Genomic DNA, 45762 nt, shown 5'->3' with positions numbered 1-45762 from the left:
GACCTGGCTACACACCTACAATCACCACCGCGGCCACACCGCACTCGGCGGACACCCACCAGCAGCCCGCGTGCCTAACCTCTCAGGTCAGTACAGCTAGGCGCGCCGCAACGCCAGGACCGGAATGGTGCGGAAGCCGGCGGCCTTCTCCTCGTATTCGGCGAAACCGGGATAGCGGCGGGCCTGCTCGCCGTAGATGCGGTCACGCTCCGCGCCGGTCACCTCCGTGACGGTGACAGGGTAGGACTCGGTACCCCGCTCCACTGTGGCCTCCCCGGCCGCGGTCAGGTTGTGGTACCAGTCCGGGTTCGTGGGCGCACCCGCCTTGCTGGCGAACACGTAGACCAGGCCGTCGGGGTCCTGCTCATCGGCCAGGTACATCATCGGAGTCACCGATTCCCGGCCCGTGCGCCGACCGCGGTGGTGCACCAGGGCCATCGGGGCGCCCTCGAAGAAGCCGCCGACCCGGCCCTCGTTGGCCCGGAATTCCGCGATGATCCGGTCGTTCCAGTCGTCTGCCATACCCGGCATTATGCAGCCGACCACCGACCGGTTCCGTACTCCCGGCCGCGCGGCGGGTCATCGCCGGGGCGGCTGCGCACTTCAGGTTTTCGTCCTCGTCACCGGAGGCACAGCGGCGTGATGTCGGAGCGGCCCCCGGTGGTGGGGGAGCTCAAATACATGCACGGCGTCTGCCCCGCCGTGGTGATGGCGGCCTTCACCTGGTCCCAGGTCGGCGCGTCGAGTGCGGCCGAGCGCGCCAGTACGAAGCCCGACAGGCGGCTCGGATCGGTCACCAGCGCCCACGAGTAGTCGGGGGCCAGCGCGGTGACGATGTAGTTCGTCGGGCCGTCGAGCGAGTCCTGATTCGGCACTCCGGGGAAGCTGACGTGCAGTTGTGCGCCGGTCACCGGGTCGTTCACCTTCGCGGTGCCGCGGATCTCGTTGCGACCTCCCGCCCAGTTCGTACAGGAATTGTGGACGGCGACATTGCCCTGCGGGTCGAGCGTGTACTGCGCGCGGGTGTCGCGCGCGCAATCGAGATTGAACGGCTGCGGCACCGCGGCGAGCTGGTTCCAGTCGCCGAGGTAACGGTTCAGATCCAGCGCCGGGACCGGGGCGGGGCCGGGCGGTAGCGGCGGCTGGGCCGCCGCGCCACCGGCGGCGAGGGCGCCGAAGGTCATCAGGGCGGCCACGAGGCCGACGGTGCGGCGAACTGCGCGATGTGCTGTCACGAAAACTCCTCGCGTTCGGCGGTGTACGCCCACTCTAACCCATATAGATGCATAATCGATGCATACTCAGTCGGCGCAGGAGGATTGATGGTAGCTAGGGGGTTCGCCCGATTCATGGGAGCGGCCACGGCGTGTTACGGACTGGCCGTGGCGGTCCGCCCGGCGGTGCTGCTGGGCCCGTGCGGCTGGGACGACGAGGACCCCGCCCGCCGCGCGCTGGCGCGGACGACCGCGTGCCGGGATATCGCCTCGGGCCTGGGCATGGCCCTCGCCCCGACCCCGGCCGCCCTGCGGGTGGCCACGGGTTGCCGGGTGCTCGCCGATCTGTCCGATGCCGGGGTCCTCGCGGCCGCGCTGCGCGACCGGCCGCAACGGACCAAGGCCGTCGCGGTGGCCGCCGGCTGGGGCCTGCTGTGCGGCGCGGCGGGCCTGGCCGCGACGAGAACGCGGTGAACGTCGCCGCGCGGCCCCGGCGCCCACACCGAAGTCCCGGGCCCACCGGCGACGGCGAATCGGGACAGGCAGAATAAGACGATGCCCGACGGTTCCGCCTCTGCCTCCGACGCGGCCGGTTACACCGTCCGCGCGGTCGCCGAGCGGCTCGGTATCCCGACCGCCACCCTGCGCAGCTGGAACCGTCGCTACGAGATCGGCCCCACCGGCCACCGGCCGGGTACCCACCGGCTGTACACCGAAGCCGATATCGCCCAGCTCGATCGGATGCTGGAACTCGTCCGCGGGGGCGCCACCCCCGCCGGCGCCGCCGCCTCGGTGCGCGCACCGGTCGTCGCGCCCGGCGACCTGTCCTCGCTGCTGACCGCGGCCTTCGCTCTCGACTACCGGTCGGTGACAGCGCAACTGGCCGCTGCCCTACGGACCTACGGTGTGGTCGACACCTGGGAACGACTGTGCCGCCCCGCTTTCGCCGAGATCGTCGCCCGCCAGCTGGGCGGCGAGGGCTGCATCGATGTCGAACATCTGCTGTCGTGGTGCATCACCTCGGCGCTGCATCGCAACAATCCGCCGGACCGGCTGCGCCCGCGACCCATCGTGCTCGCCTGCACCGGCGGCGAATCCCACTCACTCCCCCTCGAGGTACTGCGGGCCGCCCTTGCCGAATCCGATGTCGGGGCGCAGATGCTCGGGGCCGATGTGCCCACCGCCGCCCTGGCCGACACCCTGGCCAGGCTGGACCGGCCCGCCGAGCTGGTGCTGTGGTCACAGCACGAGTCGACCGCGCTGACCTCCAGCGTGCGCGCCGGCACCGACGCCGGCGCGCGGGTCTTCGTCGGTGGACCGGGCTGGGACTCGGTCATCCTGCCGGCGGCGGTCGAACGCCTGGCGAGCCTTCCGGAGGCGGTCCGGCGACTCGGCTGAATCCGGTCCCGCCCGCTCGTACACCACACCCATCCGGCATCCCGGCCACGGCGAACCACCTCGCGGCCGCGTGGCCCGAGGGTCCGTGTACCGGCGCCCGGGTCGCCATAGACCACGAAACGATGCATACTCGATGCAGAGAAGCGGCCGGTGGTCGCCGAGCGGAGGAGTGTGATGGTCGATCAGGGCAAACCGGACCGGTCCGGGCGCCGGGTCGCGGTGGTGGGCAGCGGAGTGGCAGGCCTCACGGCCGCCTGGGTGCTGTCCGGCTCGGCGCGGGTGACTCTCTACGAAGCCGACCCGCGGCTCGGCGGACACGCCGACACCCATACGGTCCGCACGGCCACGGGCCACGAGATCGGGGTGGACACCGGGTTCATCGTGCACAACAACCGGACCTACCCGACTCTGCTGCGACTGTTCGCCGACCTGGGGATCCGGACCCAGGAGACCGATATGAGCATGTCGGTCCGCTGCGACGGCTGCGGTCTCGAATACGCGGGCGCCCGTGGCCCCGGCGGATTGTTCCCCCGTCCCGGGACACTCGTCCGGGGGCGCTATCTGCGGTTGCTCGCCGAGGTGCCGCGCTTCCACCGGCTGGCCCGCGCCGAACTCGCCGCCACGCCCGAGGACGAACTCACCCTGGGCGCATTCGCCCGCCGCGGCGGGTTCTCCGGCTATTTCGTCAGCCACTTCCTGACACCGCTGGTCTCGGCGGTCTGGTCGTGCGATCCGGCGACCGCGTTGCGCTACCCCGCCCGCTATCTGTTCACTTTTCTCGAACACCACGGCATGCTCACGGTGTTCGGCTCCCCGACCTGGCGCACGGTCCGCGGCGGATCGGCCACCTATGTCCGGGCGGTCGCCGAACGCCTCGACTCGGTGCGCACCGCCACACCGGTGCGCACCGTGGACCGGTCGGCCGACGGTGTGGCGATCCGCGACGACGGCGACCAGGTCGAGGTCTTCGACGCGGCGGTCATCGCGACCCACCCCGGCCAGGCACTACGGATGCTGGCTCGGCCCACCGCCACCGAGCGCACCGTCCTGTCCGCCATGCCCTATTCGGTGAACCGCACGGTGCTGCACACCGACACCACTGTGCTCCCCACCGCGCGCCGGGCGCGCGCCTCGTGGAACTACCGGCTGCCCGCCTGCGACGCCACCCCCGACCGGGTCCTGGTGAGCTACGACCTCACCCGCCTGCACCGGCTCGGCGATTCCGGCGAACCCCGGTTCGTGGTCACCCTCGGCGACGAGGACCGTATCGACCCCGCCGCGGTAGTGGACCGGATGGTCTACGAGCATCCGCGGTACACCCCCGAATCCGTGGCCGCCCAGGGACGACTCGGCGAGATCGGCGACGACCGGATCGCGTTCGCCGGTGCGTACCACGGCTGGGGCTTCCACGAGGACGGGGCGCTGTCGGGTCTGCGCGCCGCCGAACGCCTGGGCGCCCGCTGGCCCGGCCGAGCGCTCCGTCCGGTGTCGGCGTCATGACCGCCCGGCTCGTCCACACCACCATCGAGCATGTCCGCCGGACGCCGATACACCACCGGTTCCGCTACCGCAGCTACAGCTGGCTGGTCGATCTCGACGATCTCCCGCGGCTGCCCCGCCCGCTGCGGCCGCTGGCCCGGCTGAGTTCCCGCGATCACCTCGGCGATCCGGAGCGGAGCCTGCGGGCCAATATCGACGACTACCTGGCCGCACACGGCATCACGCTGCCGGGCGGCCGGGTCCTCATGCTCACCAACGCGCGCGTCCTCGGTTTCGTGTTCAATCCGCTCACGCTGTACTGGTGCCGCGACCGCGCCGGAACACCGGTGTGCGTGGTGGCCGAGGTGCACAACACCTATCGCCAGCGGCACCGCTACCTCCTGCGGACCGACGCGAGCGGACGCGCCGACACCACCAAGCAGTTCTATGTCTCGCCGTTCGACGAGGTCTCGGGCGAGTACCGGATGCGGCTGCCCGAACCCGGGGAGCGGCTGTGCCTGTCCATCACCCTGCACCGCGACCGTCCGGTGCTCACCGCGTCGATGACCGGCGACTGCCGCCCCGCGACCACCCGCACCGTCCTCGCCGCCGCGCTGACCATGCCGCTGGCCCCGCTCGCTGTCGCGGCCCGGATCCGGGTGCAGGGCATCCGCCTCTGGCTGCGCGGACTTCCCGTTGTTCCCCGCCCCGTCTCGCCGCTCCAGGAGCTTTCCCGGTGACCACCGATCTCTCGACCCCGACCCCACCGCCCGCCCTGCGCCGGCCCCGGATCGACCGGGCGCCGGTGGGCTCGCGCGCCGCCGTCGCCGCCGCCGTCGCCGGGCACCTCTTCCGCCGCGCGGTCCGGCGGTTGCCGCTGCGGGTCCGATACCCGGACGGGACCGTACTCGGGCTGCGCCCGGACGACCATACTGCGCCCACACTCGTCCTGCACCGGCCCGGCGACTTCGCCGCCCGCCTCGGTACCGGCGGACTGATCGGGTTCGGCGAATCGTATATGGCCGGTGACTGGTCGGCGCCCGATCCGGCGGCCGTCCTCACCGTGCTCGCCACGAACATCGAGCGCCTCGTCCCGCCGGCCCTGCAGACACTGCGCGGACTCTATGTCGCGAAACATCCCGGCACGGAACGCAACACCCAGACCAACAGCCGCGTCAACATCGCGCACCACTACGACCTGTCCAACGAGTTCTTCGCGCTCTTCCTGGACGAGACCATGACCTATTCGAGCGCGCTCTTCCCGGCGACCACACCCGCCCCGCAGTGGGCCGACCTGGCCGGCGCCCAGTACCGCAAGATCGACCGGATCCTCGACGCGGCGCGGGTCGGCCCCGGGACGCGGTTGCTCGAGATCGGCACCGGCTGGGGTGCGCTGGCCGTCCGGGCCGCCGCCCGGGGTGCCCGGGTGCGCTCGGTGACGCTCTCGGCCGAGCAGCGTGAGCTGGCACTGGCCCGGATCGCCGCCGCGGGCGTGGCCGACCGTGTCCAGGTCGACCTCATCGACTATCGCCGGGTCGACGGTGAATACGACGCCGTGGTCTCCGTCGAGATGATCGAAGCTGTCGGATGCGAATATCTCGATATCTATTTTCGATGCATCGAGAAACTGCTCGCCCCCGGTGGCCGCGCGGCTCTGCAGGCGATCACGATGGCCGACCATCGCATGCGCGCCACCCGCCACACCTATACCTGGATCCAGAAGTACATCTTCCCCGGCGGGTTCGTGCCCTCCGACCGGTTGATCGCCGACACCGTCGCCACCGGCACCGGGCTGCGGGTCACCGAGCGATTCTCGATGGGTGAGCACTACGCGCACACGCTGCGACTGTGGCACGAGCGTTTCGATGGGTATACCGACGAGACGAGCACGCTCGGCTTCGACCCTGTGTTCCAGCGCATGTGGCGGTTCTATCTGGCCTATGCCGGCGCGGGCTTTCGCAGCGGCTATCTGGATGTCGAGCAGTTCGTGCTGACGAGACAAGGCGAGGTGTGATCCGATGATCCGTACAGTCGACGCTCTACTCGACCGGGCGATAGTGCCCGGCTACACCCGCCTCGGCTATCACCTGCGCAGGGTCTCCTGGACCCGTGACGATCCCCACGCCGACGCCCTGCACGGGAAAACCGCCCTGGTCACCGGCGCGAACTCGGGAATCGGGAAATCGATCGCCACCCGACTCGCCGGTCTGGGCGCGCGCACCGTGCTCGCGGTCCGGGACCGCGGCCGCGGCGAGCGGGCCCGCCGGGAGATCCTCGATGCCGTCCCCGCGGCGCAGGTGGAACTCGCGCTGTGCGATATCGCCGAACCCGGCAGCGTCGAGGCCTGCGCCCGGGCCCTGGGCGAACGGCACGAAGCGGTGGACGTGCTCGTGCACAACGCCGGCGTACTGCCCGGCGACCGCACCGAGAACTCCGCCGGGCACGAGCTGACCCTGGCCACCCATGTGCTCGGCCCACTGCGGCTGACCGACCGGCTCTCCCCGCTGCTCGCGGCCGCCGGCGACGCCCGCATCATCTTCGTGGCCTCCGGCGGGATGTACACGCAGCCGCTGCCGGTCCGGGATCCGGAATACCGCAGCGGTGAATACCGCGGCGCCACCGCCTATGCCCGCACCAAGCGGATGCAGGTGGCATTCGGGCCACTACTGGACGGACGTCTCGCCGACCACGGGGTCAGTGTGCACAGTATGCATCCGGGCTGGGTCGCCACCCCCGGGATCACCGCCGCCCTTCCCCGGTTCAGTTCCGCGCTGCGGCCGGCGATGCGCACCGCCGCCGAGGGCGCCGATACCGCGGTCTGGCTGGCCACGACCACCCCGGCGCCGCTGTCGGGCCATTTCTGGCACGACCGGCGTATCCGCGGGGAACACTATCTGCGCCACACCCGGTATTCGGAGATCCACCTGCTGTCACTGTGGGAATACTGCCTCGACGCGGCGGAGGTGCCGTTGCACCCGCGCTGACCTCCGACCCGGCGCCACGGATCGGCCGGCGATCTGTATCCGATGACCGATGAATTCCGCTCGCCCACGTCGTCGTCACAGTGAACCCGCGTGGATCTCGTTGCGAGAAGGAGTCTTCCGATGCCGGATACCGACCACGACCCGGCCGCCCCGCGGCGGCTGACGCAGCATCCGACTGTCCAGCGGATGGCCGGCCGGGAGCGCGCGCCGCTTCCCGAACAAGACACCGCAGCACACGCCAATGGTTTCCGGACGAGGTGAACGATCTGCTCGACCAGATCGGACCGCGCCCGCGGGGCAGCGCCGGTGGGTCGGCGTAGACCAGGTACACGAACCGCCGCCGTTCGCAGGCCCGGCCGGTCTGCCACCGGCATTGGACGCGGTCGTCGCCCGCACGGCGCCGAGCGGTACGGCCCGTCGTCGCCCGTGACCTGACCAGCGGCCCGCCGGTCGGCGCCACCGTCTCACCCACCAGAGGCCCCGGGGCCCGCGCGCCGCACCGGCCCGCAACGGCGGACGTTTCCGGGAGGGGTGCTGGTGCTCGCCTCGGGCGAACTGGCGCCGACGGCCGGAATCGGAATCTGGACACCGACCCACGCCGGTGGCGGCACGGTCAGGGGCCCGGTGCCGGTACGGAACAGCCCGGCCCGTGCTGGGGAACAGGCCGGCCTGACATGGCTTCATGACCTGGCTCTGATGCCCGCCACAGTAGCCATCCCCCGCCGAGGACCATACCGACCGCGATGCCGAGTTCGGCGTATGCCCCGTCACGATCTGCCGCCTACTGCTCGTCGGCGCCTTTGGAGCCGACGGCCAACCCGTTGTGCATTTCGACGCACCTGTCGCCATGCGACATCTGTCTTCCGTCACAGGACGCGTCCGATGTGGTCAACACGGGAAGCACCACAAAGGCGAGTAGAAAAATCCCCCCTGCCACCAGCCCGATTCCGGCGAAGACGTCGCGGGTCCTCGAGTAGCTCGGCCGGGCTGCGGTATCCGTGGATCCTGCGGGGCCGGTGATCGAGTTCGCAGGCGATGGCATCGAGGTCGGCTCAACGGATAGGAGAGTTGCAGCCGGTCCGGGTACCTGCGGTGCGCTCTGTCCTCAGGACGTGCATGGCTACGCTGCGGGGCGAGACATCAGGAACTCGACAGTGACCTGGCCGGCCGTGAAGTCCACGACCGCCATCCGATGCGGGGCCCCGAGCCCACCGAAGGCTCCCTCGCCATCGATGGGCACTCGGGTGGTCGTCGTCCACAGCAATCCCCACAAACCAGCAGCCTCTATCTCGACGCAGTCGGGTCCCACCGATTTCAACCGCACCTCGGTCCCCCGCACCAGGGCGGTCGGTCGGTCCACCTGGCGGCTGAACCACACCGTGCACGGGCTGTCGATGCCTGCGCATGAGACGTGCGCACCCGCGCCGTCACGGTTGGTGGTGTCCTTGATGAACCAGAAGCACAATAAAGCAATCATCGCCCCGGCAGCCGACACCGCGGGGGCCCACCCCGATTTCATTGCCCCATCATAGGTTCCACCCGCGCCGACAGCCGGACAAAGGGCTGGGCTCATCCCGGTAGATGGTTCTGCGCGAGATCCGATCACCGCATCAGATCGCGCCGGCCACGGTGAAGCAACTCCCGCGCCCGTGCCGGCAATATTCCCGGGCCGCTACTCGCCCGCCATCCTCGCCGGGGTCCGTGCACGACGGCCCGCAACAGTCTCCTGGCCGCACCACACCGGACGCGACATCGTCGATCAGTGGTGGGCGACGCCCCGCTGTCACCGGGCCACACCGGTGAGCGGGGCCCACCCGCACCGGCCCGGTGCGTCCGGCCCGGCATAGGGTGTCGGCATGCCCGACACGCGCACCAGCTACGTCACCGACGCGGCCGAGATCTACCGCCGGTCGTTCGCGATCATCCGAGCCGAAGCCGAGCTGGACCGTTTCCCGGCCGATATCGCGCAGGTCGTCGTGCGGATGATCCACGGCTGCGGCCAGGTAGACCTGGCCGGCGACGTGCTGTTCACCCCGGCGGTGGTGGCCGCGGCGCGGACCGCGCTGCGGGCCGGCGCGCCGATTCTCTGCGATGCGAACATGGTCGCCTCGGGGGTCACCCGCACCCGGTTGCCCGCGGACAACGAGGTGCTGTGCCTGCTGCGGGACCCCCGGGTGCCGGACCTGGCGGCCGGACTCGGGACCACCCGGTCGGCGGCGGCGCTGGAGCTGTGGCGGGAGCGGCTCGACGGCGCGGTAGTGGCCATCGGCAATGCGCCGACCGCGCTGTTCCACCTGCTGGACATGGTCGCCGCGGGCGCACCGAAACCGGCCGCCGTACTCGGTATCCCGGTGGGTTTCGTCGGCGCGGCCGAATCGAAGGACGCGCTCGCCGCGAGCACGGGCCTGGAGTATCTGACGGTGCGCGGGCGGCGCGGTGGAAGCGCCATCACCGCGTCCGCCCTGAACGCGATTGCGAGCGAAGTGGAATGACGGTGGCTACGGGAAAGTTGTGGGGGGTCGGGCTGGGTCCGGGCGATCCGGAACTGGTGACGGTGAAGGCGGCCCGGGTGATCGCCGAGGCCGATGTGATCGCCTTCCACAGTGCCCGGCACGGCCGCAGCATCTCGCGCGGGATCGCCGAGCCCTATATGCGGCCGGGCCAGCTCGAGGAACACCTGATCTACCCGGTCACCACCGAGACCACCGACCACCCCGGCGGGTACCAGGGGGCGATCGACGAGTTCTACGCCGCGGCGGCCGACCGGCTGGCCGCGCATCTGGCCGCCGGCCGGTCGGTGGCGCTGCTGGCCGCCGGCGACCCGCTGTTCTACAGCTCCTATATGCATATGCACCGGCGCCTGGCCGACCGGTTCGAGGCGGAGATCATCCCCGGGATCACGTCGGTGAGCGCCGCGTCGGCGGCCCTGGCCACGCCGCTGGTCGAAGGCGAGCAGGTACTGACGGTGCTGCCCGCGACCCTGCCCGCCGACGAACTGACCCGCCGCCTCGCCGACAGCGAGGCCGCCGCGATCATGAAACTCGGCCGCACCTACCCGGCCGTCCGCAAAGCTCTCGCCGACTCCGGCCGTCTCGACCGCGCCTACTACGTGGAACGGGCCAGCACCGGACGTGAACGAGTGCTCCCGGCCGGAGAAGTGGACGACGCCCAGGTCCCCTACTTCGCGATCACCATCGTCCCGGGCCCCGAACCGACCACCCCGCTCCCCGCCCGCCGGGAGCCGGCGGCCGCCGAGCCGGTGACCCGGACGGCGAGCGCCCCGGTGGCCGAGAGCGCCGCGCCCGCCGACCCACCGAACGCCGGGGAGGTCGTGGTCGTGGGCCTGGGCCCGGGGGATACGCGATGGACCACCCCGGAGGTCTCCGCCGCGCTCGCCGCCGCCACCGACCTCGTCGGCTACACCACCTATATCGACCGTGTCCCCGCTCGGCCCGGCCAGCGGCGGCACAGCAGCGACAACCGGGTGGAATCCGAACGCGCCACCATGGCCCTGGATCTCGCCCGCCGTGGCGCCCGGGTGGCGGTGGTCTCCTCGGGCGATCCAGGGGTTTTCGCGATGGCCGCGGCCGTCCTGGAAGAATCCGCGGACCCGCAGTGGGCCGGGGTGGCGGTGCGGGTCCTGCCCGGAATGACGGCGGCGAACGCGGTGGCCAGCCGCGTCGGCGCCCCGCTCGGGCACGACTACGCCACGATCTCCCTGTCCGACCGGCTCAAACCGTGGGACGTGGTGGCCCGGCGGCTGGCGGCGGTGGCCGCGGCCGATATGGCCGTCGCCGTCTACAACCCCGCCTCGAGCAAACGCACCTGGCAGGTGGGCGCGATGAAGGACATCCTGCTCGCGCACCGCGCGCCGGACACCCCGGTGGTCCTCGGCCGCGATGTGGGCGGCCCGGGTGAATCGGTGCGGGTGGTGACGCTGGGTGAACTGGAACCGGCCGAGGTCGATATGCGGACCCTGCTGATCATCGGCGCCTCCACCACCGCGGTCGTCGACGGCGTCGGAGCGCCGCGCGTCTACACCGCGCGGCGCTACCACGCCTGAGCCCACCCCATCCGATAGCATTCCACTATGGAATAACACCGGTGGAAGGACAATGGGTGAACGGCAAACAGAAGCGGCCGCTGAACTCCACGGCCGCCTCACTTCTGGGTTTTTTGCACGAGGGGCCGATGTCGGGCTGGGATCTGGTGACGCTGGCCCAGGACCGCATCGGCGATTTCTGGACCATCACACAGAGCCAGGTCTATCGGGAACTCGCCACCATGGACTCGGCGGGCCTGGTCGCCAAGGGGGAAACCGGGGCCCGCGACCGCACTCCGTACCGCATCACCGAGGCCGGCCGCGCCGAATTCGCCGAGTGGATCGCGCGCGACCCCGGCCCGGAGACCATCCGGTTCCCGCTGCTGCTCACCCTGCATTTCGGTGGTCATCTCGAACCGGCCCATCTGGCCTCGATCATCGACAACGCCCGCAAGGTGCACCAGGAACGACTGGACCGCTACCGGGCCGAGGAATCGGGCCCGGATCTGTCCCCGCACACCCGGGCGACGCTGGAATTCGGGATCGGTTACGAGCACGCGGTCCTGGATTGGTTCGACCGGCTGCCCGAACTCCTCGGTTCGGCGACGCGGGGATGACCCACCGCTGTCGATGATCCGCGGCGGGGCATGCCCCGGGGTCGCTGATCGATCAGCGGGTCGGCCCTCCGCCGGAGTCCTCGCCGGACCGGGCGGACAGCACGCCTCGCGCTTCCTCGACGCTGGTCACCACCCGGATGCCCAGCGGCACCGGCGGACGGTCCACCACCACCACCGGAAGTCCGGCAGTGCGCGCGGCCGTGAGCTTCGCGGCGGTCGCCGCACCTCCGCTGTCCTTGGTGACCACCACCTCGATTCGGTGCCGGGCCAGCAGATCCGATTCTTCGGCGACCGTGAACGGCCCCCGGGCCAACAGGATTTCGTGCCGAGGCGGGAGTGCGCCCGTGGGCGGATCGATGGCGCGGATCAGGTACCAGGGCCGGGTGTGGCCGGCGAAGGCCGCCACCCCCTGACGGCCGATGGTGAGCAGGATCCGGTCACCCGCTCCGGCGGCGGTGTCCGCGGCGGTGGCCAGATCGGGTACCCGGTACCAGCGGTCGCCGGGGCCGGCGGTCCAGCCCGGACGGCTCAATCGGATCATGGGCAGTCCGAGTCGCGCGGTGGCCAGCGCGGCATTGGCGGTGATCGACGCGGCGAAGGGATGGGTGGCGTCGACGACGAGCTGGATCCGGTGGTCCGCCAGCCATTCCCGCAGCCCGTCCACTCCGCCGAATCCGCCGATCCGCACCTCGCCCTCGGGCCGGATCGGCTCGGAAACCCGACCGGCGAGCGAGGACACGATCTCGTGTTCCCGCTCGCCGGTGAGCAGCCGGGCGAGTTCCCGGGCTTCCCCGGTACCGCCCAGCAGCAGAATTCTCAGGGCTGGCCGCTGAAGTAGGCGATGGCCGAATCCAGCAGCGGCGCGCCGCCGGCGACCGCGAGACCGATGCCCGCGCCGATGATGGCGCCCGGGATCACACCGACACCGAGGAACAGGAAGCCGATGGCCGCGCCGATGGCCGCGCCCACGGCCGCCCCCAGTGAGGCCGCCTGCAGCTCGCTCATGAACCACTGCTGGGCCCCGATGAACTGCGCCTGCGCCGGCGCGCCCGCGACCGGAGTGGCCCGCGGGGTCAGCGTCAACCGGCTGTTGCCCTCGTCGATCGTGGCAGCGACCGCGACCACCTGGCCGTTGGTGGCCTGGGTGAGCGGGATACTGGTCAGGCGCTCACCCGCGGCATTGCTCAGCACCACCGCGTCGTTCGCGGCGTCCAGGCTGAACGCACCGCCGGATACCGTGGTGACCAGCGACTTTCCGGCCTCGGCCAACGCCAGTGTGTAGTCGACACCGCGGTCGTGACCGGTGACCTCCGGAACCGCGTTCTGCTGCTGCTCGACAGCGGGCGCCGTCGGAGCGGGCGCCGCGTAGCCCGTGCCCGCGGCGATACCGGTGGCCGCCGCCGCCATGATCGCGGTCGCGGCGAACTTCTTGTATTTCACTATCGATCTCCCCGTCGCGCGCGAATCCGCGTGACCCGCGCTAGGAACCCCCGTGACCTTACTCCCGATGCCCGATTCGTCCATTCGTGTTGTCACATACAGGAAGTCCCGTCGGCCCGGCCCTTCACCACCGACCACTGGGTCACCGGTAGTTGGGGCCGCCACGTGGTGAAACGCCCGAGCGGCTCCCCGCGGTAGACCTGGAAGCGGCGCAGGTCGCCGCCGTGCGCCGCGGACCAGTCCAGTAGCAGCGCCTCCGATTCCGCGGTGACCGCGTTCGCCACCAGCCGGCCCCCGGCGGGCAATCGGGACCAGGAGTGCTCGAACAGCGCGGGCGTGGTGAGCCCGCCGCCGAGGAAGATCGCGTCGGGAGCGCCGGTCACCGCGTCCCCGGCGAGTTCGGCCACCGCCTCGCCGCGCACCTCGATACCGGGTACGCCCAGTGCGGCGGCATTGGCGGCGATCTGCGCCCGGCGCCGGTCCAGCACCTCGAAGGTGACCGCCCGGCAGGCGGGATCGGTGCGGCACCATTCGATGGCGATACTGCCCGAACCGCCGCCGATATCCCACAGCGTCTCTCCCGGCCCGGGGGCGAGCGCCGCCAGGGTGAGCGCCCGGATCTCGGTTTTGGTGAGCTGCCCGTCCCCGCGGTAGGCACTGTCGGGCAGGCCGGGCAGCCGGGTGAGGCGGGTGCGCCCGGGTTCGCCCGCGGCGGTGACGGCCACGATGTTGAGAGGGTCGCCCGCGGGCTCCCGCCAGGTGGCGGCGATCCCGGACACCAGGCGTTCGGCGGGCCCACCCAACTGCTCCAGTACGGTCAGCGCGGAGGGGCCGAACCCGTTGTCTCGCAACAACTCTGCGACCCGGCCCGGTGTCCCGGCATCGGCGCTGAGCACGAGCAGCCGCCGTCCGTCGGCCAATTCGGGCAGCAGCCGCTCCAGCGGCCGGCCGACCGCGCTGACGATCCCCACCTCGGCCACCGGCCAGCCCAGCCGGGCACACGCCAGCGCGGCCGCCGAGGGTTGCGGGAACACCCGCAGCGCGCCGGGCCCGAGCAGCCGGGCCAGGGTGACACCGATCCCGTAGAACATGGGGTCACCGCTGGCGAGGACCCCGAGGCGGGCATCACGGTATTCGGCCAGCAGCCCGGGTAGCGCGGGGACCAGCGGCGACGGCCACGGTTCCCGCCGCGCGGTCACCTCGGCGGGCAGCAGGGCCAGCTGCCGGTCCGAACCGAACAGCACCGCGCAATCGCGCAGCACCTGCCGGGACCGGTCGGGCAGGCCCGCCCAGCCGTCGGCGCCGATACCCACCACCGGAATCGGAGGCCCCGCCCAGGAGAGCGCGGGGTCGGCGGTCACCGGGGCAGCCGCCGCCAGACGGCCTGCGGCAGCAGGCGCATCCCGAAGAACACCGGGCGCAGGATCCCCGGAATCCAGACCCGCGCCGAGCGGCGGCCCAGCGCCGTCACCACCGCGGCGGCCACCTGGTCCGGCGTGCTGGAGAACGGGGCCGGGGTCATCCCCTCGGTCATCTTGCCCACCACGAAGCCCGGCCGGGCCAGCAGCAGGTGGACCCCGCTCCCGTGCAGCGCGTCGGCCAGACCGGAGGCGAAACCGTCCAATCCGGCTTTGGCCGACCCGTAGACATAGTTGGCGCGCCGCACCCGGACCCCGGCCACCGAACTGAACACCACCAGCCGGCCACTGCCCCGGGACCGCATCTCGTTGGCCAGGATGGTCAGCACGCTGATCTGGGCGGTGTAGTCGGTGTGCACCACCGCCAGCGCGTGGGCGGGGTCGGCCTCGGCGCGGGACTGGTCGCCCAGCACACCGAAGGCCAGTACCGCGACCCCGATCGGCCCGTAGTCGGCGGCGATCTTGCCGAGCAGGGCGGGATGGCTCGCGGTGTCGTCGGCATCGAACTCCACCGGATGCACCGCGGTCGCGCCGGCGGCGGTGAGCGCCGCGGTCTCGGCGTCCAGATCCTCACAGCGCCGCGCGGCCAGTACCACCGCCCGCCCGGGCGCGAGCCGCAGTGCCACCTGCAGACCGATCTCACTGCGTCCACCCAGCACCAGTACCGTGCCCGGGTCGATTCCTCGTGTTCGACGCACAACCATGCGCTCAGTCTGTCATCCGCACACGGCGGTGTGCGGAACCGGGAGACGTGCCGGGCGCGCGCGGCGACCCGCTACGGTCGATCCATGACGCTGCGTACTGCCGAATTGTCCCCGGCGGCCGTCGAGTTCCTCACCGAACGGCATCTGGCGACCCTCACGACCCTGCGGGCCGACGGCACCCCGCACATGGTGCCGGTGGGTTTCACCTGGGACCCCGACGCCGGGCTGGCCCGGATCATCACCGACGGTGCCTCGGTGAAGGCCCGGAACGTGCGGCGATCGGGTTACGCCGCCGTCGGCCAGGTGGACGGTGCGCGCTGGCTGACCCTGGAGGGCCCGGCGGTCGTCCTCGACGATCCGGCCGCGGTCCGGGAAGCCGAACGGCGTTACGCCGAGCGCTACCGGGTGCCGCGGGAGAACCCGACCCGGGTGGTGCTGGCCATCGAGGTCCAGCGGGTGCTGTGCGGGGTCCGCCTGCGCGAGACCTGACACCGGACCGGCTAGCTATCGGCCGGGAGGACCGTCAGTCCGTGTGGACGCTCGTTCACCGCGACGCAGCCGTCCTCGGTGACGACCACGATGTCCTCGATCCGGGCGCCCCATTCGCCCGGGAAGTAGATCCCGGGTTCGATACTGAACGCCATACCCGGCCGCAGTTCCAGGTCGTTGCCCGCGACGATATAGGGCTCCTCGTGCACCGACAGGCCGATACCGTGGCCGGTCCGGTGGACGAACGCGGGGCCGAAGCCGGCGGCTTCCAGCGGTTCGCGGGCGGCCGCGTCCACGGCTTCGGCGCGGACACCGGGCCGTACGGCGGCCACCGCGGCAGCCTGGGCGCGTTCCAGTTCGGCGCAGCGGGCCGCGATCTCCGGATCGGGTTCGCCGAGCACATAGGTCCGGGTGGAGTCGGAGTAGTAACCGGGATCCACCGGACCGCCGATATCGATCACCACCACGTCCCCGGCCTCGATGCGACGCTCCGACACCTCGTGGTGCGGATTGGCGCCGTTGGGTCCGCTGCCCACGATCACGAACGCGGCCTCGGTATGGCCCTCGGCCACGATGGCGTCGGTGATGTCCTTGCCGACCTCGGCCTCGGTACGCCCCACCCGCAGGAACTCCCCCATCCGGGCATGCACCCGGTCGATGGCCGCGCCCGCCCGGCGCAGCGCGGCGATCTCGGCATCGTCCTTGATCATGCGCAATTCGCGCAGTACCGGGGTCGCCGAGACCGGGAGCCCGCTGAAACTGTGCGCCAGCGGCAGCAGATGGAGCGCGGGCATGGAATCGGCCACCGCGACCCGGGAACCGATGTGCAGGGCCGACCGCACCAGCTGGTACGGATCCACCCCGTCCACCCAGTCCAGTACCCGCAGGCCGAGTTCGTCCACGGCGGACTCCGCCAGCCCCGACACCTCGAGTTTGGGGATCACCACCGAGGGGGTGGCCTTGTCGGAGGTGATCACCAGACAGGTCAGCCGTTCGAACGACTGGGCCGCCGATCCGATGAGGTACCGCAGGTCCGGGCCGGGGGTGATGAGCAGGGCGTCGAGATGGGCGTCGCGGATCAACTGGACCGCCCGCTCCAATCGCTGCCCGTAGACCTCCGCCGCGAACCGTGACTCCGTGTGCGCGCTCATGACCTCGAACCTACCTCGCACCCGGGGGCGGCACATCGGATACGTCGGTGGGTCCTTGTAGATTCACCGGGTGACTACGACCGAATCCACGCCGCGTCCCCTGCTGCTGCTGGACGGCGCGAGTCTGTGGTTCCGGGCCTTCTACGCGATCCCGGACAAGATCACCGCGTCCGACGGCCGGTCGGTGAACGCCCTGCGCGGGTTCACCGATATGGTCGCCTCCCTCGTCACCAGGCATCGCCCCGCCCGGCTCGTCGTCTGCCTGGACCTGGACTGGCGGCCGAAATTCAGAGTGGACCTGGTACCCACCTACAAGGCCCATCGGCTCGACACCTCCGTCACGGCCGAACCGGGAGCCGAGGAAGTACCGGACCGGCTCACACCGCAGGTCGACATGATCCTCGAGATGCTGGCGGCCGCCGGAATCGCCACCGGCGGCGCGGAGGGCCTGGAGGCCGACGACGTGCTGGGCACCCTGGCCTCCACCGAGCTCGCCGATCCGGTGATCGTGGTCAGCGGCGACCGGGATCTGCTGCAGCTGGTCCGCGATATCCCCGAACCGCCGGTGCGGGTGTTGTACGCGGGCCGCGGACTGGCCAAGGCCGAACTGTTCGGACCGGCCGAGGTCGCGGCGAAATACGGTGTCCCGGAGCAGAACGCGGGCCCGGCGTACGCGGATATGGCGACGCTGCGCGGGGATTCGTCGGACGGGCTCCCGGGCGCCGCGGGGATCGGCGAAAAGACCGCTGCCACCCTGATCAGCAGGTTCGGTTCGCTCGAGGCATTGCGGGCGGCGGTCGACGATCCCGCGGCCGACCTCGCCCAGGGCATCCGGACCAAACTGCGCACGGCCGCCGGCTATCTCGACGCGGCGGCGCCGGTGGTCCGCGTGGTGCGCGACGCCGATGTGATCCTGTCCCGGCCCGACACCCTGCATCCCATCCCGGCCGATACCGACGCGCTACGGGAACTCGCCCGCGCCTACAACGCGGAGAGCCCGGTCGAGCGTTTGATCACCGCACTGGCGAACTGCGCCTGACCGGGCCGTGACAGCGAGAACCCGCCGGAGGGCAGCGTCCGGCGGGTTCCTACGACGTGGAGATCAGCTCGGGCGGCCGACTTCATAGGTGCCGTCGTCCTTGGTGATCTTGACGTTGACCTTCTTGGCCTCGCCGCCGACCTTCAGATCACAGGTGAATGTGGCGTCCACCGCGACCTCCTGGCCCGCGGGGCACTGGACATCCTTGACATCGTCGATGCCGTAGGAATCCGCGAGCACCTTCGCCACACCCGTCTGCACGGCGGCCTGGTCCAACTGATCCTTGGCGGTGAGGGTCAGGATGCCGACGACCGCACCCACCACGAGCACCACCGCCAGCACCGCCACCCCGATGATCAGACCGGTCTTCTTACCGCCGCCCGACGGCTGCTGCTGACCGGCCCACTGCTGCTGGTTCGGCTGACCCCACTGCTGCTGCGGCTGCTGACCCCACTGCTGCTGGTTCGGATCACTCCACTGCGGCTGCTGCTGGTTGGGGTCGCCCCACTGCTGCTGCGGCTGCTGCTGGTTCGGGTCGCCCCACTGCTGCGGCGGCTGCTGACCCCACTGCTGCTGATTGGGATCGTTCCACTGCTGCGGCTGGGGCTGCTGCGGCTGGGGCTGCGGCTGGCTCCACTGCTGCTGCGGCGGCGGGGCGGGCTGCCATTGCTGACCGCCCTGATCGCTGCCCCACTGCTGGGTGGGCTGCGCCTGCTGCGGGTCGGGCACCGGAGGCTGCGCGGGCGGCTGGTTCCCCCACTGCGGCGCCGCGCCGGGCGGCTGCTGCCCACCCCAGACCTGGGTGGGATCGTTACGTCCCTCCCCGGTACCCGGGGCGTCGTTCGGTCCGTACGGCCCGCTCATCTGGTTGCCTCCACTCGCATTGTCCAACACACGGTAGCCCCCCGCGTGCGGTTGAAATCAAATCACAATCGATGGTCTCACGCTGTGCCTACCCGAGGCATGAGCGAGGACCCTGCGTGGTTACGCTCCGCTGCCGCCTCCGGGCCCGACTCTCTCATGCCGCGTCCACCGCGACGACACCACGCCGGATCGCCCGGACGGCCTTGGCCGCGGTGGCCGCGACCTCGTTATCGTCTGCGGTGGTGTGGATCTGGTCGAGCAGATCGATCACCTGCCGGCACCAGCGCACGAAATCCCCGGCCGATAGCGGGGTGCCCTGATCGCCGCTGGCCAGCAGCGAATCCGCCAGCGCGTCACCGCGAGCCCATTTGTAGATACCGCCCACGAACCCGAGATCGGGCTCGCGGCTGGGGGCCAGCCGATGCTCGGACTCGTCGTTGCGCAACCGTGACCACTCGGCGATGGTGTCGGCGACCGCGCGGCGGACCGGCGCGGTCGGGCCGGCGGCGCCCAGGTAGCCGCCCTCCGAACGCGATTCGTACACCAGGATCGACACCACGGCCGCCAGCTCGGCCGGCCCCAGTCCGCGCCAGAGCCCCTGGCGCAGACATTCGGCCACGAGCAGATCGCTTTCCGCGTAGATACGGGCCAGCCGCCGCCCGTCCGCGGTGACCTCCCCCTGCTGCACGAAACCGCGTTCCTCCAGCAGGCCGACGATCCGGTCGAAGGTACGGGCCAGCGAATTCGTGGTCGCCGCCACCTTCTGCCGCATCGCCTCGGTCTCCCGCGCCACCCGGTTGTAGCGTTCCCCGATCCGGGCCAGCTGTTCCCGGTCCGGCCGGGTGTGGGCGGGATGGGCCCGCAGTGCCCGGCGCAGCGCACCCAGTTCGGGATCGTCGGCGCCCGCGGCCCGCTTGTCCCGGCGCGGTCGGTGCGGCGCGGTGATCCCGGTGCTGCGCAGCGCCGAGGCGAGGTCACGCCGGGTCCGCGCGGTGCGATGGTCCACCCGGCGCGGCAACCGCATCCGGCCCAGCGGCTGGGCCGGCACCGGGAAGTCCGCGACCGAGACCCGGCCCGCCCATTTGTCCTCGGTGAGCACCAGCGGGCGCGGGTCACCGGGGGTGGCGTCGGGTTCCAGGATCACGGCCAGCCCCGCGCGGCGCCCGGCGCCGATGGCGACCACATCGCCGCGACGCAGTTCGGTGAGCGCGGCGACACCGGCGGTACGCCGATCGGTCCGGGTCTGCTGGTTGAGCCGGCGTTCGCGCTGTTTGATCCGCTCCCGCAGGCCGAAGTACTCGAGGAAGTCCCCGTCCTCGCCGCCGAGCTGGGCGGCGAGCTTACGCAGCTGTCCCTCGTTGCGTTCGATACCGCGAACCAGCCCGACCACCGACCGGTCGGCCTGGAACTGGGCGAAGGACCGCTCCAGCAGCAGCCGCGCCTCCTCGGCGCCGAGCCGGTCGATCAGGTTGATCGACATGTTGTAGCCGGGTTTGAAGGAACTGCGCAGCGGATAGGTGCGGGTGGAGGCCAGACCCGCGACCGCGCTGGTATCGACCTCGGGCTGCCACAGCACGACCGCGTGGCCCTCCACGTCGATACCGCGCCGCCCGGCCCGACCGGTGAGCTGGGTGTACTCCCCCGGGGTCAGTTCGGCGTGGGTTTCCCCGTTGAACTTGACCAGCCGTTCGAGCACCACGGTGCGCGCGGGCATATTGATCCCGAGCGCCAGCGTCTCGGTGGCGAATACCGCCCGGACCAGGCCTTTGACGAACAGTTCCTCGACGGTGTGCCGGAACGCGGGCAGCATTCCGGCGTGATGGGCGGCCAGCCCGCGGTGCAGCGCCTCCCGCCACTCCCAGTACCCGAGCACCTCGAGATCGGCGCGCGGCAGCTCGCCGGTGTGCTTGTCGATGATCGCGTCGACCACCTCCGGATCCGCCGCGCCGCTCAGATCCAACCCGGAGCGCAGGCACTGGGTCAGCGCGCCGTCACAGCCGGCCCGGCTGAAGATGAAGGTGATCGCGGGGAGCAGGCCCTCTTCGTCGAGGCGGGCCAAGACCTCGGGCCGGGGCAGCGGCCGGAAGAACCGTCGCGGCCCGCCCCGCCCGCGCGGACCACCCCAGCCCTCCATCCGGTCGGCGCTCTCCCGCTGTTTGATGTAGCGGACCAGATCCGAATCGACCAGTACCCGCTGGTCGGAGGATTCGCTGTCGAACAGGTCGAACATCCGGCGCCCGACCATCACGTGCTGCCACAGCGGCACCGGCCGGGTCTCGTCCACCACCACGGCGGTATTACCGCGCACGGTTTCCATCCAGGCACCGAACTCCTCGGCATTGGACACCGTGGCCGACAGACTCACCAGCCGCACCTCCGGCGGCAGGTGCAGAATCACCTCTTCCCAGACCGCGCCGCGGAACCGGTCGGCCAGGTAGTGCACCTCGTCCATCACCACATGGGACAGCGAGCGCAACGCATCGGACGACGCGTAGATCATGTTCCGCAGCACCTCGGTCGTCATCACCACGACCGGGGCATCGGCATTGATCGACTGATCGCCGGTGAGCAGACCCACCTGGTCCCGGCCGTACCGCTCGACGAGATCGGCGAACTTCTGGTTCGACAGCGCCTTGATGGGCGTGGTGTAGAAACATTTCCCACCCGAGGCCAACGCCAGATGCACCGCGAATTCGCCGACGACGGTCTTCCCGGCGCCGGTGGGCGCGCAGACGAGTGCCCCGTGCCCCTCCTCGAGGGCGGTACAGGCCTGGCGCTGGAAGGGGTCCAGCTCGAATGTCAGCTGGGCGGCGAACCGGGACAGTTCGGCGGTCAGCGACGCGTTCGGTGTCACGGCTCCGAGACTAATCGAGGAATCCGACACCGGTCGCGCCGATAATTTCCGGGACGGGGCGCGCAGCGGTCAGAGTGTGTCCGAATAGTCCGTGCTCGTCCGGCCCGGCCGCTCGGGGGCGGGCACCGTATCGGCCGACGGAATCGGCGTCGCCGGATCGACCGAGGTCGGCGCCTCGATCCGGGACGCCTCCTCGTCGTCGAGAGCGCCCAGCTGCTGTGCCTCGATCCGGGCCCGGCGCCGGTCGTTGAACCGGGCGAACTGCACCGCGAACTCGAACAGCACCGTCAGCGCGAGCGCGAGCGCCAGCATGGAGAAGGGGTCCTGCGGGGTGACGATCGCCGCGAACACGAACAGACCGAAGATGATGCCGCGCCGCCAGGCCTTCAACTTCTCGTAGGGCAGCACCCCGATCAGGTTGAGCCCGACGATCAGCAGCGGGGTTTCGAAACTGACACCGAAGATGATCAGCAGCTGGATGATGAAACTGAAGTACTGGGAACCGCTCAGTGCGGTGATCTGTACATTGTCGCCGATACTGAGCAGGAAACTCAGCGCGTGCGAGATGACCCAGTAGGCCAGCACCGCGCCGGCGACGAACAGGAACGAGCCGGTCACCACGAAACCGACCGCGTATTTGCGTTCCTTCGGATACAGGCCCGGCGTGATGAACGCCCACGCCTGGTACAGCCAGACCGGGCACGCCAGTACCACGCCGGCGGTCAGGCCGACCTTCAACCGGAGCATGAACTGCTCGAACGGCGCCGTGGCCAGCAGGCGGCACGCACCGTCGGGCGACAGGGAGGCCCGCGCCGAATCGGGCAGCGAACAGTAGGGGCCGCGCAGGATCTCGCCGAGGCTCTCCAGCCCGAAGAACGAATGCGCGTACCACAGGAATCCCACGATCGTGGTGACCAGCACGGCCGCCAGCGAGATCAACAGCCGGGTGCGCAACTCCCGCAGATGGTCGACCAAGGACATGGTGCCATCGGGATTGGTCCGGCGCTTGCTGTGCCGGGGGTCGAACGGAATTCGCATGGTGTGTGGATGCCCTCGTATCAGCGTGCCTCGCTCCGCTCGACCTGCGGCGCTGCCCGGTGCCCCGGCGATACTCCGCCCGGTAGTCGGTCAGGGCCCGGCCGGCAGCGCCGGGTCGACAGCATCGTATCGGGGTCCGGGCTTCTCCGGACCCGCGGATACGGGCTCAGAGCGTTTTCGACTCGCTCCGGGTCTCCGTCGCCGGCGGCGCCGTCTCCCGGCCGGCCGGCAGTTCCGGAGCGGGCTGCGCGGTCGCGGTGCTCGCGGGCTTGCCGTCGTTGTGCATCTCGCTCACTTCACTCTTGAAGATGCGCAGCGACCGGCCGAGACTGCGGGCCGCGTCGGGCATCCGCTTCGCGCCGAAGAACACCACGAACAGCGCCGCGATGATCAGCCAGTGCCAGATGCTCAGACTGCCCATTGTGGTTACCTCCCAAGACTGTGGTCTTTCCGATGCTACCTGCCCAGACAGGCGCATCGAACGCAACCTGGGGCAGATGCCCGCACGTCACCCGCCGGTAGACCGCCGTTCACCCCACATCCGGTGGTCGCGGACGCGCGGCGGGTCCGCCGGTTGTCAGGCGAGCTCGCCGAGCCCCGCGGCCGCATACGCCGCCAGGGCGGCATCGGACCGCTCCCGGACCGCCGCCACCAGGTCCGGCGGACGCAGCACGGTCACCCCCGATCCGAACCCGAGCGCCAACCGCGCCATCCAATCCAGTGTGGCGAAACGCATGGTCGCCTCGATACTGCCATCGGCGTGCACCGCCACCCGGTGCATCGGGTACTGGTCCAGCACCCAGCCGTGGTCGGCGGCGATGAGCAGCCGCGCCAACGGCACCGCGGGATCGTCCTGGAACAGATCCAGTCCCGCCTCGGCATCGCGGGCCTCCCGCGGCGGGCGGGCCGGTTCATCGAGTTCGGCCGCCGATTCGATGCGGTCGAACCGGAACAGCCGCACACCCTCGGCCTCCCGGCACCACGCCTGCAGATAGCTGTTGTCGTCGACGGCGACGATCCGGATGGGATCGACCACCCGGTCGGACACCACATCGCGGCTCGCCGAGTAGTACTCCAGCCGCAGCGCCCGGCGCGCCGCCACCGCGGACCGCACCGTGGTCACCGCCGGAGCCTCGGCGGGCGGTTCGCCGCCCGGCGCGCCCCCCACGTCCCCGGCCGACGCCGCGCCGGAGATCGCCGCCTCCAGCTTGGCGATGGCCGAATGCGCGGCGGTCGGATCCACCATGCCCGGCAGATCGACGATCGACCGCAGAGCCACCAGCACCGCCGTCGCCTCGATCGAGGTCAGGCGCAACGGCCGCTCGATACCCGCGGTAAAGGTGACCTGCACACTCTCCTCCGAAAAGGACAGATCGATCAGGTCACCGGGACCGTAGCCGGGCAGCCCGCACATCCACAGCTGATTCAGATCGGCCATCAACTGCTTGGTCGTCACCCCCAGATCCGCCGCGGCCTCGGCCGCGCTGATCCCGGGATTGGCCACGAAATACGGGACCATGTTCAGCAGCCGTGACAGCCGCGCCGACAAACGGGTGCTCACAACGCCACCTCCGTCCGGTCGATCACCGAACGCAACCGCGCCACCACATCGGCCCGCAACTCCGCCGGCTCGAGCACCAGCGCATCGGCACCCAACCCGGTGATCAACCGGGCCAGCCAGTGCTGCGACCGGATCGGCACCTCCAGCACGCTGCCCGGCCGGTCACGGACGGTCCGGCTACCCACCACCTCGCCGATCCGGCGCAGATCCCGGCCCCGGCCCTGCGCCACCCAGATGGTGGCCGACCCGGTGACCGGGGCACTACCGGTCACCCGGGTCACGATCTCCCGCAGATCCGTCCCCGCGGGCGGACGCACGGCGTTACGCGGCCCGTACGCGGTGATCTCCTCCCCGATCCGCGACAACCGGAAGGTCCGCACCGCATCCCGGTCGCGATCGTGCCCCACCAGATACCAGCGGCCCCGCCACGTCACCACCCCCCACGGCTCCACATCCCGCATCAGATACGGCGCATTACTGGCGCCGCGATGCTCGAACCGTACCGCCTGCCCGGCATCGATCGCCGCGAGCAACTTACCCAGCACCGGCTCCGACCCACGCGTCCGCGCCGGCACCGCCGGAATCGCCGCGAACGCGGTATCGGTCTCCACATGCACACCCCCCGCCCGCAGTTTCAGCAGCGCCCCCGCCGCGGCCGCCGCCAGCTCCGGCGACTCCCACATCTGTAGAGCGACCGCCACCGCGGCCGATTCCTCACTGGTCAGATCGATATCCGGCAGCTCATAGGCGTCCCGGTTGATCCGGTAACCCTCCACCGTCGAAAAACGACCGGACGGGCCCACCTCGAGAGGTATGCCCAGATCCCGGAGCTCGTTCTTGTCCCGCTCGAACATCCGGCTGAACGCCTCGTCGCTGGCACAGTCCTCGTAGCCCGCGACACTCTCCCGGATGCGCTCCGCAGTCAGGAACTGCCGAGTCGACAGCAGCGCGATGACCAGATTCATCAGGCGCTCGACCTTGGATATCGCCACCCGAAGCAGAATAGTGCAGTGTCTATCGGCGCCGCCTGCGGCGTCGCGGGGTCGAGGCCCCCTTGGTCTCGACCCTTGGATGTGTCTCGTAAGACTCGACGCATTCGGGTTGCGTCGGCGGGCGATGTCCGGATCGGGTGTCGACTCGACCGCCCGGGTGACCTGGTGTCGATTGTCTTCACGAGTAGCAGCGCCCTCGCGGTGCCGAGTCTTATGAGGCACTGAAAGGGTCGAGGCGCGTCCCGCCCTTGGCCGAAGGTGCTCGATGATCGCACTCTGAGGACGGCCCACCGCACGTTGCACGCGCCGCAGGCGTGAGTCTCGAGGCCTGAACGGCGGGACCGAGGGTCCTCGACCCCGCGGCGCCGAAGGCGACGCAAATAGTCACAGCACCTTCGCGAATGGGCGGCTACTCATTCGGGAGGCGCGTCCGAAGGGCACCGGGCGTAGTGGACAGCCAGCGAAGATGCACCGGGGCCGGCCGGACTACAATCCGACCGGCCCCGGCGACTCCCCTACATCGAGGCGATCAGGCGATCCACTCGCTCGTCCACCGAGCGGAACGGGTCCTTGCACAGCACGGTGCGCTGGGCCTGGTCGTTCAGCTTGAGATGGACCCAGTCGACCGTGAAGTCCCGGCCGGCGGCCTGGGCGGCGGTGATGAAATCACCGCGCAGTTTCGCCCGGGTGGTCTGCGGCGGGGTGTCGACGGCCGCGTCGACTGCGTCGTCCTCGGTGATCCGCTTGGCCAGACCCTTGCGCTGCAGCAGGTCGAAGACGCCGCGGCCGCGTTTGATGTCGTGGTAGGCCAGATCCAGCTGAGCGATCTTGGGATCGGCCAGCTCCATGTTGTAGCGATCCTGGTAGCGCTGGAAGAGCTTGCGCTTGATCACCCAGTCGATCTCGGTGTCGACCTTGGCGAAATCCTGCGATTCCACCGCGTCCAGGGTGCGGCCCCACAGATCGACCACCTGGTCGACCTGCGGATCACGGTCCCGGTTGCGCAGGTGCTCCACGGCGCGGGCGTAGTACTCGCGCTGGATATCCAGGGCACTGGCCTGCCGGCCACCGGCCAGCCGCACCGGGCGACGACCGGTGAGGTCGTGGCTGACCTCGCGGATGGCCCGGATCGGATTGTCCAGCGCGAAATCGCGGAACGACACCCCGGCCTCGATCATCTCCAGCACCAAGGCGGCGGTGCCGACCTTGAGCATGGTGGTGGTCTCGGCCATATTCGAATCGCCCACGATCACGTGCAGGCGCCGGTACTTCTCGGCGTCGGCATGCGGTTCGTCGCGGGTGTTGATGATCGGACGCGAACGGGTGGTCGCCGAGGAGACGCCCTCCCAGATGTGCTCGGCCCGCTGCGACAGGCAGAACGTGGCCGCCTTCGGCGTCTGCAGCACCTTGCCGGCCCCGCAGATCAACTGCCGGGTGACCAGGAACGGCAGCAGCACATCGGAGATCCGTGAGAACTCGCCGGCCCGCACGACCAGGAAGTTCTCATGGCATCCGTAGGAGTTGCCCGCCGAATCGGTGTTGTTCTTGAACAGGTAGATGTCCCCGCCGATACCCTCCTCCGCGAGGCGCTGCTCGGCGTCGATGAGCAGGTCCTCCAGTACTCGCTCCCCGGCCCGGTCATGGGTGACCAGCTGGACCAGGCTGTCGCATTCGGCGGTGGCGTACTCCGGATGCGAACCGACGTCGAGGTAGAGCCGGGCGCCGTTTCGCAGGAACACATTGGAGCTGCGCCCCCAGGAAACCACCCGGCGGAACAGATACCGGGCCACCTCGTCGGGGCTGAGCCGGCGGTGTCCGTGAAAGGTGCACGTCACACCGAATTCGGTCTCGATCCCCATAATTCGTCGCTGCACACTATCGAGGTTACAGCGCGGAATGATTCCTGCGGGTCAGTGCGGAAAACCCGATGTATACGGCTTGGCAACGATTGGGCTGTGGTTGTTTGCCCCGCCTCCGGCGGGGCGGGTCGGGGCCCTGTGACCCCGATTCTTCCCTCCTCCGCTCAGTCGCTGCGCTCCTTCCCTCCGTCGGTCCAGAATCGGGGGCGGGCCCCGACCACGAACGCAGACCATCCGGAATAGACATAAGGTGCATGCTGTCGTGCACCCGGACCGACCTGAGGAGGCTCACAGCACTGTAAGTGCTCGAAGGTCACCAATCCATGGACGGCCGACCGCACATCTCACATAAACGGGTCGCGCACCGTTGCCCGGTGCGCGACCCGTGAATCTCCATCCGGCGCGGAGCCGGCCTGTTCAGTCCGGCTTGCCGCCGGTTTCCGGCTCCGCCGAGCCGGCCTCACCCGACGAGCCCAGCAGTTCCTCGAGGGAGGCGCGGCCGATCCGCCGGAAAGCCCGCCGCGGCCGTGCCTGCTCCAGGGTGGCCACCTCGAGCGAACCGACCCCGAGGGTGCGCTTGTCCTTGTCCGCGCCCTCGCTGGACTGCAACGCCTCGACCGCGACCCGGATCGCGCCGGCCAGGTCCAGACCCGGCCGGTAGGACTCCTTGAGCGCGCTGACGATGGGCTCGGTGGTACCGCCCATCACCACGTACTCACGCTCGTCGACGATCGATCCGTCGAAGGTGATCCGGTACAGGACCGATTCGGGCTCCTGCTCCGGATAGCTGACCTCGGCGACGCAGATCTCCACCTCGTAGGGTTTGAGCTGATCGGTGAAGATCGAGCCCAGCGCCTGGGCGTAGGCGTTGGCCAGCGCCCGGCCGGAGACATCGCGGCGATCGTATTGATAGCCGCGCAGGTCGGCCTGCAGGATGCCGCCCCGGCGCAGATTCTCGAATTCGTTGTACTTGCCGACGGCGGCGAAACCGGTCCGGTCGTAGAGTTCGCTGACCTTGTGCAGGGTCGCCGACGGGTTCTCCGCCACGAACACCACACCCTCGTCGTAGGCGAGCACCACGACACTGCGGCCCCGGGCGATACCTTTGCGCGCGAGCTCGGTCTTGTCGCGCATGATCTGCTCGGCGGACGCATACAGCGGCAGGGTCATGCCCGGGCGCTCCCTTCCTCTGCGGCCTGACGGTCGGCGGCGATACCGCGCGCGATCTCCTCGAGCCGGGATTCGGCCACCTCGACGGCGCCCTCGTCGTCGATCAGGATCGCGGTCGGGTAGATCCCGCGCAGCAGGTCGGGCCCGCCGGTCGCGGTATCGTCGTCGGCCGCGTCCACCAGGGCCTCCACCGCGATACGCAGCGCGCGGTCGGCGTCGATCCCCTTGGAGTACAGCTTCTTCAGCGAGGTCCGCGCGAACATGGAGCCGGAGCCGACGGCGGTGAATCCGAACCGCTCCTCGCTGCGCCCGCCGACCACGTCGTAGGAGACGATGCGCCCGGCCCGGTCCGGATCGGTGGCCTGCTGGTCGTAGCCGACCAGCAGCGGCACCACCGCGAGGCCCTGCATGGCGGCCGGCAGGTTGTCGCGCACCATCTTCGACAGTTTGTTGGCCTTGCCGTCGAAGGTGAGGGAAACGCCTTCGATCTTCTCGTAGTGCTCGAGTTCCACCGCGAACAGGCGGACCAGTTCGATGGCCATGCCCACGGTGCCGGCGATACCCGTCGCCGAGTAGGTATCGGTGATATGGACCTTCTCCACATCGCGGCCCGCCAGCAGATTGCCCTGGGTGGAGCGCCGGTCGCCGGCGATCAGGACACCGCCCCGATAGGACACCGCGACCACGGTGGTGCCGTGCGGTGCGATATCCCCCGTGGCACCGCCGCCGGGGTTTCCGGCGGCGGTGGGCTGGCTCAGGGCGTCGAATCCGCTCCCCGGCAGGAGATCCGGTGCGTGTTGACGCAGATGTTCGGAAAAGGACGAGAGGGCGTACCCCAGTTGGAGACGCAAGGGGTCACCTGCGGTCACTGGCCACCTTTCTGCACGTAGGCACGAACGAAGTCTTCGGCGTTCTCTTCGAGCACATCGTCGATCTCGTCGAGCAGGTCGTCGGCGTCCTCCGCCAGCTTCTCGCGCCGTTCCTGACCCGCGGCGTCTACGCCGTCGACGCCTTCGTCGTCGTCGCCGCCCCCGGCGCGTTTGGTGTGCTCTTGTGCCATCGCAGCCGACCTCCTCTGTTTCCACCGACCGGCCGCGCTCGCGTACCGGACGAATCGTGAGCACTCCTGTGCTCGTTCTTCAACACTACCCAGCCGGGACGACACGTAGTCGGATTACGTCCCACCCCGGTGGTCACGACCGCCCGGGGCATATCCGGTGAACACTCAGGTGGTGAGCTGTCGCACCAGGTCAGCAGCGGTATCGACCCCGTCGAGCAGTTTCCCGACGTGCGCTTTGGTCCCGCGTCGGGGCTCCAGGGTGGGAATACGGACCAGCGAATCGCCACCCAGGTCGAAGATCACCGAGTCCCAGCTCGCGGCGGCGATATCGGCGCCGAAGCGGCGCAGGCATTCGCCCCGGAAGTAGGCCCGGGTATCGGTGGGTGGTTTGGTCATGGCGTCGAGCACCTGCTGTTCGGTGACCAGCCGTTTCATGGAACCGCGCGCCACCAGCCGGTTGTACAGACCCTTGTCCAGACGCACATCCGAGTACTGCAGATCCATCAGATGCAGTTTCGGCGCCGCCCAGCCCAGACCCTCGCGGCTGCGCATGCCCTCGAGCAGGCGCAGTTTGGCCGGCCAGTCCAGCAGGTCGGCACATTCCATCGGATCGCGCTCCAGCAGATCCAGCACCATCGACCAGTTGTCGAGCACATCACGCACCCGCTCGTCGTCGTTGCCCTGCTCCTCGACGAACTTGGCGACCCGTTCGTGATACAGCCGCTGGATCGCCAGCCCGGTGAGTTCGCGGCCGTCGGCCAGGGCGACCGTGGCGCGGAGCGTGGGATCGTGGCTGATGGTGTGGACCGCCGTGACCGGGCGGGCCAGTTGCAGATCGGACAGATCGGCACCGGATTCGATCAGGTCCAGCACCAGCGCGGTCGTGCCGACCTTCAGATAGGTCGACATCTCGGCCAGATTGGCGTCCCCGATGATGACGTGCAGCCGGCGATACTTGTCGGCGTCGGCGTGCGGTTCGTCGCGGGTGTTGATGATGCCGCGTTTGAGCGTGGTCTCCAGCCCCACCTCGACCTCGATGTAGTCCGAGCGCTGCGAGAGCTGGTAGCCCGCGTTGTCGCCGGACTGCCCGATCCCGACCCGGCCGGACCCGCAGATCACCTGCCGGGAGACGAAGAACGGCGTGAGCCCGAGAATCACCGCGTTGAACGGGGTTTCGCGGCTCATCAGATAGTTCTCGTGGGTGCCGTAGGAGGCGCCCTTGCCGTCGACATTGTTCTTGTAGAGCTGCATCCGGGGCGCACCGGGCACGCTGGACGCGTGCCGAGCGGCCGCCTCCATCACCCGTTCACCGGCCTTGTCCCAGATCACCGCGTCCAACGGATCGGTGACCTCGGGCGCGGAGTACTCCGGGTGCGCGTGGTCGACGTAGAGGCGGGCGCCGTTGGTGAGGATCATATTCGCCGCGCCGACCTCGTCGGCATCGATCACCGGCGCCGGACCGTTCATCCGGCTCAGGTCGAAGCCGCGGGCATCACGCAGTGGCGACTCGACCTCGTAGTCCCATCGGGTGCGCTTGGCGCGCGGCACCCCCTCCGCCGCGGCGTAGGCCAGAACCGCCTGGGTAGAGGTGAGGATCGGGTTGGCCGACGGCTCGGTGGGCGTGGAGATCCCGTATTCGACCTCGATACCGATGATGCGCTGCATGGGTTCGAGCGTAGGCGACGGACGGCGAATCATCCGTCGAGTAGTACTTCCGGCCGATGCCGTGGCGCAGCCCGCGACCACATGCTCTGACCATGACCCGCACCGTCACCGACCCACTCGCCCCCGGACCGAACCCGCCACGCCCGGCCCGGCTCGCGGCACTGGATGTGCTGCGCGGAATCGCCATCCTGGGCACGCTGGGCACGAATGTCTGGATCCTGACCGACCCCGAGGGCCTGAGCGGATATCTGCACCGGATCTCGATCTCCCCCACCGACGGCTGGATGTGGGCCGAGAAGGTGTTGCAGCAGTTGGCCCAGGGCAAATTCCTGGGCCTGCTCACGGTGATGTTCGGAATCGGCCTGGCCATCCAGCAGAGCTCGGCCCGCCGGGCCGGGCGCCCCTGGCCGGGCGGATACCCCTGGCGCGCCGCCCTGCTGTTCCTCGACGGCCTGCTCAATTTCCTCCTGATTGCCGAATTCGATGTGCTCATGGGGTACGCCGTGACGGCGGCGATCGTCGCGTTTCTGCTCACGCGCGGTGGGCGGGCCCAGGGCCGGTGGCTCTACGCGATGCTCGGCGTGCATCTCACCCTGATCGCGCTGTACGTCGTCTCGCTGGTGGTGGCGGCGCCGGCCGCACCACGGGCGCGGGCGCCGCTGTCGCCGAATCCGTACGCCGACGGTTCGTTCTGGGATCTGGTGCTGTTCCGCGCCGAGCACGCCCTGGCGTTCCGCGCCGAAGCGATCGTCATCCTGCCGCTGTCCATCGTGCTGTTCCTGGTGGGCGCCCGCCTGTTCCACGCCGGTGTGTTCCTGCCCGAGGGGGCGCGCCTGCGGCGCCTGCTCCTGCTCCTGGGTTTCGGTGTGGCCGCGCCGATCGATCTGCTGGCCGGCCTGGCCGGCGGCGGCGACTTCGTACTGATCACCCGTTATCTGGTGGCGCCGGTGGTCGCGCTGGGCGTCCTGGCACTGGTCGCCGAATTCTACGTGCGCCGCCCCCACACCGGTTTCGCCGGACGCCGGCTGAGCGAGATCGGCCGGGCCGCGCTGAGCTGCTACATCCTGCAGAATCTGGTGGCGTCGATCCTGTGCTACGGCTGGGGGTTCGGGCTGGCCGCACGGTTCGCCCCGGAGGCCCGGGTGCCTTTCACGGTCGCCGTCTACGTGACGGTGTGCGCGGTGATCGCGCTGTTCGCGCACTGCTGGCTGCGCCGGTTCGAACGCGGTCCGGTGGAGTGGCTGTGGCATTCGAGCTATCGGCTCCTGAATCGGGCATAGCCGCCGCGCTGCGCTGATACGCCCGCCACAGTGAGCAGACACACCCGGTCGCGGTACCGCCGCGCGGCCGGGTAGCTGCCACCATTGACCCGGCCGTACCGGCAGATGCCCGGCCCGTCTATCCGGGCCGGGCGCGCAGCTTCGACGGAGGACGCGATGGGGACCGACAGCACCGGCGACGAACCGGGCGCACACGCCGTACCGGACGACACGGGAGACACCGACACCCGCGCCCGGGTGCGCCGTCGCATCCGTATCTGGGCCGGCCCGATCGTGGTGGTGACGCTGCTGATGGCCCTGCTGTCCACGATGTATCTGGGCTATGTCGTCAACCCGGAGAAGAACCTGCACGATTTCCCGATCGCGCTGGTGAACCAGGACGACGGCGATATCCGCGACGGACAGCAGATCGATATCGGTGACCAGATCACCGCGGCGCTCACCGAGCGCATCCCGGCCGACAAGGTGGATCTGCGGGTCACCGGCATCGGCGAGGCCCAGCGTCTGCTCGACAACGGCGAGGTCTACGGGGCGATCATCCTGCCCAGCGATCTGTCCAAACGGCTGTCGATCCTGGGTGCCGGCAGTGTGGTGCCCGGCGATATCCAGCAGCCGGTGATCACCGTGGTGACCAATCCGCGTACCGGGACCTTCGCCACCCAGATCACCCAGATCATCGCCCGGCAGGCGCTCACGCAGGTGAACGCCGAGGTCGGCAAACAACTCACCGCGACGGTCGACCGCGAAGTGAGCTCCGGCCCCGGCGGCGGCACCCAGGTCTCCGGCGCGTCCCGGCTGATGCTGGCCGAGCCGATAAATGTGCTCATCGAGCAGTACCGGCCGCTGCCGGACGGGACCGGCCAGGGGCTGTCCGCGTTCTTCTACACCCTGCTGGTGGTGCTGGCCGGTTTCACCGGTGCCATGATCGTGCACACCATGATCGATTCGGCGCTCGGTTTCGTTCCCACCGAATACGGGCCGTGGTTCGTACACCATCCGACCTCCCCGCATTCCCGGGTCCGCACCCTGCTGCTGAAGTGGGGGGTGATGGCCGTGGTGGCGCCGGTCGCCTCCGGGTTGTTCGTCGGTATCGCCACCCTGCTGGACGTTCCGCTCGAACACGGCCTGGCGCTGTTCCTCTTCGGCACGCTGGCGATCCTCGCGGTCGGGGTCACGGCGCTGTCGGTGCTCGCGGTGTTCGGGTCTGCGGGTCTGCTGATCAACCTGATCCTGTTCATCGTGCTCGGCCTGCCCTCCGCCGGCGCCACCATCCCGCTGGAGGCCACCCCGCACTACATGGCCTGGCTGGCCGCCTTCGAACCGATGCACCAGATCTACCTGGGTATCCGCGCCATCCTGTACTTCGACGCCCACGGCAATCCCGGACTGGCGCGCGGGGTCGGGATGAGCCTGGTCGGGCTGGGAATCGGCCTGGTCCTCGGTCTCGTCTTCACGATCCTCTACGACCGCAAGGGCCTGGACCGCCGCAGCGACCGCTGAACCGCGGCGCGGACCGCCCGGCGCGGGCCGGACTGCGCAAGATCGGTCAAGCGCACCGGGTATCCGACCCGACAGACTCTACGGGTGAGCAACCGACGGGACCGACTGCGAGAACTACTGGACGCCGTTCTCGACGAAGACAACACCACGCTCGGGCAGATGGCCGCCGGTGCGTACTCCTCGCGGTACCACTTCGCCCGGCAGTTCAGTCGCGGTACCGGCGAGTCGCCGGTGGGTCTGCGGCGGCGGGTGCTGCTGGAGCGCGCGTGCTGGCAGCTGGGCGGCGGCGCGGCGGTCACCGAGGTGGCCTTCGCCGCGGGGTACGACACGGTGGAGGGGTTCAGCAGGGCGTTCACCCGCGCGTTCGGTCATCCACCGAGCGCGACCCCGCCGCTGACGGGCCGGACACCGCGCTGGCTGCCCGCGGCGAACGGCATCCATTTCCATCCGCCCATGTCGCTGTGGGTGGAGGGAGAACCGAGAGGACGATCCGATATGGACCCGACCGCCCTGCTGCTGCACCACGACCTCGAGGACACCGCCCTGCTGCTGAAAGCGGCCACGGGATTGACCGAGGAGCAGTACCGGCGCGCCCGGGGCAGCAGCGGGACCGTCCTGCCCTGGGACGGCCCCGAGGATTCGGTCGCGGCGGTACTGCACCATCTGATCCGCAGCAAGGAGTGCTGGCTGGCCTCGATCGAGGGCGCCGACACTCCGGTGGCCGGCGGCGACGATCCGGCCGCGCTCGCGGCTCGCCTCGACGAGGTGGGGCCCCGGTGGCTGGATACCGTCCGCGAGATCGATCGGCGCGGCGGCTGGGGCGACACCCTGATCGATGCCCTGTGCGAGCCCCCGGAGAGTTTCGTTCTCGGCAGCGTGATCGCGCATGTGCTCACCTACTCCGCGTATCGCCGCCAGCTGGTGCGGTACTGGATACGCGACACATCACCCGATGATCCCGTCGGCTGGGGCGACCCGATCGACTGGCTGCGAAGGAGAGAGTGAATGACCACCCCGGCGACCGGCCCCCGGACCGTCTACTACACGGCGACCAGCCTCGACGGCTTCATCGCCACCCCCGAGCACTCCCTGGACTGGCTGCTGTCCCGGGAGGCCGACAACGACAACGGCCCCATGGCCATGACCGAGTTCATGGCCGGGGTCGGCGCGATCGTGATGGGCGCCAACACCTATCAGTGGCTGCTCGACAACGAGGCGGCGCAACCCTGGCCCTACGAGGTCCCGACCTGGGTCTGCACCCATCGTGAGTTCCCCCCGCGTATCGACGGCGATGTGCGCTTCACCCAGGACCCGATCGAGCTCGTGCACAAGTCGATGACCGCGGCGGCGGCCGGGAAGAACCTGTGGGTCGTCGGCGGCGGCGAACTCGCGGGACAGTTCGCCGACCGCGGTGTGCTCGACGAGGTGATCGTGTCGATCGCTCCGGTGACCCTGGGCGCGGGCGCGCCGCTGCTGCCGCGCCGGCTGGAGCTGCGGGTCGACGAGGTGGCGGGCAATGGGGAATTCGCCTGCGTGCGCTACACGGTCGTCGCGCCGAACGGATGATTCGGCGAGGTGCGGTCGGGCAGGAACGACCGCACCGGTCCGCCATCCGTGACTGGGCCGGCCGGGTGAGCGGGACGGTGCCGGTCGAGTTCGGGTCTGCGGGTCGGAACGGGCCTTCAACACGCACCGACCCGCACGGCCGGAACGGAGGCGAAGGGTTCGCCTACCCCGAGGAAACCGACGACGTCCAGGAAGCGAAGGCGCTGGGGTTGCGGGTCTGCAGCAGCACCCGTCCGGGGCCCACGAAGTCGAACACCAGGCCTTCCCCGGATTTGAGCGACTGCAGGGAGCGACCGGAGACCGCGCGCCGGATGGTGAATTGGATCGACAGATCGTAGGCGACCACGTGTCCGGTATCGATGGTGACCGGCTCGCCGGGCGCCAGATCGATGACATCGATGGCCCCGAATACACCGACCACGACTTCGCCCTGGCCCGAGGCGCGCAGCCCGAAGCCGCCCTCACCGCCGAACAGGTTGGCGAATCCGCCCCATTTGCTCTCCACCCGGACGCCGGTCGAATTGGCGATCCAGCCCCCGCGGCTGATGAAATACGGCCGGTCCGGGGCGATCTGGAGGGCCAGCATATCCCCGGGTAGCGACGGCGCCACATCCACCCAGCCGCCCTGCTGCGGCGCGGTGAAGGTGGATACGAAGAACGATTCGCCCGAGAGCATCGACCGCTTCAGGCCGGCCAGGATGCCGCCCTCGGCCTTGGCCTCCAGACTCACCCCGGCCGAATGCGCCACCATGGCGCCGGATTCCACGCGGACCGGCTCACCACCCGCCAGGACACAGCGGGCCACCGTCGACGACGGATTGTGCCGCAGTTCAACTTTCATGAGCCGACACTACCGCCACCGAGGTGGTGACCGTACGGTACCGGTGGCTGTCCGTACCGGTACCGCACGCACGCTTCCGGGTCGGGCACGGTAGGCGATAACCTGCGTTTTCCGCACCGAAAGCCGGCCGCCGCAGCGTTCCAGCGCGCACCGAGGTCGGACCCGGCCGCGCTACGCTCCGGCAACCGCCGGGGACTCAGCCCAGCGAATCCAGCGCATCCGCATCGCGGGCTACGACCGCACGCCCGGCGGTGAACACAAGCGGACGCTGGATGAGCCGGGGATGCTCGGCGAGCGCCTCGATCCAGCGTTCCCGGTCCGCCTCGGTCCGTCCCCACTCGGCCATTCCCAGGTCCTTCGCGATGTCCTCACCGGTGCGGGTGATATCCCACGGTTGCGCATCGAGCCGGTCGAGCGCCGTGCGGATCTCCGCGGCGGTGGGCGGATCGTCGAGGTATCGGCGGACCGAGTACTCGATTCCGGCGGCATCCAGATGCGCCAAGGCGGCCCGGCTCTTACTGCAGCGCGGGTTGTGCCAGATCTCGGTTTCCGGAGTGCTCATGGCTGTGAGCGTAGCCCGCTACAGGTGCATCCATTCCGGCCACACCTGCGACCACGGCCGCCGCGGCTGCGCGCATTTCCACAGGGTGACGTCGCGGGTGTTGCCCAGGAAGCCGAGCCGGGTGTCGACGTGGCCGATCGGTTCGAGTGTCGCGAACTGCGCGCGCAACAGATCCTCGTCGCCGCCCACACACACCAGGGTGGTGGCCGATTCGGCCGGCGCGCCGAAATATCCGAACCCGCGCGAGGGGCTGTGCACCTGCGGCAACTCCGTCCGCGCCAGCTGATCCAAGGCGCCCGCCTGCCAGTAGCTTTCCGTGATCACCGCCGATCGGTCCCGCTCCGCGGCGGGCAGCGAACGGTAGGCCGTCACCACCGCGTCCGCCAGTTCGATCCAGCCGAATTCGCCGTACAGCCCGATGTTCAACGCGGCCTCGGTATCGTTCGCGGGCGGGGCGATCGCGTCGGGGTCCTGCCAGGGCGTGGACCCGGCGATCAGGGCGAGCGATACCGCCACCAGCACCGCGCCCGAGCCGAGGAGCACCCGGCGGCGCCGTACCGGCTCGACCCGCCGCACCGCCGCCAGCAGACCGACCGCGCCGGCCGCGAACACCACTCCGTACATTCCGGCCAGGTAGTAAACACGGCCGCCGGAGAGCAGGAACACCGCGAGCAGCAGCACCGTGGTGGCGCCCAGGAAGCGGTACGGACGCAGCGGCTCGTGGCACAGCAGTGCCCAGAGGCCGTAGCACAGCAGCACCGCGCCCAGCGCTCCCGCGAGCAGGACGGCCAGGGGCACGAAGGCCACCGGGCCGCCGGAGTACTGCTGTTCCGCGCGCACCACCGCGCCCAGGCCCAGCTGCGGCCAGCCGTGCCGAGCCTGCCAGAACAGAGAAGGGACCGATACCAGCAGCACGATCAACCCACCCGCCCACAGCACCGGCCGCCGTACCAGGTCCCGGGGGCCGAAGACCAGGGAACTCGCCACCACCGCGAGCCAGAAGAACGGGATCAGCCATTTGACCTGCATATCCAGTGCGGTGACCGCGGTGGCGGCCAGCAGCAGCGCGTCGCGGCGGGTGCGGACCCAGCGCACCACCAGCCAGGTGATCAGGACCCACAGCGCGGAGTCGATCGCGTTGGTGGACAGGTTCTTGGCCTGCATGAGCAGAAACGGTGAGGTCGCGTAGCCCACGGCGGTGAGAACCTGGGCGCCGCGACCGCCCCCGAGTTCCCGTGCGATCAGGGCGGCGACCACGATCGCGACCACGGTCAGAACGATCGCGGGCAGGCGCAGGGCCACCAGCGAACCCGGCGCGACGGCATTCCCCAGCGCCGCGAGCAGGGGCAGCACCGGCCCCTGATCGGCGTAACCGAACGACAGCCGCCGTCCCGCGGCCAGGAAGTACAGTTCGTCGCCGAAATAGCCGTAGCGGGTCGCCGAGAGCACCAGCACGACGGCGGCCACGGCGGCCACCCCGAGGACAGGAACGGTCGCGAAGGACCGGTCGGTCGGTGTGTCCGGCCGCGGCGGGGCGGAATCGGTCATCGTGGTCACGGGATACTCCTGGGCTTCGTGAACCTGGCCCTCGGAACATATCCGCGACGCCGCCGCCCCGGCGTCCACCGATCGGTGGAATCCAGGGGGGCGAGACCGCACGCGCGGCGTACCCGCGGTACGACCACAGGTGGACCCCGGCGACGACCGAGGCCGCGCCCCAGCGGGGCGCGGCCTCGGTGATTCGTGCCGGTTACAGGTACTGGCCGGTGTTCGACTCGGTGTCGATCGCCCGGCTGGCACTGGCGTTCTTCCCGGTGACCAGCGTGCGGATGTAGACGATCCGCTCGCCCTTCTTCCCCGAGATACGGGCCCAGTCATCCGGATTCGTGGTGTTGGGCAGGTCCTCGTTCTCGGAGAACTCGTCCACGATCGAATCGTAGAGATGCTGTATCCGCAGACCCGGGTTACCGGTGTCGAGCACCGCCTTGATGGCGTACTTCTTGGACCGGTCCACGATGTTCTGGATCATGGCACCGGAGTTGAAGTCCTTGAAGTACAGGACCTCCTTGTCGCCGTTGGCGTAGGTGACCTCCAGGAAGCGGTTGTCCTCGCTCTCGGCGTACATCCGGTCCACCACCCGCTCGATCATCGCGCGGACGCAGGCCACCTTGTCGCCCTTGAACTCCTCCAGATCGTCGGCGTGCAGCGGCAGCCCCTCGGTGAGGTACTTCGAGAAGATGTCCTGCGCCGATTCGGCGTCCGGCCGCTCGATCTTGATCTTCACGTCCAGCCGGCCGGGCCGCAGGATCGCGGGATCGATCATGTCCTCGCGGTTGGAGGCGCCGATGACGATGACGTTCTCCAGCCCTTCCACACCGTCGATCTCGCTCAGCAGCTGCGGCACCACGGTGGTCTCCACATCCGAGGAGACACCGGAACCGCGGGTGCGGAAGATCGAGTCCATCTCGTCGAAGAACACGATCACCGGCGTGCCTTCCGAGGCCTTCTCCCGGGCCCGCTGGAAGATGATCCGGATATGGCGTTCGGTCTCGCCGACGAACTTGTTCAGCAGCTCGGGGCCCTTGATGTTCAGGAAGTAGGACTTCGCTTCCTTGGCATCCTCGCCCCGCGCCTCCGCGATCTTCTTGGCCAGCGAGTTCGCCACCGCCTTGGCGATCAGCGTTTTACCGCAGCCGGGCGGACCGTAGAGCAGCACACCCTTGGGCGGGCGCAGCGCGTACTCGCGGAACAGATCCTTGTGCAGGAACGGCAGCTCCACGGCGTCGCGGATCTGCTCGATCTGGCGGCCGAGACCACCGATGTCCTCGTATCCGACATCGGGGACCTCTTCCAGGACCAGATCCTCGACCTCGGCCTTGGGGATGCGTTCGAACGCGAACCCGGCCTTCGTATCGACCAGCAGGGAGTCACCGGGCCGCAGCTTGCGGATCGGCGAGTCCGGATCCTCCAGATCGTCGGCGTCGGCCAGTTTGGCCAGGGGGCCGGACAGCCAGACCACCCGCTCCTCGTCGGCATGCCCGACGACCAGCGCGCGGCGTCCTCCGTCGAGGATCTCCCGCAGTGTGCCGATCTCCCCGATCGCGTCGAACATCCCGGCCTCGACCACCGTCAGCGCCTCGTTGAGACGGACGGTCTGGCCGTAGGCCAGGGTCGTGGTGTCGATGTTCGGCGAGCAGGTCAATCGCATCTTGCGGCCGGAGGTGAACACGTCGACGGTCTGATCCTCGTACACACCGATCAGAATCCCGTAACCGCTGGGCGGCTGACCGAGCCGGTCGACCTCCTCACGCAACGCGACGAGTTGCTGTCGCGCTTCCTTCAGGGTATCCATCAACTTGGTGTTGCGAATGGTCAGCGAATCGATACGGGCTTCCAATTCCCGTGTGCGATCCGGTGAGTCGGCGAGTTGCCTCCGGAGTGCAGCCGCTTCGGCGCGTACTGCCTCGAGTTCTCTCCAGGCCGCCGAATCCGAATTCTCGATGGGGCTCATGTGCTGCTCCTCCCAGTCCCGGTCTATCAACGCTACCGGGCGCGGCCCGTTTGCGCTGTCCGACACGATTTCGTCGTGATCACATCTGGTCCGCGGCCATCTGCAGGTCACACCATGTTAGCCTCCCCTAACCCAACTATGGTGGGCATGCTCACCGACTAGCCGAAAGGTTGCCAGATATGCAACTTCCCGCACGGACACGGCGATTGTCCCGCGTCGCGGCGGCTACCGCCGCGGCCGCCGCCCTGGCGCTGGGGCTCACGGCCTGCGGGTCCGACGACGACGGCGACACCGCCGCCGCCAGCAGTGTCGCGGCCACCACCAGCGCCGCGGCGCACGACCACGGGGACGACCACGGCGATACCGCGGCCGCGCCCACCGCGCAGAGCCTACAGTCCAACCTCGAGCAGATCACAAACCCGGATGTCCCGGTGGACGAGAAGGTGGAACTGATCGACGACGGCGAGCACCGGCGGGGCCTGCTGGAGCAGCTCAACGCCGCCCTGCAGACCTATCGCGGAATCACCTTCCAGGTCGGCGAGGTCACCGTGGACGGTGAGACCGCCACCGGGCAGACCACCATCACCAGCCCCTCCGGTCAGAGCGCACCGCCCATGCCGCTGACCTGGGAGCACGAGGACGGCACCTGGAAACTGTCCGATGCGAGCGCCTGCGTCCTGTTCGGATTCGCGCAGATCCCCTGCTCCCCCGCCTGACCACCCCGGACCCGCGGGACCACGGAGAGCCGGTGATCCGGCCCCCCATGGTCCCGCGGGCGCCCGTCTCAGCCCTTCGACGGCCGGCGCTGCGGTTTCGGGGTGACCACTCCTTCGGCCAGCCGTCGCGCGCTCACCAGGAAGGCCGTATGGCCCTGCATCCGATGCTCGGGCCGCACCGCCAGCCCCACCACGTGCCAGCCGCGCACCATCGACTCCCAGGACCGCGGTTCGGTCCAGCACTGCTGTTCCCGCAGGGCTTCCACCAGCCGGGAGAGCTGGGTCACCGTCGCGACGTAGACGATCAGCACCCCGCCGGGCACGATGGCCCGCGATACGGCCGGTAACGCGTCCCAGGGCGCCAGCATGTCCAGCACCGCGCGGTCCACCCGCTCCCCCGCGTAATCGGCCACATCGCCGACGGTGAGCTGCCAGTTCGCAGGGCGCTCGCCGAAGAAGCGCTCCACATTGCGGACGGCGTGCTCGGCGTGGTCCTCACGGATCTCATACGAAACGACCGCCCCGTCGGGCCCCACCGCGCGCAGCAAAGAACAGGTCAGCGCGCCCGACCCCGCCCCAGCCTCCAGCACCCGGGCGCCGGGGAACATATCGCCCTCGTGCACGATCTGCGCGGCGTCCTTGGGGTAGATCACCGCCGCCCCGCGCGGCATGGACATCACGTAATCGGTCAGCAGCGGGCGCAGGGCCAGATACGGCGTGCCGTTGTTGGAATGCGCGAGGGTGCCCTCGTCGGCGCCGATCAGGTCGTCGTGGGCGATGGCGCCGCGGTGGGTGTGAAACTGTTTACCCGGTTCCAGCAACACCGTGTACAGCCTGCCCTTGGCGTCGGTCAGCTGCACGCGGTCGCCGACGACGAATGGCCCGGTCCGTCTGGCCGTCATGGATCTCCGTTCCCGATGAGTACTGCGCCCGGCCGATCACCGGGCGCGGCACCGTGTCGGTGCCGCCGGATAGCCTGCCAGGTATGTCAGCGCCACCGAGCACGCCCCCGGCCGGTTCCGGCCTCGAATCGGCACCCGCCGCCGCCCGGCCGGCGTTGTCCCCTTCGCGCGCAGCCGATTTCAAGCAGTGCCCGCTGAAGTACCGGCTCCGCACCATCGATCGCGTCCCGGAGCCGCCGAGCCGCCAGGCGGTGCGCGGCACGGTCGTGCACGCCGTCCTCGAAGACCTCTACGCCTTGCCCGCAGCCGACCGCGATCCCGACCACGCGACCGCGCTGGCCGAGCCCGCCTGGACCCGGGTGCTGACCGAACGGCCCGAGGCGGCCGAACTCCTCGCCGCCGGCCTCGATGTCGCGCGCTTCCTCGACGAGGTCCGTGCCCTGGTACGCACCTACTACCGGCTCGAGGACCCCCGCCGCTTCGAACCCGAATCCTGCGAGACCCGGCTCGAGGTCCAGCTGCCCGACGGCGCCCCGCTGCGCGGTTTCGTGGACCGGATCGATGTGGCGTCCACCGGGGAGCTGCGGGTGGTCGACTACAAGACCGGCCGGGCGCCGGGCCCCACCCAGGAGACGCGGGCGCTGTTCCAGTTGAAGTTCTACGCGCTGATGCTGCTGCGCACCCGCGGTGTGGTGCCCACCCAGCTCCGGTTGATCTACCTGGCCGATGCCGAACTGCTCACCTACACCCCCGACGAGGACGAACTACTCCGCTTCGAACGCACCCTCACCGCCCTGTGGGACGCCGTCCGCGCGGCGGGCCGTACCGGAGATTTTCCGCCGAATCCGAGTTGGCTGTGTGATTACTGCGCCTACAAAAGCCTGTGCCCGGCATTCGACGGAACACCCCCGCCGTACCCCGGCTGGCCCGCGGACGACGAATCCCCGGCCGAATCCTTCGCCGAATCGGTATCGGAATGAGACTGTGTTCACTGTCCCGCCGCCGGCGGCGACCTGGGCACTCGTGACCCCGGTTCTCCACTCCGTCGATCCCGAACCCGGACGGGCCCGGCCACTGATGCCGAGCATCGACAGCCGAGATTTCTCACCGCCGATGTAGAAAAGACACGAGCGCGTCCGTCGTATGAGGGAGAGGAGTAGCGGACTCCTCCGCGATGAAAGGATGCGGACATGCACTACCTGGCGCTGATGTTCGGACGCGAGGACGACGCGGCCCTCGGTCCCGGCACTCCCGAATTCGCCGCAGAGGTTGAGCGCTACGCCGAATTCGAGGCCCGAGCGGGCCGCGCGGTCGCCGGCGGGCACGCGCTGTCTCCCTCGGTCCCGGCAGTTCACATACGACGGCCGAACGACCGGACTCTCGTATCCACCGGCCCGTTTCCCGAGCAAGCCGAGGTGGTCGGCGGTTTCTACGTCTTCGACTGCGCGAATCTCGACGAGGCCATCCGCCTCGCCCGCCGACTGCCCGCGGCAGAGCAAGGCACGGTGGAGGTGCGGCCGATGGTGCAGTGGGAGGCGCCGACGAAGCTCGGTGCGGACGGCTGGCTCGCGCTGCTGTGGGAGAAGCCCGACGCGGTGATCGCGCCCGACACGCCCGAGTGGACGGCGGCCGCCGTCGAGCACGAACGGTTCGCCGAAAAGGTGGGTGCGGCCATACGAGGCGGAGGGGCGGTGCACCCGCCCGCCACCGCCACCACCGTGCGGGTGCGCCAGGGCGAATTGGTGCTCAGCGATGGGCCGTTCGCCGAATCCGCAGAGATCGTCGACGGACTGTACATCCTGGCCGCCCCAAGCGCCGAGCAGACCACCGACTACGCGGCGCAGATTCCGATCAGCTCCACCGGCCGCACCGAGGTCCGCCGGATCGTGGACCTCGACGACTGACGCGATGGGCTCGGCCGATTATCTCGACGACGTGTACAGGGCCGAATTCGGCCGGGCCCTCGCCACCATTGCGCGCCTGGTCGGCGATATCGGTTCGGCCGAGGACGCGGTCCAGGACGCGTTCGCCGAGGCACTGCGCGCCTGGCCCGTCTCCGGTCCGCCCGCCAATCCGGGCGCCTGGATCACCACCGTGGCCCGGAACCGCGCCCTGGATCGGCTCCGGCGCGATGCGAACCGGGCGGCAAAAGAACACACCGCGAGCCGCGAGGCCGCGCCGGCCGAGGAACCCGAGGTGTCACCGATCCCGGACGATCAGCTGAGGATGATCTTCACCTGCTGTCATCCCGCCCTATCTCCCGAATCACGGGTCGCGCTGACCCTACGGCTGGTTTGCGGGCTGCGGACCGGGGAGATCGCCCGAGCCTTCCTGCAGCCCGAACACACAGTGGCGCAGCGGTTGAGCCGGGCCAAAGCGAAGATCCGACAGGCCGGAATTCCGCTGGGCGTGCCGTCCGCACCTCTGCTCGGCGAACGACTCCCGGCAGTGCTGTCGTGCATCTACCTGGTGTTCAGCGAGGGCTATTTCGCGACGTCGGGAGACTCGGCGGTGCGGGATGAGCTGTGCGAGGAGGCACTTCGACTGGGTCGGCTGCTGTGCGGGCTGCTGCCGGACGAACCGGAGCCTCGCGCCCTGCTCGCGCTGATGCTGTTGAACGACAGCCGCCGGGCGCAACGGCGGTCGGAATCCGGGGAGCTGGTGCCGCTGGAGGAACAAGACCGATCCCGTTGGGATCGAGCGAAGATCGAAGCGGGCCTGAGGTGTCTGGTTTCGGCGTCCGAACAGAGCGGCAGCGGCCCATATCTGGCGCAAGCGCGGATCGCGGGCGCACACGCGATCTGCCCTCATTTCGCCGGCACCGACTGGGAGGCGGTGGTGCGCGCCTACGATGAATTGCTGCGCTACACGACCTCCCCCGCGATCCTGGTGAATCGCGCAGTCGCCGTAGGCTTCCGGCACGGCTTCGAACAAGGTTTGGCAGCTCTGGACGAGATCGCCGACCACCCCCGCCTGGCCGGAACGAACCAGGTCGCGGCCGCCCGCGCCGACCTGCTCCGCCGGGCCGGACGCTCCGCCGAGGCCGCGGCGTACTACCGCTCGACCCTCGACCGGACCGCCAATGACCAGGTGCGAGACTTCCTGCGTCGCCGCCTCGACGAAGTCACGACACTCCAGGAGCGCAGTTCGGAATGAACCTCGAGATCGCCTTACGCTGCTTCCCCGCCTGTTCGGCAATGTCGTAGGTGATGCGGTGGCGACCGCCGAACCGTCGAGCACGAAAGCGTGTCGCACGAGCCGGGCGGCTCGAACTATTTCGGGACCCCATGGACGGTCGAACACACATCGCCCTGCCGGCGCCGAGGGCCAGAACTCGGCGCCGGAGGCGAGCCGGGTTGTGACGGCCTGTCAGAAGGCGCGGCAGGAGCGGATATCGGTGGCCAGGATGGCCCGGGCGCCCAGTTCTGCCAGTTGATCCATCAGCTCGTTGCCCTTCTTCCGCGGGACCAGCGCCCGGACCGCCACCCAGCCGGGGTCGGCCAGGGGGGCGACCGTCGGGGATTCCAGGCCCGGGGTGAGCTCGGCGGCGCGTTCCAGCAGGTTCTTCGGGCAGTCGTAGTCGAGCATCAGATACTGCTGAGCGAACACCACGCCCTTGACCCTGGCGATCAGCTGGTTACGCGCCCGGTCACGCTGGTCGGAGCCGGCCCGCTCGATCAGCACGGCCTCGGAATCGCACAGCGATTCGCCGAAGGCGACGAGATTGTGCTGGCGCAGGGTCCGGCCGGACCCGACCACATCGGCGATCGCGTCGGCCACGCCGAGCTGGATGGAGATCTCCACGGCCCCGTCGAGCCGGATCACCTCGGCCTCGATCCCGCGGCG

General features: G+C 69.7%; 44 protein-coding genes (1 of these 44 only partly in view). 19 read left to right on the top strand and 25 right to left on the bottom strand.

The genetic code is table 11. The annotated features are described in order from the left end of the window. Positions 1 to 96: 96 nt before the first annotated feature. Complete coding sequence (locus ABZV91_RS05460) at positions 97 to 522, bottom strand: nitroreductase family deazaflavin-dependent oxidoreductase (protein ID WP_355235790.1); 426 nt, start codon at positions 520 to 522, stop codon at positions 97 to 99. A gap of 98 nt (positions 523 to 620) precedes the next feature. Further along, complete coding sequence (locus tag ABZV91_RS05455; RefSeq protein ID WP_355235787.1) at positions 621 to 1235, bottom strand: lipocalin family protein; 615 nt, start codon at positions 1233 to 1235, stop codon at positions 621 to 623. Positions 1236 to 1322: 87 nt separating this feature from the next. On the opposite strand from ABZV91_RS05455, the gene ABZV91_RS05450 reads away from it, so the two are divergent. The 6 genes from ABZV91_RS05450 (at position 1323) to ABZV91_RS05425 (ending at position 7075) form a co-directional block, all read left to right on the top strand. Further along, positions 1323 to 1688: a hypothetical protein gene (locus ABZV91_RS05450; RefSeq protein WP_355235786.1), complete on the top strand. Its 366-nt coding sequence runs from the start codon at positions 1323 to 1325 to the stop codon at positions 1686 to 1688. 81 nt (positions 1689 to 1769) lie between these two features. Continuing rightward, the gene (locus ABZV91_RS05445; protein WP_355235783.1) at positions 1770 to 2612 is read left to right on the top strand and encodes a MerR family transcriptional regulator; all 843 of its coding nucleotides are present in this window, start codon (positions 1770 to 1772) and stop codon (positions 2610 to 2612) included. A 174-nt stretch (positions 2613 to 2786) separates the two neighbouring features. After that, the gene (locus ABZV91_RS05440; RefSeq protein WP_355235780.1) at positions 2787 to 4112 is read left to right on the top strand and encodes an FAD-dependent oxidoreductase; all 1326 of its coding nucleotides are present in this window, start codon (positions 2787 to 2789) and stop codon (positions 4110 to 4112) included. Beyond that, a complete protein-coding gene (locus ABZV91_RS05435; protein ID WP_355235777.1) occupies positions 4109 to 4831 on the top strand; it encodes a DUF1365 domain-containing protein in 723 nt (240 codons plus the stop codon). Before ABZV91_RS05440 ends, ABZV91_RS05435 begins: the two co-directional genes overlap by 4 nt. 35 nt (positions 4832 to 4866) lie before the next feature. After that, complete coding sequence (locus tag ABZV91_RS05430; RefSeq protein ID WP_355235813.1) at positions 4867 to 6105, top strand: cyclopropane-fatty-acyl-phospholipid synthase family protein; 1239 nt, start codon at positions 4867 to 4869, stop codon at positions 6103 to 6105. A gap of 4 nt (positions 6106 to 6109) precedes the next feature. After that, positions 6110 to 7075: an SDR family NAD(P)-dependent oxidoreductase gene (locus ABZV91_RS05425; RefSeq protein WP_355235774.1), complete on the top strand. Its 966-nt coding sequence runs from the start codon at positions 6110 to 6112 to the stop codon at positions 7073 to 7075. A gap of 1120 nt (positions 7076 to 8195) precedes the next feature. Here the strand turns inward: ABZV91_RS05425 and ABZV91_RS05420 are convergent. Beyond that, on the bottom strand, positions 8196 to 8594 hold the full coding sequence (locus ABZV91_RS05420; protein ID WP_355235771.1) for a hypothetical protein: 399 nt from the start codon (positions 8592 to 8594) through the stop codon (positions 8196 to 8198). 337 nt (positions 8595 to 8931) lie between these two features. On the opposite strand from ABZV91_RS05420, the gene ABZV91_RS05415 reads away from it, so the two are divergent. Genes ABZV91_RS05415 through ABZV91_RS05405 form a run of 3 tightly spaced genes read left to right on the top strand, consistent with a single transcriptional unit; the run spans position 8932 to position 11734 of the window. Beyond that, complete coding sequence (locus ABZV91_RS05415; protein WP_355235768.1) at positions 8932 to 9567, top strand: precorrin-8X methylmutase; 636 nt, start codon at positions 8932 to 8934, stop codon at positions 9565 to 9567. Continuing rightward, positions 9564 to 11138: a precorrin-2 C(20)-methyltransferase gene (locus ABZV91_RS05410; RefSeq protein ID WP_355235765.1), complete on the top strand. Its 1575-nt coding sequence runs from the start codon at positions 9564 to 9566 to the stop codon at positions 11136 to 11138. Before ABZV91_RS05415 ends, ABZV91_RS05410 begins: the two co-directional genes overlap by 4 nt. Positions 11139 to 11194: 56 nt before the next feature. Then, on the top strand, positions 11195 to 11734 hold the full coding sequence (locus tag ABZV91_RS05405; protein WP_355235762.1) for a PadR family transcriptional regulator: 540 nt from the start codon (positions 11195 to 11197) through the stop codon (positions 11732 to 11734). Positions 11735 to 11786: 52 nt separating this feature from the next. Here the strand turns inward: ABZV91_RS05405 and ABZV91_RS05400 are convergent, their stop codons facing one another. From ABZV91_RS05400 to ABZV91_RS05385, 4 genes are all read right to left on the bottom strand, one after another. Continuing rightward, complete coding sequence (locus tag ABZV91_RS05400; protein ID WP_355235810.1) at positions 11787 to 12554, bottom strand: cobalt-precorrin-6A reductase; 768 nt, start codon at positions 12552 to 12554, stop codon at positions 11787 to 11789. Beyond that, complete coding sequence (locus ABZV91_RS05395) at positions 12551 to 13174, bottom strand: DUF6861 domain-containing protein (RefSeq protein WP_355235759.1); 624 nt, start codon at positions 13172 to 13174, stop codon at positions 12551 to 12553. Before ABZV91_RS05395 ends, ABZV91_RS05400 begins: the two co-directional genes overlap by 4 nt. Positions 13175 to 13266: 92 nt before the next feature. Beyond that, positions 13267 to 14535 carry a precorrin-6y C5,15-methyltransferase (decarboxylating) subunit CbiE gene (cbiE, locus tag ABZV91_RS05390; RefSeq protein ID WP_355235756.1) on the bottom strand — a complete coding sequence of 423 codons (1269 nt, stop codon included), beginning with the start codon at positions 14533 to 14535 and terminating at the stop codon, positions 13267 to 13269. Beyond that, on the bottom strand, positions 14532 to 15296 hold the full coding sequence (locus tag ABZV91_RS05385; RefSeq protein ID WP_355235753.1) for an SDR family NAD(P)-dependent oxidoreductase: 765 nt from the start codon (positions 15294 to 15296) through the stop codon (positions 14532 to 14534). The genes cbiE and ABZV91_RS05385 overlap by 4 nt, the downstream gene beginning before the upstream one ends. A gap of 84 nt (positions 15297 to 15380) precedes the next feature. Between ABZV91_RS05385 and ABZV91_RS05380 the strand changes: the two genes are divergently transcribed. After that, positions 15381 to 15785, top strand: a complete 405-nt coding sequence (locus ABZV91_RS05380) for a PPOX class F420-dependent oxidoreductase (protein ID WP_355235751.1) — start codon at positions 15381 to 15383, stop codon at positions 15783 to 15785. Between the two features lie 11 nt (positions 15786 to 15796). Here ABZV91_RS05380 and ABZV91_RS05375 read toward each other — a convergent pair whose 3' ends face one another. Then, positions 15797 to 16936, bottom strand: coding sequence for a Xaa-Pro peptidase family protein (locus ABZV91_RS05375; RefSeq protein WP_355235748.1), 1140 nt, complete (start codon positions 16934 to 16936; stop codon positions 15797 to 15799). Between the two features lie 70 nt (positions 16937 to 17006). Between ABZV91_RS05375 and ABZV91_RS05370 the strand changes: the two genes are divergently transcribed. After that, positions 17007 to 17975 (top strand): 5'-3' exonuclease, encoded by a 969-nt coding sequence (locus tag ABZV91_RS05370; protein ID WP_355235745.1) that lies wholly within the window; start codon positions 17007 to 17009, stop codon positions 17973 to 17975. Between the two features lie 63 nt (positions 17976 to 18038). Here the strand turns inward: ABZV91_RS05370 and ABZV91_RS05365 are convergent, their stop codons facing one another. From ABZV91_RS05365 to dop, 11 genes are all read right to left on the bottom strand, one after another. After that, positions 18039 to 18839 carry a DUF4333 domain-containing protein gene (locus ABZV91_RS05365; protein WP_355235742.1) on the bottom strand — a complete coding sequence of 267 codons (801 nt, stop codon included), beginning with the start codon at positions 18837 to 18839 and terminating at the stop codon, positions 18039 to 18041. A gap of 154 nt (positions 18840 to 18993) precedes the next feature. Beyond that, a complete protein-coding gene (locus ABZV91_RS05360) occupies positions 18994 to 21693 on the bottom strand; it encodes an RNA helicase (protein WP_355235739.1) in 2700 nt (899 codons plus the stop codon). Between the two features lie 69 nt (positions 21694 to 21762). Further along, a complete protein-coding gene (tatC, locus tag ABZV91_RS05355) occupies positions 21763 to 22731 on the bottom strand; it encodes a twin-arginine translocase subunit TatC (protein WP_355235737.1) in 969 nt (322 codons plus the stop codon). A 166-nt stretch (positions 22732 to 22897) separates the two neighbouring features. Then, a complete protein-coding gene (gene tatA / locus ABZV91_RS05350) occupies positions 22898 to 23152 on the bottom strand; it encodes a Sec-independent protein translocase subunit TatA (protein WP_355235734.1) in 255 nt (84 codons plus the stop codon). A gap of 156 nt (positions 23153 to 23308) precedes the next feature. After that, positions 23309 to 24292 carry a YafY family protein gene (locus tag ABZV91_RS05345; protein ID WP_355235731.1) on the bottom strand — a complete coding sequence of 328 codons (984 nt, stop codon included), beginning with the start codon at positions 24290 to 24292 and terminating at the stop codon, positions 23309 to 23311. Continuing rightward, entirely contained in the window at positions 24289 to 25284 is a 996-nt protein-coding gene (locus tag ABZV91_RS05340; protein WP_355235728.1) for a YafY family protein, read from the bottom strand. Before ABZV91_RS05340 ends, ABZV91_RS05345 begins: the two co-directional genes overlap by 4 nt. Positions 25285 to 25799: 515 nt before the next feature. Further along, positions 25800 to 27158 carry a Pup--protein ligase gene (gene pafA / locus ABZV91_RS05335; protein WP_355235725.1) on the bottom strand — a complete coding sequence of 453 codons (1359 nt, stop codon included), beginning with the start codon at positions 27156 to 27158 and terminating at the stop codon, positions 25800 to 25802. Between the two features lie 402 nt (positions 27159 to 27560). Then, positions 27561 to 28313 (bottom strand): proteasome subunit alpha, encoded by a 753-nt coding sequence (gene prcA, locus ABZV91_RS05330; protein ID WP_039825234.1) that lies wholly within the window; start codon positions 28311 to 28313, stop codon positions 27561 to 27563. Next, a complete protein-coding gene (gene prcB, locus ABZV91_RS05325; RefSeq protein ID WP_355235722.1) occupies positions 28310 to 29182 on the bottom strand; it encodes a proteasome subunit beta in 873 nt (290 codons plus the stop codon). The genes prcA and prcB overlap by 4 nt, the downstream gene beginning before the upstream one ends. Beyond that, the gene (locus tag ABZV91_RS05320) at positions 29179 to 29373 is read right to left on the bottom strand and encodes a ubiquitin-like protein Pup (RefSeq protein WP_355235719.1); all 195 of its coding nucleotides are present in this window, start codon (positions 29371 to 29373) and stop codon (positions 29179 to 29181) included. Before ABZV91_RS05320 ends, prcB begins: the two co-directional genes overlap by 4 nt. 165 nt (positions 29374 to 29538) lie before the next feature. Then, positions 29539 to 31038 carry a depupylase/deamidase Dop gene (gene dop, locus ABZV91_RS05315; RefSeq protein ID WP_030521324.1) on the bottom strand — a complete coding sequence of 500 codons (1500 nt, stop codon included), beginning with the start codon at positions 31036 to 31038 and terminating at the stop codon, positions 29539 to 29541. Positions 31039 to 31130: 92 nt separating this feature from the next. Between dop and ABZV91_RS05310 the strand changes: the two genes are divergently transcribed. The 4 genes from ABZV91_RS05310 (at position 31131) to ABZV91_RS05295 (ending at position 35384) form a co-directional block, all read left to right on the top strand. After that, entirely contained in the window at positions 31131 to 32318 is a 1188-nt protein-coding gene (locus ABZV91_RS05310; protein WP_355235716.1) for a DUF418 domain-containing protein, read from the top strand. A gap of 156 nt (positions 32319 to 32474) precedes the next feature. Continuing rightward, complete coding sequence (locus ABZV91_RS05305) at positions 32475 to 33818, top strand: DUF3533 domain-containing protein (protein WP_355235713.1); 1344 nt, start codon at positions 32475 to 32477, stop codon at positions 33816 to 33818. Between the two features lie 84 nt (positions 33819 to 33902). Further along, positions 33903 to 34823 carry a helix-turn-helix domain-containing protein gene (locus tag ABZV91_RS05300; protein WP_355235710.1) on the top strand — a complete coding sequence of 307 codons (921 nt, stop codon included), beginning with the start codon at positions 33903 to 33905 and terminating at the stop codon, positions 34821 to 34823. Continuing rightward, entirely contained in the window at positions 34824 to 35384 is a 561-nt protein-coding gene (locus ABZV91_RS05295) for a dihydrofolate reductase family protein (protein ID WP_355235707.1), read from the top strand. 163 nt (positions 35385 to 35547) lie between these two features. Here the strand turns inward: ABZV91_RS05295 and ABZV91_RS05290 are convergent, their stop codons facing one another. From ABZV91_RS05290 to arc, 4 genes are all read right to left on the bottom strand, one after another. Then, positions 35548 to 36225, bottom strand: coding sequence for a TIGR00266 family protein (locus ABZV91_RS05290; RefSeq protein WP_355235704.1), 678 nt, complete (start codon positions 36223 to 36225; stop codon positions 35548 to 35550). Positions 36226 to 36421: 196 nt separating this feature from the next. After that, the gene (locus ABZV91_RS05285; RefSeq protein ID WP_355235702.1) at positions 36422 to 36787 is read right to left on the bottom strand and encodes an arsenate reductase family protein; all 366 of its coding nucleotides are present in this window, start codon (positions 36785 to 36787) and stop codon (positions 36422 to 36424) included. A gap of 18 nt (positions 36788 to 36805) precedes the next feature. Beyond that, positions 36806 to 38335 (bottom strand): glycosyltransferase family 39 protein, encoded by a 1530-nt coding sequence (locus ABZV91_RS05280; protein WP_355235807.1) that lies wholly within the window; start codon positions 38333 to 38335, stop codon positions 36806 to 36808. Positions 38336 to 38537: 202 nt separating this feature from the next. After that, positions 38538 to 40298: a proteasome ATPase gene (gene arc, locus ABZV91_RS05275; protein ID WP_355235699.1), complete on the bottom strand. Its 1761-nt coding sequence runs from the start codon at positions 40296 to 40298 to the stop codon at positions 38538 to 38540. 179 nt (positions 40299 to 40477) lie between these two features. On the opposite strand from arc, the gene ABZV91_RS05270 reads away from it, so the two are divergent. Then, positions 40478 to 41014 carry a hypothetical protein gene (locus tag ABZV91_RS05270; RefSeq protein WP_355235696.1) on the top strand — a complete coding sequence of 179 codons (537 nt, stop codon included), beginning with the start codon at positions 40478 to 40480 and terminating at the stop codon, positions 41012 to 41014. A gap of 68 nt (positions 41015 to 41082) precedes the next feature. Here ABZV91_RS05270 and ABZV91_RS05265 read toward each other — a convergent pair whose 3' ends face one another. Further along, complete coding sequence (locus tag ABZV91_RS05265; RefSeq protein ID WP_355235694.1) at positions 41083 to 41916, bottom strand: tRNA (adenine-N1)-methyltransferase; 834 nt, start codon at positions 41914 to 41916, stop codon at positions 41083 to 41085. A gap of 83 nt (positions 41917 to 41999) precedes the next feature. Here ABZV91_RS05265 and ABZV91_RS05260 point away from each other — a divergent pair, with 83 nt between their 5' ends. The 3 genes from ABZV91_RS05260 (at position 42000) to ABZV91_RS05250 (ending at position 45072) form a co-directional block, all read left to right on the top strand. Further along, entirely contained in the window at positions 42000 to 42896 is an 897-nt protein-coding gene (locus tag ABZV91_RS05260) for a RecB family exonuclease (RefSeq protein ID WP_355235691.1), read from the top strand. Between the two features lie 210 nt (positions 42897 to 43106). Next, entirely contained in the window at positions 43107 to 43820 is a 714-nt protein-coding gene (locus ABZV91_RS05255) for a YciI family protein (protein ID WP_355235688.1), read from the top strand. Between the two features lie 4 nt (positions 43821 to 43824). After that, positions 43825 to 45072, top strand: coding sequence for a sigma-70 family RNA polymerase sigma factor (locus ABZV91_RS05250; protein WP_355235685.1), 1248 nt, complete (start codon positions 43825 to 43827; stop codon positions 45070 to 45072). 213 nt (positions 45073 to 45285) lie between these two features. On the opposite strand, the gene hisG is transcribed toward ABZV91_RS05250, so the two are convergent. Then, positions 45286 to 45762 carry the 3' portion of an ATP phosphoribosyltransferase gene (hisG, locus tag ABZV91_RS05245; RefSeq protein ID WP_355235682.1) on the bottom strand. Its footprint extends 375 nt past the window's final position, so only the last 477 of its 852 coding nucleotides appear in the window; its start codon lies beyond the right edge, outside the window — the gene reads right to left on this strand; the stop codon is at positions 45286 to 45288.

This window comes from Nocardia sp. NPDC004568, from assembly GCF_040609955.1.
Classification (GTDB): Bacteria; Actinomycetota; Actinomycetes; order Mycobacteriales; family Mycobacteriaceae; genus Nocardia.
The sequence above is the reverse complement of the archived record's forward strand: the minus strand, read 5'-3'. Positions and strand labels throughout refer to the sequence as shown.

Coding starts and splice junctions, on each gene's coding strand:
- ABZV91_RS05460 (WP_355235790.1), bottom strand. CDS start 522: ATGGCAGACGACTGGAACGACCGGATCATCGCGGAATTCCGGGCCAAC.
- ABZV91_RS05450 (WP_355235786.1), top strand. CDS start 1,323: ATGGTAGCTAGGGGGTTCGCCCGATTCATGGGAGCGGCCACGGCGTGT.
- ABZV91_RS05445 (WP_355235783.1), top strand. CDS start 1,770: ATGCCCGACGGTTCCGCCTCTGCCTCCGACGCGGCCGGTTACACCGTC.
- ABZV91_RS05440 (WP_355235780.1), top strand. CDS start 2,787: ATGGTCGATCAGGGCAAACCGGACCGGTCCGGGCGCCGGGTCGCGGTG.
- ABZV91_RS05435 (WP_355235777.1), top strand. CDS start 4,109: ATGACCGCCCGGCTCGTCCACACCACCATCGAGCATGTCCGCCGGACG.
- ABZV91_RS05425 (WP_355235774.1), top strand. CDS start 6,110: ATGATCCGTACAGTCGACGCTCTACTCGACCGGGCGATAGTGCCCGGC.
- ABZV91_RS05420 (WP_355235771.1), bottom strand. CDS start 8,594: ATGAAATCGGGGTGGGCCCCCGCGGTGTCGGCTGCCGGGGCGATGATT.
- ABZV91_RS05415 (WP_355235768.1), top strand. CDS start 8,932: ATGCCCGACACGCGCACCAGCTACGTCACCGACGCGGCCGAGATCTAC.
- ABZV91_RS05410 (WP_355235765.1), top strand. CDS start 9,564: ATGACGGTGGCTACGGGAAAGTTGTGGGGGGTCGGGCTGGGTCCGGGC.
- ABZV91_RS05385 (WP_355235753.1), bottom strand. CDS start 15,296: ATGGTTGTGCGTCGAACACGAGGAATCGACCCGGGCACGGTACTGGTG.
- ABZV91_RS05380 (WP_355235751.1), top strand. CDS start 15,381: ATGACGCTGCGTACTGCCGAATTGTCCCCGGCGGCCGTCGAGTTCCTC.
- ABZV91_RS05375 (WP_355235748.1), bottom strand. CDS start 16,936: ATGAGCGCGCACACGGAGTCACGGTTCGCGGCGGAGGTCTACGGGCAG.
- ABZV91_RS05365 (WP_355235742.1), bottom strand. CDS start 18,839: ATGAGCGGGCCGTACGGACCGAACGACGCCCCGGGTACCGGGGAGGGA.
- tatC (WP_355235737.1), bottom strand. CDS start 22,731: ATGCGAATTCCGTTCGACCCCCGGCACAGCAAGCGCCGGACCAATCCC.
- tatA (WP_355235734.1), bottom strand. CDS start 23,152: ATGGGCAGTCTGAGCATCTGGCACTGGCTGATCATCGCGGCGCTGTTC.
- prcA (WP_039825234.1), bottom strand. CDS start 28,313: ATGACCCTGCCGCTGTATGCGTCCGCCGAGCAGATCATGCGCGACAAG.
- ABZV91_RS05320 (WP_355235719.1), bottom strand. CDS start 29,373: ATGGCACAAGAGCACACCAAACGCGCCGGGGGCGGCGACGACGACGAA.
- dop (WP_030521324.1), bottom strand. CDS start 31,038: ATGCAGCGCATCATCGGTATCGAGGTCGAATACGGGATCTCCACGCCC.
- ABZV91_RS05310 (WP_355235716.1), top strand. CDS start 31,131: ATGACCCGCACCGTCACCGACCCACTCGCCCCCGGACCGAACCCGCCA.
- ABZV91_RS05305 (WP_355235713.1), top strand. CDS start 32,475: ATGGGGACCGACAGCACCGGCGACGAACCGGGCGCACACGCCGTACCG.
- ABZV91_RS05295 (WP_355235707.1), top strand. CDS start 34,824: ATGACCACCCCGGCGACCGGCCCCCGGACCGTCTACTACACGGCGACC.
- ABZV91_RS05290 (WP_355235704.1), bottom strand. CDS start 36,225: ATGAAAGTTGAACTGCGGCACAATCCGTCGTCGACGGTGGCCCGCTGT.
- ABZV91_RS05285 (WP_355235702.1), bottom strand. CDS start 36,787: ATGAGCACTCCGGAAACCGAGATCTGGCACAACCCGCGCTGCAGTAAG.
- ABZV91_RS05280 (WP_355235807.1), bottom strand. CDS start 38,335: ATGACCGATTCCGCCCCGCCGCGGCCGGACACACCGACCGACCGGTCC.
- arc (WP_355235699.1), bottom strand. CDS start 40,298: ATGAGCCCCATCGAGAATTCGGATTCGGCGGCCTGGAGAGAACTCGAG.
- ABZV91_RS05270 (WP_355235696.1), top strand. CDS start 40,478: ATGCAACTTCCCGCACGGACACGGCGATTGTCCCGCGTCGCGGCGGCT.
- ABZV91_RS05265 (WP_355235694.1), bottom strand. CDS start 41,916: ATGACGGCCAGACGGACCGGGCCATTCGTCGTCGGCGACCGCGTGCAG.
- ABZV91_RS05260 (WP_355235691.1), top strand. CDS start 42,000: ATGTCAGCGCCACCGAGCACGCCCCCGGCCGGTTCCGGCCTCGAATCG.
- ABZV91_RS05255 (WP_355235688.1), top strand. CDS start 43,107: ATGCACTACCTGGCGCTGATGTTCGGACGCGAGGACGACGCGGCCCTC.
- ABZV91_RS05250 (WP_355235685.1), top strand. CDS start 43,825: ATGGGCTCGGCCGATTATCTCGACGACGTGTACAGGGCCGAATTCGGC.